59 protein-coding genes and 1 tRNA gene (2 of these 60 running past the window's edge) are annotated in these 53,846 nt (G+C 69.7%); 32 read left to right on the forward strand and 28 right to left on the reverse strand.

The genetic code is table 11. From position 1 onward, the window contains the following. Positions 1-1,366, forward strand: the 3' portion of a protein-coding gene (locus V6S85_RS19440) for a 2-isopropylmalate synthase (protein ID WP_116487558.1). 224 nt of this gene lie to the left of the window's left edge; the window shows 1,366 of its 1,590 coding nt (coding positions 225-1,590); its start codon lies beyond the left edge, outside the window; the stop codon is at positions 1,364-1,366. A gap of 69 nt (positions 1,367-1,435) precedes the next feature. On the opposite strand, the gene V6S85_RS19445 is transcribed toward V6S85_RS19440, so the two are convergent. Further along, the gene (locus tag V6S85_RS19445; protein WP_116567388.1) at positions 1,436-1,909 is read right to left on the reverse strand and encodes a hypothetical protein; all 474 of its coding nucleotides are present in this window, start codon (positions 1,907-1,909) and stop codon (positions 1,436-1,438) included. Positions 1,910-2,032: 123 nt separating this feature from the next. Between V6S85_RS19445 and V6S85_RS19450 the strand changes: the two genes are divergently transcribed. The 8 genes from V6S85_RS19450 (at position 2,033) to V6S85_RS19485 (ending at position 10,731) form a co-directional block, all read left to right on the forward strand. Further along, complete coding sequence (locus tag V6S85_RS19450; RefSeq protein ID WP_058348482.1) at positions 2,033-2,617, forward strand: O-methyltransferase; 585 nt, start codon at positions 2,033-2,035, stop codon at positions 2,615-2,617. Next, positions 2,614-3,492, forward strand: a complete 879-nt coding sequence (locus tag V6S85_RS19455) for a DMT family transporter (RefSeq protein ID WP_334349962.1) — start codon at positions 2,614-2,616, stop codon at positions 3,490-3,492. Before V6S85_RS19450 ends, V6S85_RS19455 begins: the two co-directional genes overlap by 4 nt. A 365-nt stretch (positions 3,493-3,857) precedes the next feature. Further along, positions 3,858-4,901 carry a rod shape-determining protein gene (locus V6S85_RS19460; protein ID WP_010919417.1) on the forward strand — a complete coding sequence of 348 codons (1,044 nt, stop codon included), beginning with the start codon at positions 3,858-3,860 and terminating at the stop codon, positions 4,899-4,901. A gap of 49 nt (positions 4,902-4,950) precedes the next feature. Continuing rightward, positions 4,951-6,069, forward strand: coding sequence for a rod shape-determining protein MreC (gene mreC, locus V6S85_RS19465; RefSeq protein ID WP_334349963.1), 1,119 nt, complete (start codon positions 4,951-4,953; stop codon positions 6,067-6,069). Then, complete coding sequence (locus tag V6S85_RS19470) at positions 6,066-6,575, forward strand: hypothetical protein (protein ID WP_116567581.1); 510 nt, start codon at positions 6,066-6,068, stop codon at positions 6,573-6,575. The genes mreC and V6S85_RS19470 overlap by 4 nt, the downstream gene beginning before the upstream one ends. A 4-nt stretch (positions 6,576-6,579) precedes the next feature. Beyond that, positions 6,580-8,625 (forward strand): penicillin-binding protein 2, encoded by a 2,046-nt coding sequence (mrdA, locus tag V6S85_RS19475; RefSeq protein ID WP_116567573.1) that lies wholly within the window; start codon positions 6,580-6,582, stop codon positions 8,623-8,625. Next, entirely contained in the window at positions 8,622-9,779 is a 1,158-nt protein-coding gene (gene rodA, locus V6S85_RS19480; protein WP_116567570.1) for a rod shape-determining protein RodA, read from the forward strand. The genes mrdA and rodA overlap by 4 nt, the downstream gene beginning before the upstream one ends. A gap of 79 nt (positions 9,780-9,858) precedes the next feature. Next, a complete protein-coding gene (locus V6S85_RS19485) occupies positions 9,859-10,731 on the forward strand; it encodes a hypothetical protein (RefSeq protein ID WP_334349964.1) in 873 nt (290 codons plus the stop codon). Positions 10,732-10,749: 18 nt separating this feature from the next. Here the strand turns inward: V6S85_RS19485 and V6S85_RS19490 are convergent, their stop codons facing one another. The 3 genes from V6S85_RS19490 to V6S85_RS19500 form a co-directional block, all read right to left on the reverse strand. Then, the gene (locus V6S85_RS19490) at positions 10,750-11,046 is read right to left on the reverse strand and encodes a winged helix-turn-helix domain-containing protein (RefSeq protein WP_334349965.1); all 297 of its coding nucleotides are present in this window, start codon (positions 11,044-11,046) and stop codon (positions 10,750-10,752) included. A 2-nt stretch (positions 11,047-11,048) separates the two neighbouring features. After that, entirely contained in the window at positions 11,049-11,618 is a 570-nt protein-coding gene (locus tag V6S85_RS19495; protein ID WP_334349966.1) for a hypothetical protein, read from the reverse strand. A 242-nt stretch (positions 11,619-11,860) separates the two neighbouring features. Next, complete coding sequence (locus V6S85_RS19500; protein WP_334349967.1) at positions 11,861-12,487, reverse strand: LysE/ArgO family amino acid transporter; 627 nt, start codon at positions 12,485-12,487, stop codon at positions 11,861-11,863. A gap of 69 nt (positions 12,488-12,556) precedes the next feature. Here V6S85_RS19500 and V6S85_RS19505 point away from each other — a divergent pair, with 69 nt between their 5' ends. Continuing rightward, entirely contained in the window at positions 12,557-13,477 is a 921-nt protein-coding gene (locus V6S85_RS19505) for a LysR family transcriptional regulator ArgP (RefSeq protein WP_334349968.1), read from the forward strand. On the opposite strand, the gene V6S85_RS19510 is transcribed toward V6S85_RS19505, so the two are convergent. Continuing rightward, a complete protein-coding gene (locus V6S85_RS19510) occupies positions 13,449-14,705 on the reverse strand; it encodes a DNA polymerase IV (protein WP_116567558.1) in 1,257 nt (418 codons plus the stop codon). The genes V6S85_RS19505 and V6S85_RS19510 overlap by 29 nt on opposite strands. A gap of 10 nt (positions 14,706-14,715) precedes the next feature. Further along, on the reverse strand, positions 14,716-15,372 hold the full coding sequence (locus V6S85_RS19515; protein WP_334349969.1) for a hypothetical protein: 657 nt from the start codon (positions 15,370-15,372) through the stop codon (positions 14,716-14,718). A gap of 123 nt (positions 15,373-15,495) precedes the next feature. Here V6S85_RS19515 and divK point away from each other — a divergent pair, with 123 nt between their 5' ends. Beyond that, positions 15,496-15,864, forward strand: a complete 369-nt coding sequence (gene divK, locus V6S85_RS19520; protein WP_058348522.1) for a cell-cycle response regulator DivK — start codon at positions 15,496-15,498, stop codon at positions 15,862-15,864. A gap of 6 nt (positions 15,865-15,870) precedes the next feature. Next, positions 15,871-17,235, forward strand: coding sequence for a PleD family two-component system response regulator (locus V6S85_RS19525; protein WP_116567554.1), 1,365 nt, complete (start codon positions 15,871-15,873; stop codon positions 17,233-17,235). Between the two features lie 7 nt (positions 17,236-17,242). Here V6S85_RS19525 and V6S85_RS19530 read toward each other — a convergent pair whose 3' ends face one another. The 4 genes from V6S85_RS19530 to V6S85_RS19545 form a co-directional block, all read right to left on the reverse strand. After that, complete coding sequence (locus V6S85_RS19530; RefSeq protein ID WP_334349970.1) at positions 17,243-17,995, reverse strand: glutaminyl-peptide cyclotransferase; 753 nt, start codon at positions 17,993-17,995, stop codon at positions 17,243-17,245. 90 nt (positions 17,996-18,085) lie between these two features. After that, the gene (rpmG, locus tag V6S85_RS19535; protein WP_004620056.1) at positions 18,086-18,253 is read right to left on the reverse strand and encodes a 50S ribosomal protein L33; all 168 of its coding nucleotides are present in this window, start codon (positions 18,251-18,253) and stop codon (positions 18,086-18,088) included. An 81-nt stretch (positions 18,254-18,334) separates the two neighbouring features. After that, entirely contained in the window at positions 18,335-18,778 is a 444-nt protein-coding gene (locus tag V6S85_RS19540) for a DUF6265 family protein (RefSeq protein ID WP_334349971.1), read from the reverse strand. 3 nt (positions 18,779-18,781) lie between these two features. Beyond that, positions 18,782-19,516, reverse strand: coding sequence for an NUDIX hydrolase (locus V6S85_RS19545; protein ID WP_334349972.1), 735 nt, complete (start codon positions 19,514-19,516; stop codon positions 18,782-18,784). A 121-nt stretch (positions 19,517-19,637) separates the two neighbouring features. On the opposite strand from V6S85_RS19545, the gene V6S85_RS19550 reads away from it, so the two are divergent. Together V6S85_RS19550 and V6S85_RS19555 are read left to right on the forward strand one after the other, a co-directional pair. Next, positions 19,638-20,942, forward strand: a complete 1,305-nt coding sequence (locus V6S85_RS19550; RefSeq protein ID WP_431830639.1) for an amidohydrolase — start codon at positions 19,638-19,640, stop codon at positions 20,940-20,942. A 206-nt stretch (positions 20,943-21,148) separates the two neighbouring features. After that, on the forward strand, positions 21,149-22,057 hold the full coding sequence (locus tag V6S85_RS19555; protein WP_116567548.1) for an Hsp33 family molecular chaperone: 909 nt from the start codon (positions 21,149-21,151) through the stop codon (positions 22,055-22,057). A gap of 175 nt (positions 22,058-22,232) precedes the next feature. On the opposite strand, the gene V6S85_RS19560 is transcribed toward V6S85_RS19555, so the two are convergent. From V6S85_RS19560 to metZ, 4 genes are all read right to left on the reverse strand, one after another. After that, positions 22,233-22,520, reverse strand: coding sequence for a hypothetical protein (locus tag V6S85_RS19560; protein WP_334349973.1), 288 nt, complete (start codon positions 22,518-22,520; stop codon positions 22,233-22,235). 94 nt (positions 22,521-22,614) lie between these two features. Continuing rightward, on the reverse strand, positions 22,615-23,253 hold the full coding sequence (locus tag V6S85_RS19565) for a hypothetical protein (RefSeq protein WP_334349974.1): 639 nt from the start codon (positions 23,251-23,253) through the stop codon (positions 22,615-22,617). A 76-nt stretch (positions 23,254-23,329) separates the two neighbouring features. Next, on the reverse strand, positions 23,330-23,794 hold the full coding sequence (apaG, locus tag V6S85_RS19570) for a Co2+/Mg2+ efflux protein ApaG (RefSeq protein ID WP_116488666.1): 465 nt from the start codon (positions 23,792-23,794) through the stop codon (positions 23,330-23,332). Then, entirely contained in the window at positions 23,775-24,959 is a 1,185-nt protein-coding gene (gene metZ, locus V6S85_RS19575; RefSeq protein ID WP_334349975.1) for an O-succinylhomoserine sulfhydrylase, read from the reverse strand. The genes apaG and metZ overlap by 20 nt, the downstream gene beginning before the upstream one ends. A 230-nt stretch (positions 24,960-25,189) precedes the next feature. Between metZ and V6S85_RS19580 the strand changes: the two genes are divergently transcribed. From V6S85_RS19580 to V6S85_RS19620, 9 genes are all read left to right on the forward strand, one after another. After that, positions 25,190-26,476 (forward strand): glycosyltransferase, encoded by a 1,287-nt coding sequence (locus tag V6S85_RS19580; protein WP_334349976.1) that lies wholly within the window; start codon positions 25,190-25,192, stop codon positions 26,474-26,476. A gap of 73 nt (positions 26,477-26,549) precedes the next feature. Beyond that, a complete protein-coding gene (locus tag V6S85_RS19585; protein WP_101716502.1) occupies positions 26,550-27,578 on the forward strand; it encodes a 2'-deoxycytidine 5'-triphosphate deaminase in 1,029 nt (342 codons plus the stop codon). Positions 27,579-27,654: 76 nt separating this feature from the next. Next, a complete protein-coding gene (locus V6S85_RS19590) occupies positions 27,655-28,530 on the forward strand; it encodes a TraB/GumN family protein (protein WP_334349977.1) in 876 nt (291 codons plus the stop codon). Positions 28,531-28,557: 27 nt separating this feature from the next. After that, a complete protein-coding gene (locus V6S85_RS19595; RefSeq protein ID WP_334349978.1) occupies positions 28,558-29,442 on the forward strand; it encodes a kinase in 885 nt (294 codons plus the stop codon). A gap of 170 nt (positions 29,443-29,612) precedes the next feature. Continuing rightward, positions 29,613-29,879 (forward strand): hypothetical protein, encoded by a 267-nt coding sequence (locus V6S85_RS19600; RefSeq protein WP_116488661.1) that lies wholly within the window; start codon positions 29,613-29,615, stop codon positions 29,877-29,879. An 82-nt stretch (positions 29,880-29,961) separates the two neighbouring features. Then, positions 29,962-30,414: a hypothetical protein gene (locus V6S85_RS19605; RefSeq protein WP_334349979.1), complete on the forward strand. Its 453-nt coding sequence runs from the start codon at positions 29,962-29,964 to the stop codon at positions 30,412-30,414. Positions 30,415-30,421: 7 nt separating this feature from the next. Continuing rightward, entirely contained in the window at positions 30,422-30,616 is a 195-nt protein-coding gene (locus V6S85_RS19610; protein WP_334349980.1) for a helix-turn-helix transcriptional regulator, read from the forward strand. 1 nt (position 30,617) lies between these two features. Then, positions 30,618-31,292 (forward strand): hypothetical protein, encoded by a 675-nt coding sequence (locus tag V6S85_RS19615; protein WP_116567528.1) that lies wholly within the window; start codon positions 30,618-30,620, stop codon positions 31,290-31,292. A 47-nt stretch (positions 31,293-31,339) separates the two neighbouring features. Next, positions 31,340-32,230 (forward strand): TraB/GumN family protein, encoded by an 891-nt coding sequence (locus V6S85_RS19620; protein WP_334349981.1) that lies wholly within the window; start codon positions 31,340-31,342, stop codon positions 32,228-32,230. A 7-nt stretch (positions 32,231-32,237) separates the two neighbouring features. Here the strand turns inward: V6S85_RS19620 and V6S85_RS19625 are convergent, their stop codons facing one another. The 6 genes from V6S85_RS19625 to V6S85_RS19650 all read right to left on the reverse strand — a co-directional run bounded on the left by V6S85_RS19625 (position 32,238) and on the right by V6S85_RS19650 (position 38,448). Beyond that, positions 32,238-32,831, reverse strand: a complete 594-nt coding sequence (locus V6S85_RS19625; protein WP_116567524.1) for an HD domain-containing protein — start codon at positions 32,829-32,831, stop codon at positions 32,238-32,240. A gap of 171 nt (positions 32,832-33,002) precedes the next feature. After that, positions 33,003-33,077 (reverse strand) — tRNA-Gly (locus V6S85_RS19630). 136 nt (positions 33,078-33,213) lie between these two features. Beyond that, a complete protein-coding gene (locus V6S85_RS19635) occupies positions 33,214-34,710 on the reverse strand; it encodes a PepSY-associated TM helix domain-containing protein (protein WP_334349982.1) in 1,497 nt (498 codons plus the stop codon). Beyond that, positions 34,710-35,273, reverse strand: a complete 564-nt coding sequence (locus V6S85_RS19640; protein WP_116567520.1) for a hypothetical protein — start codon at positions 35,271-35,273, stop codon at positions 34,710-34,712. Before V6S85_RS19640 ends, V6S85_RS19635 begins: the two co-directional genes overlap by 1 nt. Continuing rightward, entirely contained in the window at positions 35,270-37,585 is a 2,316-nt protein-coding gene (locus tag V6S85_RS19645) for a TonB-dependent receptor (RefSeq protein WP_334349983.1), read from the reverse strand. The genes V6S85_RS19640 and V6S85_RS19645 overlap by 4 nt, the downstream gene beginning before the upstream one ends. Positions 37,586-37,701: 116 nt before the next feature. Further along, positions 37,702-38,448: a helix-turn-helix transcriptional regulator gene (locus tag V6S85_RS19650; RefSeq protein ID WP_334349984.1), complete on the reverse strand. Its 747-nt coding sequence runs from the start codon at positions 38,446-38,448 to the stop codon at positions 37,702-37,704. Between the two features lie 95 nt (positions 38,449-38,543). Between V6S85_RS19650 and V6S85_RS19655 the strand changes: the two genes are divergently transcribed. Both V6S85_RS19655 and V6S85_RS19660 read left to right on the forward strand, forming a co-directional pair. After that, positions 38,544-39,281 carry a glutathione S-transferase family protein gene (locus V6S85_RS19655; protein WP_334349985.1) on the forward strand — a complete coding sequence of 246 codons (738 nt, stop codon included), beginning with the start codon at positions 38,544-38,546 and terminating at the stop codon, positions 39,279-39,281. Between the two features lie 84 nt (positions 39,282-39,365). Next, positions 39,366-40,091, forward strand: a complete 726-nt coding sequence (locus tag V6S85_RS19660; RefSeq protein WP_334349986.1) for an energy transducer TonB — start codon at positions 39,366-39,368, stop codon at positions 40,089-40,091. A 286-nt stretch (positions 40,092-40,377) separates the two neighbouring features. Here V6S85_RS19660 and V6S85_RS19665 read toward each other — a convergent pair whose 3' ends face one another. From V6S85_RS19665 to erpA, 8 genes are all read right to left on the reverse strand, one after another. Further along, the gene (locus tag V6S85_RS19665) at positions 40,378-41,457 is read right to left on the reverse strand and encodes a cytochrome c peroxidase (protein WP_116567510.1); all 1,080 of its coding nucleotides are present in this window, start codon (positions 41,455-41,457) and stop codon (positions 40,378-40,380) included. A gap of 3 nt (positions 41,458-41,460) precedes the next feature. Then, a complete protein-coding gene (locus tag V6S85_RS19670; protein WP_334349987.1) occupies positions 41,461-43,965 on the reverse strand; it encodes a TonB-dependent receptor plug domain-containing protein in 2,505 nt (834 codons plus the stop codon). Positions 43,966-44,126: 161 nt separating this feature from the next. Next, positions 44,127-44,498: a hypothetical protein gene (locus V6S85_RS19675; RefSeq protein WP_334349988.1), complete on the reverse strand. Its 372-nt coding sequence runs from the start codon at positions 44,496-44,498 to the stop codon at positions 44,127-44,129. A 66-nt stretch (positions 44,499-44,564) separates the two neighbouring features. Continuing rightward, positions 44,565-45,467 (reverse strand): hypothetical protein, encoded by a 903-nt coding sequence (locus tag V6S85_RS19680; RefSeq protein WP_334349989.1) that lies wholly within the window; start codon positions 45,465-45,467, stop codon positions 44,565-44,567. 64 nt (positions 45,468-45,531) lie between these two features. Then, positions 45,532-46,320: an exodeoxyribonuclease III gene (xth, locus tag V6S85_RS19685; RefSeq protein ID WP_334349990.1), complete on the reverse strand. Its 789-nt coding sequence runs from the start codon at positions 46,318-46,320 to the stop codon at positions 45,532-45,534. A 118-nt stretch (positions 46,321-46,438) separates the two neighbouring features. Further along, positions 46,439-47,536 carry a 3-deoxy-7-phosphoheptulonate synthase gene (locus tag V6S85_RS19690; RefSeq protein WP_334349991.1) on the reverse strand — a complete coding sequence of 366 codons (1,098 nt, stop codon included), beginning with the start codon at positions 47,534-47,536 and terminating at the stop codon, positions 46,439-46,441. 97 nt (positions 47,537-47,633) lie between these two features. Further along, a complete protein-coding gene (locus V6S85_RS19695) occupies positions 47,634-47,717 on the reverse strand; it encodes a hypothetical protein (RefSeq protein WP_101711352.1) in 84 nt (27 codons plus the stop codon). 68 nt (positions 47,718-47,785) lie between these two features. Then, positions 47,786-48,118: an iron-sulfur cluster insertion protein ErpA gene (gene erpA, locus V6S85_RS19700; protein WP_116567498.1), complete on the reverse strand. Its 333-nt coding sequence runs from the start codon at positions 48,116-48,118 to the stop codon at positions 47,786-47,788. Positions 48,119-48,195: 77 nt separating this feature from the next. On the opposite strand from erpA, the gene V6S85_RS19705 reads away from it, so the two are divergent. The 7 genes from V6S85_RS19705 to tatB all read left to right on the forward strand — a co-directional run. Further along, positions 48,196-49,380 carry a deoxyguanosinetriphosphate triphosphohydrolase gene (locus tag V6S85_RS19705; protein ID WP_116567496.1) on the forward strand — a complete coding sequence of 395 codons (1,185 nt, stop codon included), beginning with the start codon at positions 48,196-48,198 and terminating at the stop codon, positions 49,378-49,380. A gap of 133 nt (positions 49,381-49,513) precedes the next feature. Continuing rightward, entirely contained in the window at positions 49,514-50,314 is an 801-nt protein-coding gene (ftsN, locus tag V6S85_RS19710) for a cell division protein FtsN (protein WP_334349992.1), read from the forward strand. A gap of 11 nt (positions 50,315-50,325) precedes the next feature. After that, the gene (gene nagZ / locus V6S85_RS19715; protein ID WP_116567492.1) at positions 50,326-51,354 is read left to right on the forward strand and encodes a beta-N-acetylhexosaminidase; all 1,029 of its coding nucleotides are present in this window, start codon (positions 50,326-50,328) and stop codon (positions 51,352-51,354) included. Next, on the forward strand, positions 51,351-52,175 hold the full coding sequence (locus V6S85_RS19720; protein ID WP_116488641.1) for a segregation and condensation protein A: 825 nt from the start codon (positions 51,351-51,353) through the stop codon (positions 52,173-52,175). The genes nagZ and V6S85_RS19720 overlap by 4 nt, the downstream gene beginning before the upstream one ends. Before the next feature lie 166 nt (positions 52,176-52,341). Further along, positions 52,342-53,007 (forward strand): SMC-Scp complex subunit ScpB, encoded by a 666-nt coding sequence (gene scpB, locus V6S85_RS19725; RefSeq protein ID WP_116567490.1) that lies wholly within the window; start codon positions 52,342-52,344, stop codon positions 53,005-53,007. A 136-nt stretch (positions 53,008-53,143) separates the two neighbouring features. After that, positions 53,144-53,368 carry a twin-arginine translocase TatA/TatE family subunit gene (locus V6S85_RS19730; protein ID WP_058349436.1) on the forward strand — a complete coding sequence of 75 codons (225 nt, stop codon included), beginning with the start codon at positions 53,144-53,146 and terminating at the stop codon, positions 53,366-53,368. A gap of 103 nt (positions 53,369-53,471) precedes the next feature. Continuing rightward, positions 53,472-53,846, forward strand: partial view of a Sec-independent protein translocase protein TatB gene (gene tatB / locus V6S85_RS19735; RefSeq protein WP_334349993.1) — the 5' portion only. The gene runs 237 nt beyond the window's last position; only the first 375 of its 612 coding nucleotides appear in the window; it begins with the start codon at positions 53,472-53,474; its stop codon lies off the right edge, out of view.

Raw genomic sequence — 53,846 nt, forward strand, 5'->3', positions numbered from 1 at the left:
CGAGATCGCCAAGATCGTCAAGAACAGCACGATCGCCGGCCTGTGCCGCGCCCACCAGGTCGACATCGACCGCTGCGCCGAGGCCCTGAAGCCCACCCAGCGCGGTCGCATCCACGTGGTGATCGCCACCTCCGACCTGCACATGAAGCACAAGCTGCAGATGGAGCCGGACGCCGTCATCGACGTGATCGCCCGCTCGGTGACCCACGCCCGCAACCTGCGCGACGACGTCGAGTGGTCGGCCGAGGACGCCACTCGCAGCGACCGCCAGTTCCTGCGCCGCGCCATCGAGACCGCCATCAAGGCCGGCGCCACGACGATCAACCTGCCCGACACCGTCGGCTACACCTATCCGTCGGAATACGCCGACCTGTTCAACTGGATGGTCAACAATGTCGAGGGCGCCGACAAGGTGATCTTCTCGACCCACTGCCACAACGACCTGGGCCTGGCCGTGGCCAACAGCCTGGCCGGCGTGCAGGGCGGCGCTCGCCAGATCGAGTGCGCGATCAACGGCCTGGGCGAGCGCGCCGGCAACGCCGCGCTGGAAGAGGTGGTGATGGCCCTGAAGGTGCGCGGCGACAAGCTGCCCTTCCAGACCGGCATCGACACCACCCACATCACCCGCGCCAGCCGCTACGTATCGGCCATCACCGGCTTCCCGGTGCAGTACAACAAGGCCATCGTCGGCAAGAACGCCTTCGCGCACGAGAGCGGCATCCACCAGGACGGCATGCTCAAGAACCGCGAGACCTACGAGATCATGACCCCGGAGTCGGTCGGCCAGGCGCCGTCCAGCCTGGTCATGGGCAAGCACTCGGGCAGCCACGCCTTCCGCGCCAAGCTGAAGGACCTGGGCTACGAGCTGGGCCAGAACGCCCTGAAGGAGGCCTTCGGCCGCTTCAAGGACCTGGCCGACCGCAAGAAGCACGTCTACGACGACGACATCATCGCCCTGGTCGACGACGCCCTGGCGCGCGGCTCGGAGAAGATCCGCGTCTCGCACCTGCGCGTGGTGGCCGGCACCGAGGGCCAGTCGGCCGAACTGACGCTGGACGTCGACGGCCAGGCCAAGAGCGCCGAGGCCTCGGGCGACGGTCCGGTCGACGCGGTGTTCAACGCCATCCACAAGATCGTGCCGCACAGCGCCGCCCTGCGCCTGTTCCAGGTGCACGCGGTCACCGAAGGCACCGACGCCCAGGCCCAGGTCTCGGTGCGCCTGGAAGAGGACGGCCGCATCGCCACCGGCGCGGCCGCCGACACCGACACCCTGACCGCGTCGGCCAAGGCCTACGTCAACGCCCTCAACAACCTCTTCGCCCGCAAGGAAAAGAGCGCGCCGGCGGCCATCGCCAGCGGCTTCTGATCCAGTCCTGAAACGACATCGCCCGGACGAGCCGGGCGATGCGTTGCGGACGAGTAGGGGAAGGGTGGTTCAGGCCGCCTTGCGCCAGCCCCAGCGACGCGTCGCCAGGATCTCGGCGGCGAGGTGCGCCTGCGGCTGCACGTCGAGACCCAGTTGGGCCAGGCCTTCGCACAGGGCGATGCGCTGCTCGGCGTCCACCAGGGCGCCGACGTCGATCACCATCACCCCGCCCGGGCGCAGCAGGCCCAGGGTCGAGGCCGCGGTCGCGCGCATGTCTTCGGCCGTGCGGCAGCCCACGACCAGCAGCACGTCGCTGCGTTCGTCGGCGGCCGCGCAGGTCGCCCGGCGGGCGATTTCCACGCGCTGGTAGCCGCGCCGCCACAGTTGTCCCATGGCCTCGGGCGCGTCCGGTCCGGTCACCGCCACGAAGCACAGCGGCGTGGCCTGGGCCAGTTCCAGCATACGGTCGAGCGTCGGATCGATCCCGTCGGTCGGGACGCCCAGCAGAAACTGAGCGGCTTGACGGAGCGGATGGAGAGACATGGTGAACGCCTTGTTAGGAAACGCAGCTTATGTGCGCCAACCCCGCTGTTCTGACGCCGCCCCGCGTCAGGGCGCCATTCGTAAACCCGCCGCCGGCGTAAGGGCGGCATAAGGAGCCGATCGATGGGTTCGACCTTGGAAAACAGCGTTGCTTCGCCGCCCCGCTGGCACGAGATCGCCAGGCGCACCATCGAGGCCGGCTTCGACATGTCGTCAGAGGCGCGCATCGGCGAAATGCTCCGCACGCTCGCCGTCGGCCGCAAGGCGCTGCTGGAGATGGGTACGGGCACCGGCTCGGCCACCGCCTGGCTGCTGGACGGCATGGACGAGGACGCGCGCCTGGCGACCGTCGACAACGATCCCAAGGTCCAGGCCGTGGCGCGTGAAGTGCTGGGCGAGGACCCGCGCGTCGATTTCATCACCGAGGACGGCGCGGCCTACCTGGCCGGCCAGAACGACGGCGGCTTCGACCTGATCTTCGCCGACGCCATGCCGGGCAAGTACGAGGGCCTGGAAGACGCCCTGCGCCTGCTGCAGGTCGGCGGCGTCTACGTGGTCGACGACATGTCGCCCCAGCCGAACTGGCCCGAGGGCCATCAGGCGCGGGTCGACGACCTGGTGCTGCGCCTGGCGGGCGATCCGCGCTTCGCGATCGTCGGCATGGACTGGGCCTCGGGCGTGCTGGTGGCGGCGAAAAGAGCGGCATGATCTGGATCCCCATCACCATCGCCGCCGCGGCCCTGCAGGTCGCCCGCAACGCGGCGCAGCGCTCGGTGATGGGCGGGGCGGGCCCTTGGGGCGCCACCCTCGTGCGGTTCCTGTTCGGCCTGCCGTTCGCGATCGTCTTCGCCGGGATCGCGTTCCTGGTCACCAAGGACCCGCAGGCGAACCTGACGATGCGCTTCTGGCTGGGCGCCTTCGCGGGCGCGGGCCTGCAGATGGCGGCCACCGCCGCGCTGCTGGTCGCCATGCAGCGCTCGTCGTTCGCCCTGGGCACGGCCATGCAGCAGAGCGGCCTGCCGTTCGCCCTGGTCTGGGGCGCGCTGCTGTTCGGCGACAGGATCACCGCCATGCAGTGGGGCGGGGGCCTGGTGGCCACCGCGGGCCTGGCCGCTTTGTCGTGGCCGCGCGGGGCGGTGACCCTGAAGCGCGGCGCGGTGCTGGCGGGGCTGGGATCGGGCGCGATGTTCGCGCTGAGCGCCAACTGCTTCCGCCAGGCCTCGCTGACCTTCGATCCGGCCCACCTGGCCTATTCGGCCTTCGTCACGGTCATGGTCGTCCAGGCCATCCAGTCGGCGGTGCTGACCTCGATCCTGCTGGCGCGCAATCCCGACGCCGTGGTCGCCGTGCTGGCCGCCTGGCGCAAGTCGCTGGGCGCGGGCTTCTGCGGGGCTGCGGCCTCGGGCCTGTGGTTCACGGCCATGGCGCTGAGCCCCGTGGGGCCGGTGAGGGCGGTCGGCGTCGTCGAGATGCCCATGGCGGCCCTGGCCGGAAGACGCCTTTTCGCCGAGCGGTTGAGCCTGTTTCAGATGGCCGCCGGCCTCGTCACGGCGGTCGGAGTCGTCATGGCCGCGCTCGGCTAGAAATAGACACTTTTATGCGTTCCCCCTGCCGGCTCGCACACGAGTTTGAAACAGGTGAGAAGGCTTGGCGAATAGACCTTGAAATCAACGCTTTCGCGGTGCAAACGGGCGGCGTCTCCCTCACTCTTCCGGTGGTTGGACGACGGCGCGGCCCGGCGGCGGCGCTCCCGTCGCCACAAGAAGGCGCAAGGCGGGAAGGGACGATGATCCGCGTACGCGGGGAATCATGTTGTCCTCTTCCTGATTTGCAGTAGGAGCCTTTTTCTCGCCTGCTCCTCCGGTCATTCGGCGGAATAGGCTCCGCACCGCGGTCTCACCGTGGTTTTTGACGTCTCGCCCCTTCTACCCCTCAGTCAGGGTTTTCGATGTTCTCTTCCCTCTTCGGCGTCATCTCGAACGACATCGCCATCGACCTGGGCACCGCCAACACCCTGATCTACCAGAAGGGCAAGGGCATCGTGCTGAACGAGCCGTCCGTGGTGGCGCTGCGCAACGTCGGCGGCCGCAAGGTCGTCCACGCCGTGGGCATCGAGGCCAAGCAGATGCTGGGCCGCACCCCGGGCCACATGGAAGCCATCCGTCCTATGCGCGACGGCGTCATCGCCGACTTCGAAGTCGCCGAGGAGATGATCAAGTACTTCATCCGGAAGGTTCACAACCGCAAGGGCTTCGTGAACCCGAAGGTGATCGTGTGCGTGCCGTCGGGCGCCACCGCCGTGGAACGCCGCGCCATCAACGACAGCTGCCTGAACGCCGGCGCCCGCCGCGTCGGCCTGATCGACGAGCCGATGGCCGCCGCCATCGGCGCGGGCCTGCCGATCCACGAGCCGACCGGTTCGATGGTCGTCGACATCGGCGGCGGCACCACCGAGGTGGCCGTGCTGTCGCTGTCGGGCATCGTCTACAGCCGCTCGGTCCGCGTCGGCGGCGACAAGATGGACGAGGCGATCATCAGCTACATGCGTCGCCACCATAACCTCTTGATCGGTGAAACGACCGCCGAGCGCATCAAGAAGGAAATCGGCACCGCCCGCGCCCCGGCCGACGGTGAAGGCCTGTCGATCGACGTCAAGGGCCGCGACCTGATGCAGGGCGTGCCGCGCGAAGTCCGCATCTCGGAAAAGCAGGCCGCCGACGCCCTGGCCGAACCGGTCGGGCAGATCGTCGAAGCCGTCAAGGTGGCCCTGGAAGCCACCCCGCCTGAACTGGCCAGCGACATCGCCGACAAGGGCATCATGCTGACCGGCGGCGGCGCGCTGCTGCGCGGCCTGGACGCCGAGATCCGCGACCACACCGGCCTGCCGGTGACCGTGGCCGACGACCCGCTGTCGTGCGTGGCCCTGGGCTGCGGCAAGGTGCTCGAGCATCCCAAGTGGATGAAGGGCGTCCTGGAATCGACCCTCGCCTAAGCCCTAGTACAATCCGCATCGGCGCCGGGGGGCGCCAGGAGAACAGTTCGTGCCCTTTCGCGAAGGTCCGCTCGGCGACCTGAAAGTGCCGCTCACCTGGACCGCGGCCGTGGCGCTCATCGTCGCGGTCGTGATCGCGGTGGCCTTCCTCCTGGCCGACCGGCGCGAGACGCTGCAGCAGCAGGCCTACGGCGTCACCCGCCAGACGGTCGACACGGTGTCCAAGCCGGTCAGCGGCGTCATCGCCGCGCCCGGCCGTTGGACCGGCGTCGGCGTCGACGCGGTGCGCAACTACTTCTTCGCCGGCTCCGAGAACGCGCGGCTGAAGACCGAGCTCAAGGAGATGCGGGCCTATCGCGACAGGTACCTGGCCCTCGTCGACGAGAACGAGCGCTACAAGTCGCTGCTGGGCCTGAAGACCGATCCGCCGATCCCGATGGTCGCCGCCCGCGTGGTGGCCGACAGTCGCGGCCCCTTCGCCAACACCCGCCTGGCCGACGCCGGCAAGGAAAAGGGCGTCGTCGTCGGCAATCCGGTGATGAACGAGCGCGGCCTCGTCGGCCGCATCGTCGGCGTCGCGCCCGGCGCCAGCCGCGTGCTGCTGCTGACCGACATCGCCTCGCGCACGCCGGTGATGATCGACCGGACCAATTCGCGCGCCATCCTGACCGGCGACGGCGGCCCCAATCCCAAGCTCGAATACCTGCGTGGTTCCGAGCCGATCCAGGCCGGCGACCGGGTCGTCACCTCGGGCGACGGCGGCGTGGTGCCGCGCGGCCTGCCGGTGGGCGCGGCCGTGAAGGGCCTCGACGGCCGCTGGCGCGTGGTGCTGTTCGCCGACAGCGCCTCGATCGACTACATCCGCATCCTGCTGTTCAAGGACTTCGCCCAGCTGGCCGACCAGCAGGCCCTGGCGGCCAAGGTGCTGCCGCCGGTGATCACCGAGAACCCCGAGCAGTCGATCCTCGGTCCGGCCCGTCCGGCGGCCACGCCGCCCGCCGCCCCGGCGACGACGGCTCCGGCTGCTACGGGCGCGGCTCCCGCCGCGGCCCGGCCGACCACGCCCGCTCCGGCGGCCGCCAGGCCCGCGACCACCCGGCCGCCCGCGACGACGAGGCCCGCCACCACGACCCCGGCGACGACCGCGCCGGCCAGGACGCCGCAATGACCGGCGCCCGGCCCCTCAATCCGGGGCGCTGGCTGGGCGTCCCCATGCTGTTCGTGGTCCTGGCGACGATCCTGTTCGCGGCCCCGATCCGCATGTGGGGCCTGCAACTGCCCGAGCCGGTCTTCGCCATGGTTCCGGCCTTCGCCTGGGCGGTGATCCGCCCGTCGATCCTGGCGCCGTTCGCCCTGCTGTTGCTGGGCCTGTTCCTCGACACCTTCTGGGGCGGCCCCACGGGCCTGTGGGGCCTGTCGCTGCTGGTCGCCTACGCGTCGGTGCTGGCGGTGCGCAACATGCTGACCGGCCAGAGCCGGCCGATGCTGTGGGTCTGGTACGCCGGCGCCTGCGCGCTGTCGATGACCGCCGGCTTCCTGTTCACGATGATGGACAGCCTGGCCATGCCCAGCCTGGTGGCCGTGTTCTGGCAGTTCCTGGCCACGGCGCTGCTGTTCCCGTTCGCTCACCGGCTGATCGATCGCTTCGAAGACGCCGACGTGCGGTTCCGGTGAGGCGATGAGCGAACCGTCGATCTTCTTCTTCGAGGTCAACGAGCGGCAGGGGGTCTTCCACCGCCGCGCGTTCCTGCTTGGCGGCCTGGCCGGCGCGGGCCTGCTGACCCTGACCGGGCGCCTGGCCCAGCTGCAGCTGGTCGAAGCCCAGCGCTACCAGAAGCTTTCGGCCGGCAACCAGTTCAACTACCGCCTGGTGCCGCCGCCGCGCGGCCTGATCCTCGACCGCAACGGCGTGGCCCTGGCCTCCAACCGCCCCAACTTCCGCCTGATGGTGATCAAGGAGAAGGGCATGGACGTCGAGGCCACCCTCGACGACCTGGCGACCCTGGTGCCGATCGACGGCACGCGCCGCGCCCGTCTCCTCAAGGAAATCAACAACGCCCCGCGCAAGGCGCCGGTCGTGGTGATGGAGGACATGACCTGGGAGGAGTTCTCCCGGATCAACATCCGCGCGCCCGAGCTGCCCAACATCAGCGCCGACATGGGCGAGGTGCGGGTCTATCCGTTCGGCGGCGCCTTCGCCCACGTCATCGGCTATGTCGCCAAGGTCTCCGACCGCGACGTCGAGGCGGCCAGGAAGGACCCGACCCAGGACCAGGAACTGCTGCACAACCCCGGCTTCCGCATCGGTCGCCAGGGCGTGGAGAAGGCCTTCGATCTGGACCTGCGGGGCAGGGCGGGCGCCATCAAGGCCGAGGTCGACGCGCAAGGCCGCGTGGTCAGCCTTGACCCGGCCGGCGATATTCCCGCCACGCCCGGCAAGGAAGTGCGCCTCACCCTCGACGCCGACATCCAGAACCGCGCTCTCGAGGTGATGGGCGAGGAAAGCGGCGCCATCGTCGTGATGGACATCCGCAACGGCGACCTGCTGGCCATGGTCTCGGCCCCCAGCTTCGACGCCAACCGCTTCGTCAAGGGCCTGTCGGGCGCCGAATACCGGGCGCTGTCGGAGTACGAGCGCAAGCCGCTGCTCGACAAGGCGATGACCGGCACCTATCCGCCGGGCTCGACCTTCAAGCCGACGGTGGGCCTGGCGGCCCTGGCCGCGGGCATCGATCCGAACATCCGCATCAACTGCCCCGGCAGCTGGTACTACGGCGGCCGCACCTGGCGCTGCTGGCAGAAGGGCGGCCACGGCGCCCAGAACATGCACGACGCCATCAAGAACTCGTGCGACATCTATTTCTACCAGACGGCGCTGAAGATCGGCCCCGACGCCATCGCCACGGCCGCGCGCGGCATGGGCTTTGGCGAGATCTTCGACATCGGCATTCCCGGCCAGAAGAAGGGCATCGTCCCCGACCGCGAGTGGAAGAAGCGGGCCTTCAAGCGCAATCCGGCCAACCAGATCTGGTTTCCGGGCGAGACCCCCAGCTACGGCATCGGCCAGGGCGCGCTGAGCGTCAACGCCCTGCAACTGGCGGTGATGACCGCGCGACTGGCCAACGGCCGCAAGGCCCTGAACCCGCGCCTGATCAAGTCGGTCGGCGGCGTCGAGCAGCCCAGCGGCGCCGACGTGCCCGACATGCCGTTCTCCAAGGAGCACCTCGACTACGTGCGCGGCGGCATGGCCGCCGTGGCCAACGACGTGCGCGGCACGGCCTATCGCCAGAGCCAGCTGGGCCTGGGCGACGTGCAGATGGCCGGCAAGACCGGCACGGCCCAGGTCCGTAGCTACGACAAGGCCAAGAGCCGCAACAGCGCCTCGGTGCAGTGGAAGCTCAAGGACCACAATCTGTTCGTGGCCTTCGCGCCCTATGACGACCCGCGCTACGCCGTGGCGGTGCTGGTCGAGCACGGGGGCCTTGGCGGCGCCACCGCCGGCGCCCCGCGCGCCCGCGAGGTGATGCGCGTGGCCCTGCTGAAGGATCCGGAGATCCGCGCCCGCATCGAGCGTCCCATGCCTCTGCCCGAGGCCCCGGTCGAGACCGCCGACGGCGTCGTCGAAGGCGCCGCGCCCGACGAGCCGGAGGAGGGCGCTCCGCCGCCCCCCGAGGCGACGACCCCGCCGACGACCGGCCAGCCACCCCAGGGAGGCCATATATGACCCTCAGCGGCGGCCTCTCCCGGCCCGGCGAACGCGACCGGCCTATCATCAAGTTCATGGAGATCGACTGGACCTTCTGCCTGCTCCTGTGCCTGATCGCGGGCTCGGGGGCCTTGATGCTGTTCTCGATCGCGGGCGCCTCGTGGGAGCCCTGGGCCGACAAGCACCTGCTGCGCTTTGGCCTCTACTTCATCATGATGATCATCCTGGCGATGGTCGACCTGCGGGTGTGGTTCACCCTGGCCTATCCGATCTACGGCGTGGGCCTCTTGCTGCTGGTGGCGGTGGAGGTGGTCGGCGACGTGTCGCTGGGCGCCCAGCGCTGGCTGTCGATCGGCGGCTTCCGCTTCCAGCCGTCCGAGATCATGAAGATCGGCGTGGTGCTGGCGCTCGCCCGCTACTACCACGGCCTGTCGGCCGACAGCGCCCGGTTCTCCTGGCGGCTGCTGGTCCCGGCGGCGATGATCGGCGCGCCGGTGCTGCTGGTCGCCCACCAGCCGGACCTCGGCACCGCCATGCTGATCGTCATGACGGGCCTTGCCATCGTCGTGCTCGCCGGCCTGTCCTGGCGGGTGATCGCCACCGGCGTCATCGGGGCCCTGGTGGCCATCCCGCCCTTCGTGCTGTTCGTGCTGCACGACTACCAGCGCAAGCGGGTGCTGACCTTCCTCAACCCCGAGGCCGACCAGTCGGGCTCGGGCTACCACATCTACCAGTCGAAGATCGCCCTGGGCTCGGGCGGCCTGCTGGGCAAGGGTTTCGGCCTCGGCTCGCAGAGCCAGCTGAACTTCCTGCCGGAAAAGCAGACCGACTTCATCTTCGCCACCCTGGCCGAGGAGTTCGGCTTCGTCGGCTGCCTGTGGGTGCTGGCGCTGTACGGCGTGGTCATCTTCATGGCCCTGCGCATCGCCTCGATCAGCCACAGCCACTTCGGACGCCTGGCGGCCTCGGGCGTGACGGCGACCTTCGCCCTCTACGTGCTGATCAACGGGGCCATGGTCATGGGCCTGGCGCCGGTGGTGGGCGTGCCCATGCCGATGCTGTCCTACGGCGGCACCGTGATGATGACGGTGATGATCGGCTTTGGCCTCGTCCAGGCCGTGCGGGTGCACCGCTACACCGAAGTTACCAGCGGCAAGGGCTCGCTGATGTAGTCGGCCCTGGCGCGCGGACTGTCTATTTACGCGCGTCAATTTTGGCGCCAGTCTCGCCCTCCGAGTGGGGAGGGGATTCATGAAGTCTTGGTTGATCGCGGTCGCCGCGGCCGTGGCGGGTCTAGCCGGCACGGCCCATGCGGGCACGCCCTATCCGGTGAAGATGAAGTGCCCCGTCGGCGGCGAAAGCTTCGTCTACACCGACACCATGTCCTACAGCACCTGGGGCCAACGGCCTGACGGCAAGCCATATGGCAGCTGGGAATTCCCGCGCCCGATCCCGACCTGCCCCGGCAACGGTCTTGTCGTTTACAAGTCGTTCTCCAAGGCCGAGCTCAAGGCGCTGCCGGCTCTGCTCGCCTCCGACGACTATCGGCGGATGGTCCAGGAGGACACCAGCTACTACCGCGCCGCCTGGCTCGAGCGCGCCCTGAAGGGCGAGGGCGATCCGCTGTGGCTGGTGCTTCAGGCCAGCTGGCAGAGCGACGCGGACCCCGCGCGCAAGGCGCGTTACCAGCGCGCGTTCATCGCGGGCGCCGAGGCCTTGCCCGCCAAGCCCGACGACCTGCAGTGGCTGGGCATGATGGCCAAGGTGGTCAATGCGCGCCGGGAGCTGGGTGAGTTCGACGCGGCCAAGGCCGATCTGGCGCGGCTGGATGTCGACAAGCAGCTGGCCGCTCTGCCCGCGCCGCCCGCGGAAGGGCAGGAGCCCGAGGCGGTCGCCAACCGTCGCGGAATACTCAATTTCCTGAAGAAGCTCGGCGCGGCGGTCGACCGGGGCGACGCCAGCGCCGAACCGATCGACATGATCCCGCCGATGGCGGCCGCGCACCAATGCGTGGACCTGGAGGCCAAGGGAAAGAGCCACGAGGTCTGCAAGTCCGAGCGCGTCGCGAAGTTCCTGGAGAGCATGCGCGAGGCGGGCAACAGCCGCGACGCGGCGGGCAGCTGAAGTCCCGCCAGGGGCGCGTCAGTCGATCCCCTCGACCAGCTCCCGCAGGTAGGCGACGTGGCCGCGGAAGGCCTTGGCGCCGTCCGCCGTCACCTTGGCGCGGGTCCGGGGACGCTTGCCGACGTGGTCCTTCAGGATCTCGACATAGCCGGCCTTCTCCAGGGCGGTCAGGTGGCTGCCCAGATTGCCGTCGGTGGCCTGGGTGATCGCCTTCAGGCGCGAGAACTCGGGCGGCTCGCCGTCGCGCTCGGCATAGAGGGCGGCCATGATCTTCAGGCGCAGGGGTTGGTGGATCAGGTCGTCGGCCTGGGCCATGCTCAGGCCCTCGCCAGCCAGACGCCGCTGACGAACAGCGCCACGCTGGCGCTGGCCATCCAGAAGGCGAGGATCTCGGGGAAGGCGTAGAAGCCGACCAGGGTAAGCGCGAACATCACCGCGCCGATCCCCAGGTAGCGCCCGGCCACGAAGACGCCGACGGCCGCGTAGATCGCCCCCACCATCAGGCCGGGAAAGGCCAGGTAGGCCGCCGGATCCGCGGGGCGCAGCACGTAGAAGGTCGACATCACGAAGACGATGGCCACGGCCATGCCGCCCATCATCTTCAGGGAGTTGCCCTGGCTTTTCATGCCGGCGGCCCGCGTGGCCTTGTCCGCAGGGCGGGCCAGCAGGATGGAGCCGATCGCGCCGATCGTGTCGAGCACCAGCCAGACCCAGCCCCACTGGTGCGAAGGCAGCAGGCCCATGCCGAGATAGCCCAGGGCCCAGACCACGCTCCACAGCATCAGGATCGGCCCGCCGATGCGGTAGCCGCGCAGGGTGGCGCCCCGGCGGGTGGTCTCCTGAATGTCGGCCAGCGCCGCGGCCGCTTCGTTCTTGGTCAGCACCATCACATCCTCCATGGAGCTTCAAAGCTCTCTGTAGTGCAGAGTGATGCTGTGAGGGAGCTCTGTCAAGCAGAGTTCTCTGATTGGGTTCTCGGCTCTTTTCCGAGCATCCCCGCGAAGGCGGGGATCCAGGCTGGATTTCAGGATGGGGCCGGGCGGTGAATGGGCCGCCGACTCGGCTTGGGTCCCCGCCCTCGCGGGGAAGTGCGGATCAGGAAGGGCAGGGGAGGGACGGCGGATCCAGCCTACCGACCCGTCGCCGCGACCAGCAGGCTGGCGGCCAGCAGCAGCATCACCGCGCCGATGACGAGGTCGAGCGCGCGCCAGGCGGTCGGGCGGGCGAACAGCGGAACGAGGAAGCGGGCGCCGAAGCCCAGGGCCGAGAACCAGGAGACGCTGGCCAGGGCCGCGCCGGCCATGAACAGCGGCCGCTCGGCGACGGGTAGGCTGGCGCCGACCGCGCCCATCAGCATCACCGTGTCGATATAGACGTGCGGGTTCAGGAAGGTGAAGGCGGCCGTGCCGGCCAGCGCCGCGCCCAGGGTGATGCTCGGCTGGTCGGCCAGGGCCAGCGCCTCGGGATTGGCCGCCCGCCGCAGCGCGCCCACGCCGTACCAGGCCAGGAACGCCGCGCCGCCCAGGCTCAGCGCCAGCGACAGGCCCGGGACCAGCGCCAGCACCGCGCCCAGCCCGTTGACGCCGGCGATGATCAGCGCGGCGTCGGCCAGGGCGCAGAACAGCACGATCGGCGCCACGTGCTCGCGCTTCAGCCCCTGGCGCAGGACGAACATGTTCTGCGCGCCGATGGCGACGATCAGGCCGGCGGAGAGGGCGAAGCCTTTTGCAAAGGCGGGGAGGAGGGCGGTGCTCATGGCCGCCTTGATGGCGGCGGCGACGGCTGTAGTCTAACTAAGGATGCTAAATCAAAATTAGGCGATCTAATGCTGGACTATGCGTCCCTGGCCGCGGTGGCGGCGGTCGCCCGCGAGGGGGCCTTTGACAAGGCGGCCGCTGCGCTGGGCGTCACCCCTTCGGCCGTCTCACAGCGGGTGAAGGGCCTGGAGGAGCGTCTGGGCGCGGTGCTGCTGACCCGCGGGCAGCCCTGCCGCCCCACCGTCATCGGCGCGCGCCTGTGCGCCCATGTGGAGCAGGTGCGGCTGCTGGAGGGCGACCTGGTCGCCGACCTGCCGCGCCTGACCGACCTGGCCGAGGGGCCGGCCGTGGTCCGCATCGCCGTCAACGCCGACAGCGTCAGTACCTGGTTCCCGCTCGCCGCAGCACGCTTCGCCGAAGAGACCGGGGCCATGCTCGACATCGTCATGGACGACGAGGCCCACACCGCCGAGCGCCTGCGCGACGGCGAGGTGCTGGCCGCCGTCACCGCCGATCCCGCGCCGGTGGTCGGCTGCAAGACCTATCCCCTCGGGGCGATCGAATACGTGGCCACCGCCAGCCCCGTCTTCATGGCGCGGGTCTTCCCGGGCGGTTTCGGCGCCGAGCGCCTGCGCCATGCGCCGCTGCTGCGCTTCGACCGCCGCGACGGCCTTCAGGCCCGCTGGGCGCAGGAAGCCTTGGGCATACGCCCCGAAGGTCCCGTGCACTGGACGCCGGCCACGCAAGGGATGCTCGACATGAACCTGGCCGGCCTGGGCTGGGCGATGACGCCGCGCACCCTCGCCCAGCCGCACCTGGCGTCTGGACGACTGGTCGAGCTGCCGCCGGGCCACGCCATCGCGGTCACGCTCTACTGGCAGCGCTCGCGGCTGTCGGCGCGGCTGCTGGACCGGCTGACGGCGGCGGTGCGGACCACGGCGGGAGAGGCGCTGGCGGAGGCTACTTGCTCTTCAGCGCCCGGCCGGTGACGACCGCGCCCAGGCCGAACTTGCCGCGCAGGGCGTCGATGGCGGTCTCGCTCTTCAGCGCCCGGCGCTCGTCGCCGGCGAAGAAGTCGTCGGCCGCGCCGGCGGCGGGGACGAACTCGGTCAGGCCCGCGCCGATCAGGCGGTAGGACCGGCCCGGCGGCTCGGCGGCCAGCAGTTCGCGCGCCACCTGGAACAGGGTCTGGGCCGTCTGGGTGGGGACGGGCAGGGTGCGGCGGCGGGTGTGGATCTTGAAGTCGGGCGTGCGCAGCTTCAGCGTCGCCACCCGGCCGGCCACCTCTTCGCGACGCACCTGCCGGGCCACCTTCTCGCACAGGGGCCACAGCTGGTCTTCCAGGTCCTCGCGGCGGAAGAGGTCGTCGTTGAAGGTGGTTTCGGCGCTGATGGTCTTGCGCACGCTGTCGGGATCGACCGCCCGGGCGTCCTGCCCGTGGGCCAGCCGATGCAGGCGCAGGCCGCCGGTTCCCAGCGCCTGGGCCAGGGTCTTGAGGTCGGCGTTGGCGATGTCGCCGACGGTGCGCAGGCCAAGGCCGGCCAGTGTCGAGACCGTGGCCGGACCCACGCCCGGCAGGATCGACACCGGCTTGGAGGCCAGGAACGCCACCGCCTCGGCCGCGCCGATGGCCGAGAAGCCGCGCGGCTTGTCCAGTTCCGAGGCGATCTTGGCCAGGAACTTGTTGGGGGCCAGGCCGATGGAGACGGTCAGGTTCTGCTCGGCCTCGATTTCCTTCTGCACCTTGGCCAGCATGACGGCCGGGGGCGCGCCGTGCAGGCGTTCGGTGCCCGCAAGGTCGATCCAGGCCTCGTCCAGCGACAGCGGCTGGACCAGCGGCGTCAGGTTCGACAGGCGCGCCATGATCAGCGCGCTCTCGTGCTTGTATTTGGCGAAGTTGGGCTTCACCACGACGGCGTCGGGACACAGCTGCAGCGCCTTGAACATCGGCATGGCCGAGCGCGCCCCGCTCATCCGGGCGATGTAGCAGGCCGTGGTGACGACGCCCCGCTTGCCGCCGCCGACGATCACAGGCTTGTCGCGCAGGCTCGGATCGTCGCGCTTTTCGACCGAGGCGTAGAAGGCGTCGCAGTCCAGGTGCGCCATCGACAGGGCGCCCAGCTCCTCGTGGAAGACCGTGCGCGGCGAGCCGCACGACGGACAGCGCGGCGCCTTGCGCTCGCCGGTCCACAGGCAGTCTCTGCAGAGGGCTTTCATCCGGGGGCCTTCATCGCCCGTCGAGCGCCAGCGCCTCGCGGAGGGCGACCTTCAGGTCGGGCCACAGGTCGATGCGCCTGTGCCGGTCGGGCGCGCTGGGGGCCAGGGGGCGCAGGCGCTCGTCCGTCACCATCTGGAAGCGGCCCACGCTCGGGGCGTACTCGGCCACCGATTCGAGCTGGGGCAGCAGGTCGTCGATGAACACCGCCGGCTTCTCGACTCGCCCGACGAGATCGGCCGCCGACGGACCCTTGGGGCCGGAATTGATGATCAGCGGATAGTCGAAGCCATGGGTCTTCAGCCAGCGGGCGCGGGTCTGGCGGCCGTGCTCGGGGGCGTTGGTCAGGATCACCACATTGGCGTCCAGCGACAGGTCGGCCAGGGCGTCGGCCGCCCCTTCGGCGGGCAGCAGGTCCTCGCCGCCGTCGCGGAAGAAGTCGTCGAACAGGGCCCGGCCGGCGATCAGGTCCAGGTGCTCGGTCTCGCCCGGGCGGTAGATGTTCTGGAACAGCGCGAAGCGGTCGACGCGCAGTTCGAAGCCGTGCCGGCCGATGAACGCGCCGAAGCCGGCCATGAACTGGGCGAGCACTTCGTCGACATCCACGATGACGAGCGGACGGTGCGCATCCAGCGTGCAGGTCTTGAGGTCGAGAGAGCGGGCGTCCATTTGTGTGCGATCGGTCGTTGGAAACGCGATTAGCGCGGGCTTAAGGATATTCGTGCGATCTGAGGATGAAGAAGCGGCGCGAATCCCTCACGTGTCGCCACGGACCGTATGGTCGGGGTCAGGATGACGAAGAAGGTCCTCATCGTCGAGGATAACGAGCTGAACATGAAGCTGTTTCATGATCTGCTCGAGGCCCAGGGCTACGAGACCCTGCAGACCCGTGAGGGACTGCAGGCGCTGTCGATCGCCCGTGAACATCGCCCGAATTTGATCCTCATGGACATCCAGCTGCCCGAGATCTCGGGCCTGGAAGTGACCAAGTGGCTCAAGGAGGACGACGATCTGTCACATATACCCGTGGTCGCTGTTACGGCATTTGCGATGAAGGGCGATGAAGAGCGGATTCGCGAGGGCGGCTGCGAGGCCTACATCTCGAAGCCGATCTCGGTGTCGCACTTTCTCGAAACCATCCGCCGGCTGCTGGAGAGGTAACAGGTCGTGAGCGCGCGAATCCTCGTCGTCGACGACATCGAGGCCAATGTGCGCCTGCTCGAGGCCAAGCTGTCGGCCGAATATTATCAGGTCTCCTACGCCTATGACGGCCCGACGGCCCTGGCGAAGGCGGCCGAGGAACTGCCCGACATCATCCTGCTGGACGTGATGATGCCCGGCATGGACGGCTTCACCGTCTGCCGCAAGCTCAAGGAAGACGCCGCCACCCGCCATATCCCGGTGGTGCTGGTCACGGCGCTGGACGGCCGCGCCGACCGCATCCAGGGGCTGGAGGCGGGCGCCGCCGACTTTCTGACGAAACCCATCGACGACGTCATGCTGTTCGCCCGCGTGCGCAGCCTGACCCGCCTGAAGATGGTCATCGACGAACTGCGCCAGCGCGAGGCCTCGGGCCGCCGCATCGGCGTGATCGCCGGCGCCGCCGCCCGCCTCGACGGCATCGGCGGCCGGGTGCTGATCGTCGACGACAACGAACGCCAGGCCCAGCGCGTGGCCTCCGAATTGGCCGTCGAGCACCGTCCGGTCATCGAGACCGACCTGGCCAAGGCCGAGATCAGCGCCGGCGGGCCGGTGGACCTCGTCATCGTCAACGCCGCCGCCCGCGGCTTCGACGGCCTGCGCTTCGCCGCGACGCTGCGTTCCAGCGAACGCACGCGCCACCTGCCGGTCCTCGCCGTGGTCGATCCCGACGACCGTCCGCGGATGGTCAAGGCGCTGGACATCGGCGTCAACGACGTGCTGCCGCGCCCGATCGACCCGCAGGAACTGGCCGCCCGCGTCCGCACCCAGGTGCGCCGCAAGCGCTACACCGACTACCTGCGCAACAATCTCGACCACTCGCTGGAGCTGGCCGTCACCGATCCGCTGACCGGCCTGCACAACCGCCGCTACATGACCGGCCAGCTGTCGGCCCTGGTCAACCGCGCCACCATGGGCGGCGACCCGGTCTCGGCCCTGCTGATCGACATCGACTACTTCAAGAAGATCAACGACGGCTTCGGCCACGACGTCGGCGACGAGGTGCTGCGCGAGTTCGCCCTGCGCCTGGCCTCGAATGTCCGCGCCATCGACCTGCCTTGCCGCTACGGCGGCGAGGAGTTCACGGTGATCATGCCCGACACCCAGCTGGCCGACGCCGTGCGCATCGCCGAGCGCATCCGCATGCACGTGGCCGGCTCGCCGTTCCGCGTGGCCGGCGGTCAGGAACTGCTGACGGTGACCATCTCGGTCGGCGTCTCGGCCACCACCGGCGCGGGCGACACCCCCGAGGCCCTGCTCAAGCGCGCCGACAGCGGCGTCTACGAAGCCAAGGCCGCCGGCCGCAACGCCGTGGTCTGCAAGGCGGCTTGAGCGGCGCCTACTTCGCCACCTTGATCTCGAACAGCCACGGCCAGAACTTGCCCGTGACGAAGATCCGATCGGCCTTGGCGTCGTAGGCGATGCCGTTCAGCACGTCGGCGCGTCGGGCCTCCTCCGGCGTCAGCAGGCCCGACAGGTCGAGCCGTCCGACCACCTTGCCGGTCTTGGGGTCGATACGGATGATCTGGTCGGTCTGCCAGACATTGGCCCAGACCTCGCCCTTGATGAACTCAAGCTCGTTGATCTGGTCGACGGGGCGACCATCGTCGGTCACCTTCACCCGGCCGGTTTCCTTCAGGGTCTTGGGATCCAGGAACCGCAGCTCGTCGGTGCCGTCGCTCATGATGATGCGGCGGTCGTCCTTGGTCAGGGCCCAGCCTTCGCCGGTGTAGCTGAAGGTCGACTTGACGGCGAAGGTCGCCCGGTCGCGCACGAAGCCGATCCCGTTCTGCCAGGTCAGCTGGACGATCTCGTCGCCCCAGTCGACGATTCCCTCGCCGAAATACTTCGGATCGAGGTCCGCCTGCTGCCGCACCGCGCCGGTTTCCAGGTCCACCTTGCGCACCCACGAGCGGCCTTCCAGGCCCGTGCTCTCGTAGAGCTGGCCGTCGCGCACCAGGAGGCCCTCGGTGAAGGCCTGGCGGTCGTGGGGATAGGTGCGGACCACCTCGTAGCTCTGCACCGGCGCCGGCTGGGCGCAGGCGGGCAGGGCGGCCATGACGGAGAAGGCGAGGGCGAGGCGAACGATCACGCGGGAATCCTAGACTGGAGACCGGAAAAACAAAAACGCCCGACGTTGCCGCCGGGCGTTTTCGAGAATCGTCGGTGCGACGAGGCGATCTTACTTGATCTTGCCTTCGCGGAATTCGACGTGCTTGCGCACGACCGGGTCGTACTTCTTCAGCACCATCTTCTCGGTCTTGGTGCGGGCGTTCTTCTTGGTGACGTAGAAGAAGCCGGTGTCCGCCGTCGAATTCAGGCGGATCTTGATCGAAGCCGGTTTGGCCATGGTCGAATCCCTGCGGTGGTCGCGCAGGTCCCCGCGCGGTCGAAATGAGAGGCGCGGAACATACTCATGAACGGGGCAAAGTCAATCGGCGCCTGAACATCGTTTGTAGGGGAAGTCGACCGACCGCGCCTGGCCGCCGATTTCGCCCTCGATCCGGCCCAGGAGGCCGTCCACGCCTTGGCTTTTGTAGATTACGCGCTGGGGGAAGTCGTGGCCGGGGTTCTCGAACACCAGCTCGCCTGGGCCGACGCTCTTCAGCGGAAAGGCGGCCGGCGCCTGGCCCGAGGGCATGGCGAAGAAGGTGAGTCGACCGTCGGCCTCCTGGATCCGCGTGAACTCGTAGGTGCTGACCTTGCCGTCGCGCACCGTGCGGCTCATGCCCAGCATCAGGCCGCCGCCGGGGGCCAGCCACTGCTCCTCGACGACGCCGTTCGGGCGCTCCTGCTTCCAGCAGCCGGCCAGGAAGGCGGCCTGGTCGATGGCGGGCGCTGGCGCGGCCTGCAGGGCGAGAAGGAGGGCGAGCATGGCCTAAAGCTCCGTCATCACGGCGTTGCCGCGCAGGAAGCGCATGAACGGCGCGGGACGGCCGGGGTCGTTCAGACGCAGGGCCGTCTCGCGCAGCACCATGCGGGTGATGCTGGGCAGATCAAGGTCGCGGGTCTCTTCGAAGGTCACCCAGGCGATCTCGTCCAGCTCGCCGCAGTCGGGCTGGCGTTCCAGGCTCAGCAGGGCGCTGGCCGGGGCCATGAAGAAGCGGGCGTCGAAGCGGCGCGGGCGATAGGGCGGGGTGATGGCGCGGGCCACGAAGCTCAGCGGCGACAGGTCGGGCAGGGCGCCCTGGGACAGGAACGGCCGCCAGGCGCCGGCCCCGGGCCGCGCCGGGGCGGCCTTGGCCAGCAGCAGGCCGGTCTCCTCGAAGGTCTCGCGCACGGCCGCTAGCGCCAGGGCCCTGGCCAGGCGGGCAGGGGAGGGGTGGCGAGGCTCGGCGGCCAGCCGCGCGGCCACCTCGGGATCCAGCTCCGTGGCCGAGGGCGCGCCAAAGTCGCCGCGATCGACCCGGCCGCCCGGAAACACCCACTTGCTGGCCATGAAGGCGTGCCCGCGGCTTCGCCGGCCCATCAGCACCCGCGAGGCGGGGCCGTCGTCGCGCACCACGATCAGGGTGGCGGCGTGGCGGGGGCGAATGACGCCGGAATTGGGATCCAGCGCCTCGCCGTCGTCTTTCGAGTCGAAGGTTGGGGAGTCGGATGCGGGCTCGGTCATGGACGAAGCTTAGTCTTCGCGACGGTTCTGCAAAGCCGTTCCTTAGGTAAAGCGCCGCCGCCCTTGACCCGGTCCCAGGAACCGCCAAGCTCGCCCGCAAAGTCTTCTCTAGGAGTCGGGAATGGGCGTGCGCGCGAAGGTTTCGGTTCTGGCCCTGATGGCGGCGAGCGCTATCTCCGTTCCCGCGCTGGCCGCGCCCTCCGCGGCGAAGGTCGAGGCGGCGGCCAAGGCGGCCCAGCCCAAGGTCGTGGCCTGGCGGCGCGACGTCCACGAGCACCCCGAACTGGGCAACCAGGAAGTCCGCACCGCCGCCCTGGTGGCCAAGGAGCTGAAGGCCCTGGGCCTGGAGGTCCGCGAGGGCGTCGGCAAGACCGGCGTCGTGGGCGTGCTGAAGGGCGGCAAGCCCGGCAAGGTCGTGGCCCTGCGCGCCGACATGGACGCCCTGCCGGTGCTGGAAAAGACCGGCCTGCCGTTCGCGTCCAAGGCCACCGCCACCTGGGAAGGCAAGACGGTTCCGGTGATGCACGCCTGCGGCCACGACACCCACGTGGCGATGCTGCTGGGCGCCGCGACTGTGCTGGCGGGCATGAAGAACGACATCGCCGGCACGGTGGTCTTCGTCTTCCAGCCGGCCGAAGAGGGGCCCCAGGCCGGCGACGAGGGCGGCGCCAAGCTGATGATCGCCGACGGCGCGCTCGACAATCCCAAGGTCGACGCCATCTTCGGCCTGCACATCGGCCCCGGCGACGCCCACGCCCTGAACTACCGCCCCGAAGGCTTCTATGCCGGCGCCGATCGTCTCACCATCACCGTCAAGGGCAAGCAGACCCACGGCGCGCGGCCCTGGGCCGGCATCGACATGGCCAGCATCTCGGCCGACATCGTCCAGGCCCTGAACCAGATCGCCGCCCGCCAGATCGACGTCGGGACCTCGCCGACGGTGCTGACCATCGCCACCATCAACATGGGCGTGCGCAACAACATCATCCCCGAAGACCTGGTGATGAGCGGCACGCTCCGCACCTTCACCCCCGAGCGCAAGGCCGAGGTGATCGCCAAGACCCAGAAGGCCGTGGCCGCCATCGGCGACCGCTATGGCGCCAAGGCCGAGGCGGTGTTCACCCAGCCCTATCCGGTCACCTGGAATGACGCGGCCCTGTCGAAGTGGGTGAAGGCCTCGCTGGAGAAGGCCTCGCCTGGCAAGGTCGACGACCAGGCCGCCCTTGTCACCGGCGCCGAGGACTTCTCGCTCTATGGCCAGAAGGTCCCGGCCGTGTTCGTCCAGCTCGGCGGCCGCAAGGCCGACGTCCCCGCCGCCGGCGCGCCGGCCAACCACTCGCCCTATTTCGACATCGACGAGGCGGTGCTGGAGACGGGCGTGAAGGCCGAGGTGTTCATGGCGCTGGACTACCTGGCGAAGAAGTAAGCCCAGATCCTCCCCCTGAAGGGGGAGGTGTCGCCGAAGGCGACGGAGGGGGATGTGGCCTGTGAGGCGGCAACCCTCTCGACGTCAGCAGAGCCTTCCCCCTCCGGCCCTCCGGGCCACCTCCCCCTTCGGGGGGAGGATCTCAGTGCGGCGGCCCCTAACGGGGGAGGTTGGATTTTCCCACAAACCCCCTATCTAACCGCCCCATGACCGACGCCGCCCCCCCGATCCTGTCCGACGACCTCGTTTCCGCCTTCCAGATCGAAGGCCTGCCCGTGCGCGGCCGCGTGGTGCGGCTGGGCGAGGCGGTCAACGAGGTGCTGACCCGCCATTCCTATCCCGAGCCCGTGGCCAACCTGCTGGGCGAGGCCTGCGCGCTGGCCGCCCTGGTCGGCTCGAGCCTGAAGTTCGAGGGCCGCCTGATCGTGCAGGCCCAGGGCGACGGCCCGGTGCGCTACGTGGTCGTCGACTACGACACCACCGGCGGCCTGCGCGGCTATTGCCGGTTCGACCCCGACGAGGTGGCGGCCGTCTCGGAAGGCTTCGCGCGTCCCGGCGCCAAGACCCTGCTGGGCGGCGGCGTGTTCATCATGACCCTCGACCAGGGCCAGGACATGGAGCGCTACCAGGGCGTCACCGCCATCGAGGGCGAGAGCCTGGCCCTGTGCGCCGAGCAGTACTTCATGCAGTCGGAACAGATCCCGACCCGCGTGCGCCTGGCCGTCGGCCAGGTCGACACCGGCGAGGGCCTGTCCTGGCGCGCCGGCGGAATCCTGATCCAGACCATCGCCGGCGACGAGACGCGCGGCGAGACCAAGGAAGCCTGGAACCACGCCCAGGCGCTGTTCGAGACCACGGGCGAGGACGAGTTGATCGACCCCACCGTGCCGACCACCACCCTGCTGTGGCGCCTGTTCAACGAGGACGGCGTGCGCCTGATCGACGAGAAGCCGCTGCGCGCCTTCTGCCGCTGCTCGGAAGAGCGGATCGGCGTGGTGCTGCAATCCTTCTCGCCCGAGGAGAAGGCCGAGATGATCGAGCCCGACGGCAAAATCCACGTGACCTGCGAATACTGCTCGCGGGTCTACGCCCTCGAGCCGAACGGCGAGGCGTAAAGTTCCTCCCCCGCTTGCGGGGGAGGGGGACCGCGAAGCGGTGGAGGGGGCGAGACTGGGCTCAGTGGCGGCCGTCGCCCCCTCCGTCACGGCGCGTATCCGCAGCGCGCCACCTCCCCCGTTTCACGGGGGAGGAGTAGGGAGCTGTCGCGAAGCGACTGAGGGGGTCTTTCCCTCAGTGCCGCCCCTCGGGCCGCCGGATGACGTACTCGTGCGTCAGGTCCAGATCCAGCCGCACCGAGCCGGCCGGCGGGCCGTCGCTGTCGAGGTGCGGCCGCTCGCCCAGCACCAAGTAGGCCTGGGCGCTGGGTTCGAGATTGTTGAAGCTGATCTTTGACGAGCCGCCCGGCGGGATCGACCGCGCCAGGCTCACCGGCTTGGTCGGCGCCTTCTGAAACACCACGACCGTCGAGTTCTGGACGTCGTCGCTCTGGTTGATGAGGGTGAGCTCGTAGTCGGCCACGCCGCAACCTCCCTATGTGTTCGCGGTCTGACGCCGCTGAGGGAAGTAAACGCGTAACATTGTTACTTGGCAACGGCGCCGTTCGGCGAAGCCGTCAGCTGTAGGTGACCGAGAAGGTTCCGTTCGCCTGCTGGATGACGGTGGCGGTGGTCTGGGGCCTTCCGGTGAAGTCGATCTCGGCGCTGGCGGTGAGCTGGGCCGCGTCGATCACCTCGCCCGGCGCATAGGCCCCCTCGGCCACATAGTAGGTGTGGATCGGCCTGATGTTGCTGATCGTGTTCGGCAGGGCGGGGAAGGTCGTCGTGGGCACGGGGATCGGAGTGCCGGCGATGCGGGCCATGCCCAGCACGTAGCCGTTGGCCGGCGTGAAGTCCGAGCCCGTGACGATCGCGAACGACCCCGGCTGGGCCGTGCCCGGACTGGTGAGCGTGGTGAAGCCGGTCGGCGAGCCGCCGCTGAACGCGACAGTGTCCTGGGTCTGGGTGCTGACCTGCATGACGCCGCCGCTGAGCATCTGGCCGCCCACCGGCGGATGGCTCCAGTAGGCGTAGACGGTCTCGTCGAAGGTGATGCGGTCGAAGCCGCCGTTGGTGACGCCGGCGAAGGTCGCCCAGGCGTTGGTGTAGACCTGGGGCGAGCCCCCGTTGGCGGTGAGTTCCGGCTGCCGCAGGAAGAGCACATAGCTCTTGGCGGCCTGGGACTGGTTCCAGATCTGGATGGTGTAGGGCGTCATCGCTCGGTTCCCCCGCAGGTTCGCGAACGATGACGTATTATCTCAAGGTTGCGTTTTCGGAAACGCGACCCTGCCGTCAGTTCACCCGGCGCGAGGCGCCGGGCAGGTGCAGCGAGAACTCGGGGATCTGCGCGTCGAACGCCTCGCCGGCCTCGGTGACCATCTGGTAGCGGCCGACCATGGTGCCCGAGGCCGTCGGCAGCGGGCAGTTGGAGACATAGCGGAAGGCCTCGCGCGGCTTCAGTTCCGGCTGCTCGCCGACCACGCCCGAGCCCTCGACCTCGTTGCTGCGGTTCATCGCGTCGGTGACCTTCCACCAGCGCGCGACCAGATGCACGGTCTCGACGCCGTGGTTCTCGATCTCGACGGTGTAGGCCCAGAGGTACAGGCCCTGCTCGGGCGAGGATTCCTCGGCCAGGTAGCAGGGCGCGACCCGCACGACGATGTCGCGCGTGCGGGCCTCATAGATGCCGGTGTCGGGGCCGCGGCGCCGACGGATCCGCTTCAGCGGCGGGCTGGACTCACGCCTGGTCGAGCGCACGGGTCACGTCTCGCGTCAGGTCGGACAGGCTTTCCAGGCCCACGGACAGGCGCACGCCGCCCTCGGTGACGCCCAGCAGCGGGCGCATCTCTTCCGGAACGGAGCGATGGGTCGTGGTCGGCGGGTGGGTGGCCATCGACTTGGCGTCGCCCAGGTTGTTGGAGATGTCGACGATCTCCAGCGCGTTCAGGAACTTGAACGCGGCCTCGCGGGAGCCGAGGTCCAGCGCGATCACGGTGCCGGCGCCGGTCATCTGCTTCTTGGCGACGTCGTAGCCCGGGTGGTCGGTGCGGAACGGATAGAGCACCCGCGTCACCTTCTTGTGCTCGGCCATGACGTCGGCCAGGGCCGCGGCGGTGTCGGCCTGGCGGCGCACGCGCAGGTCCAGGGTCTCGAGGCCCTTGAGCATCACCCAGGCGTTGAACGGCGACAGCGACGGGCCGGTGTGGCGCATGCTGTCGCGGTAGAATTCCTCGTTGATCGCCTCGGTGGTCAGGATCGCCCCGCCCAGCACCCGGCCCTGGCCGTCGATGTGCTTGGTGGCCGAATAGACGACGACGTCGGCGCCCAGTTCCAGCGGCTGCTGGAAGATCGGCGTGGCGAACACGTTGTCGACGATGACCTTGGCGCCGACGGCGTGGGCCAGCTTCGACACCGCGGCGATGTCGGTGATCTCCAGCACCGGGTTCGAGGGCGTCTCGATCAGAACGGCCTTGGTGTTGGGCTTGATCGCCGCTTCCCAGGCCGAGAGGTCGGTGGCGTCGACGAAGGTGGTCTCGACGCCGAAGCGCGGCAGCCACTCGGCGATCAGCCAGCGGCACGAGCCGAACAGGGCGTTGCCGGCCACCACGTGGTCGCCCGCGCGCACCAGGCCCATCAGCGCCGAATGGACGGCGGCCATGCCCGTGGCGGTGGCGCGGCAGATCTCGGCGCCTTCCAGCAGGGCCAGGCGGTCCTCGAACATCTTCACGGTCGGATTGTTGAACCGCGAATAGACGAAGCCCGGGTCCTCGCCCGAGAAGCGTCGGTCGGCGCCCTCGGCGCTGTCGTAGGTGAAGCCCTGGGTCAGGTAGAGCGCCTCGGCGGTCTCCATGAACGGCGAACGGGCCAGCCCCCCACGGATCAGCTTGGTGGCGACGTCCCAGTTCTTCGGATCTTCGGACACGGCGTACTCCCGACGACGAAAAGGCCCGCGCCGGCAACTTACCGCCGACGCAATCGCGGTGGGTATAGGCGATCTTTCACTGCTTCGTCACGGTCCGAGCGCGTCGGGCGAGCGCCGGGGCGGCAAAGGTCGCCTGGCGGGGGTGACGGGCCTTGCCTCGGCGCGCCGGTTGCGGTTCCCATCCGGCGGTGCGGCGCGCGGGGGCGAGGATGGCGGCGGGGCGACGGATCGTGCTGGCGACGACGGGCTCGCTAGGCGACCTGCATCCGTTCCTGGCCCTGGCGCTCGCCCTGAAAGGTCTTGGCCATACGCCTCTGCTGGCCACCCACGAGGACCATCGCGCCAAGGTCGAGGCCGAGGGCCTGGCTTTCGCCCCGCTGCGGCCCAGCACCCGGCAGATCCAGGAGCGCCTGGGTCTCGATATAGCCGACGTGTTCGAGCGGATGAGCCGCGACCCCGATTTCCTGCTGCGCGACCTGCAGATGCCCTTCCTGTCGGAGACCTACGAGGATGTCCGCGCGGCGGCGCTGGGGGCCGACATGGTGGTGGCGCACAACATCGTCTTCGGCGCGGCGCCGGCGGCCCGGGCGCTCGGCTTGCCGCTGGTTCGCGTGGCCCTGGCTCCGATCTTCATGCAGTCGGCGACCGATCCGTCCGAGACCGGGCCGGCGCCCTATGTCTTCACGCCGCGCTCGGCCGCGGCGATCGGATGGAACCGGTTCGTCCGCGCACTGGTGCGCGGGCGTATCGCCGCCTCGCTGAAGCCCCTGCGGGATCTGGGCCGCAGGCTCGGCGTCGCCCATGCCGGCGCCGACGCCATGTTCGATTGCGGCCACGGCGACGGCGCGCCGGTGCTCGGCCTCTACTCGCCTGTCTTCGGGCCCGTGCAGCCCGACCACCCGCCCGGCCTGACCCTCGTCGGCTTTCCGTCCTACGACAGCGAGGCCGGGGGGCGGCCCGCGCTGGATCCCGCGCTGGCGACCTTTCTCGACGCGGGACCGGCGCCCATCGTGTTTTCGCTGGGCAGTTTCGCGGTGCACGCGCCGGGCGACTTCTATCGCGCCAGCCTCGAGGCGGCGCGGGTGCTCGGTCGCCGGGCGCTGCTGCTGGCCGGCGCCGAGGAGGCCGAGCGGTTGGCGGGTGCGGGAACGGGGGGAGGCGACGTGTTCGTCGGTTCCTACGCTCCCCATTCGCTGGTCTTCCCCCGCGCCGCGGCCATCGTCCATCACGGCGGGATCGGCACGACCGCCCAGGCCCTGCGGTCGGGACGCCCCCAACTGGTGACGCCGTTCCTGGGCGACCAGCACGACAACGCCCGGCGAGTGAGGCGGCTGGGCGTTGGCCGCAGGCTTCGGCCCAAGCGTTACGAGCGCGGCGGCGCGGCCGCGGCGCTGAGGGCCGTGCTGGAGGATCCGGCCTACGCCGCCGCCGCGCGGGGCCTAGCGCCGGTCTTTCGGGGCGAGGACGGGGCCATGGCCGGCGCGCTGCATCTCGACGAACTGCTCCGCCAGGGCTGACGGCCTCCAGATTCTCGCGACGGCTCCGATACCGCCCTTGCCTCGCGGCGGCGCTTTAGAGAGTGTGCGGCCGATGACCGACGCCCACGCCGCAGGGATTCTGCCCTGCCAGACCATCGAGTCCCTGATCGCCCAGGAGGCGATCACCTCGCAGACCCCGTTCGACCGCGACCAGGTCCAGCCGGCCAGCCTCGACCTGCGCCTGGGCGTGCGCTGCTGGCGCGTGCGCGCCTCGTTCCTGCCGGGCGTCTCGCGCCGCGTGCCTGACCGCCTCAAGGACGTGGCCATGCACGAGCTGGACCTGTCGAAGGGCGCGGTGCTGGAGAAGGGCTGCGTCTACATCGCCGAGATCCAGGAACGCCTGGCCCTGCCGGCCAATGTCGCCGCGCGCGGCAATCCCAAGAGCTCCACGGGCCGGGTCGATGTCTTCGTCCGCCTGCTGAGCGACCACTCCAAGGCCTTCGACGACATCGAGGCCGGCTATGAGGGTCCGCTCTATATCGAGATCGCGCCGCAGACCTTCTCTGTGCTGGTCCGCGCCGGCACTCGCCTGAACCAGCTGCGCCTCAAGCGCGGCGACCCGGTCAAGCTGGCCATCCGCAGCGTCGGCGTCGACCTGACGCCGGGCGACACGGGCATCGTCGGCTTCCGCGGCCGTCGCCACGCCGGCGTCGTCGACCTCGACCACGAGGACGGCCACGACCCGCGCGACTTCTGGGAGCCTCTGGAAACCCGCCACGGCGAACTGCTGCTCGATCCGGGCGAGTTCTACATCCTGGCTTCCAAGGACGACGTCGAGATCCCGGTCATGGAAGCGGCCGAGATGACCCCGATCGATCCGTCGGTCGGCGAGTTCCGCGTCCACTACGCTGGCTTCTTCGATCCGGGCTTCGGCACGGAAGAAGCCGGCGCCGTCGGCTCCAAGGGCGTGCTCGAGGTGCGCAGCCACGAGACGCCGTTCCTGCTGGAGGACGGCCAGACCGTCGCCCGCCTGGTCTACGAGCCCCTGACCGAGCGGCCCGCGCGCCTCTATGGCGAAGGCGGTTCGCACTACCAGCGCCAGGGCCTGAAGCTTTCGAAGCACTTCAAGGCGTGGCGTTAGGCCGCGGCGGCCGGCGCTCGCCTGGTTAACCCGCTCCAGCCTAGCGTGGACCCCGAGTTTGTGTCGGGGACGGCGTATGGTTCTGGCTTGGGTTAGGGGCGCGGCGGCGGCCATCGTCGCGCTGGCGGGTCTGTCGGGCGTCGCCCGCGCGGCCCCGGCCATGTGGGAGGTCAGCGACGGCGACTCCCGCATCTACCTGTTCGGCTCGATGCACGTGCTGTCGCCGGACGTGCGCTGGCGCACCCCGGCCTTCGACCGCGCCTATGCCCGCGCCGACAAGCTGTGGTTCGAGACCCGCGTCGACGCCGATCCCGTCGCCGTGAAGGCGCTGGTCGACCGCTACGGCGTCGATCTCGACCGCTCCCTGACCGAGAAGCTGCCGCCGCGCACCGTGGCCAGCCTGCGCGCGGCGCTCGACAGCCGCGGCGCCAGCCTCGACCGCGTCGACCGCCTGCGCCCCTGGGCGGCGGCGATGATGCTGTCGGTGCTGCCGATGGCCGAGGCCGGCGGCTCGGTGGAGGACGGCGCCGACGCCACCGTCACCCGCCAGGCCGTGCGGGCCGAAAAGCCGGTCCTGGCCTTCGAGAGCTTTGAGCAGCAGCTGCGGCTGTTCGCCGACCTGCCCGAGACGGTCGAGGTGCAGTATCTGGACGACGTCGCCGCCGAGCAGGTCGCGCCGCCGCGCCGGGGCGTCGACTTGCAGCAGGCCTGGCTAAGGGGCGATGTCGACCGCCTGGGCGCGGTTCTGGTCGAGGGCATGCGTCGCGACCGGCCGCAGCTCTACGAAGCCCTGCTCAAGCGCCGTAACCTGGCCTGGGCGCAGGTGCTGGACCGCGAGATGGCCGGCTCCGGCGTCGAGCTGGTCACGGTCGGCGCGCTGCACATGGCCGGACCCGACGGCCTGCCGGCCCTGATGAAGGCCCGCGGCTATCGCGTGCGGCGGGTGCAGTAGCCGCGCGAACCGGTGCATGGTCGGGCCATGAACGCGCCCGACCCCGCCTGGCTGCCCGACTTCATGCGCGACGAGCGCCTGGACGCCGGTTTCGTCGAGACCTTCCACATCCTGCACCGACCCCTGGCCGGGCGGCTGGTCGCGGCGGCCCGCGCCCATGGCCGGCCGGGCTTCGTCGCCGGCCTGTCGGGACCGCAGGGGGCGGGCAAGTCGACCCTGGTGGCGGCGGTCGCCCGGCTGCTGCAGGGCGAGGGGCTGAAGGTGGCCGTCCTGTCGCTGGACGACCTCTACCTCACCCGGGCGCAGCGCCAGGCACTGGCCCGCGACATCCATCCGCTGCTGGCCACGCGCGGACCGCCGGGCACGCACGACGTCGCCCTTGGCCTGTCGGTGCTCAACGATCTGGCGGGGCAGGGGGCGATCGCCCTGCCGCGCTTCGACAAGGCCGCCGACGATCGCGCCCCGCGCGACGCCTGGCCGGTGTTCGACGGTCCGGCCGACGTGGTGCTGCTGGAGGGCTGGTGCCTGGGCGCGCGGCCGCAGGGGAGCGAGGCCCTGGCAAGCCCTGTCAACGCCCTGGAGCGCGACGAAGACCCGGACGGCGCCTGGCGCGGCTTCGTCGACGCGGCCCTGGCGGGTCCTTATCGCGATCTCTTCGGCCGCATCGACTGGCTGGCGGTGCTGACCGCGCCTGACTTCGCCACGGTGCGCGCCTGGCGTCGGCAGCAGGAGGCCAAGCTGCAAGCGCGGCTGGCGGCGCGGGGCGAGCGCGGCGGCCTGGATCCTGTGGCGCTGGAGCGGTTCCTGGATCACTACGAACGCCTGACCGCGTGGTGCGCCAAGGACCTGCCGGAACGGGCCGACCTGCACGTGGCGCTGGACGCGAGGCGGCGACCGCTTACCCCGTCCTGAGTCGCGCAAAGCGCAAGTCGCTGAACATGTTCAAGCTGTCGCGCGGCATGGCGTCGCACTACATGTGGTGTTAGCTGCGTTAACCGTCACCAAGGGCTAGTGTCGTGTTGTTGCGATTACACGCAGATTCGTTCCTCGGATCCGCGCCGCGTCGACGGGAGCCTTGCGTCATGAACCGCCTCTTCTCCGGTCCGTTCTCGACCCACAGCCAGCGCGTGGCCGCCTGGGAGCGCGCCGAGCGCATCCCCGGCTGCGACAAGGCGGTGTGGCGCCTCGACGCCGACGGACGGGTGATCCGCTGGGACGACTACGGCGACCGCTTCTCGCAATATGGCTGGCTGATCCACGCCGATCCCAAGGCCCACTGGCTGGCCAAGGCCCTGGGCGTCGCCGCCCCGGCGCCGCTGCACTGGCGCAGCGGCCGCATCGCGGCTTAAGCGAGAATTCTGTCTAGGGTCCTTGACACGACTCTGCGTCTTGATGTCAATGTTCCTTGTCATTTTGACGAGGGGACTTGGCATGGCCGGACAGGGAGTGGCGCGACGACGCTTGTTGGTGACCTTCGCGGCCTCGTTCGGGGCGGCCCTGGTCCTGGGCTTCGTGGCCGCCATTGTCGCCGAGTTGGGCAAGCTGAAGCCTGAACTGACCGTCTATGCGTTCATCGCCATCGCGCTGTCGGTCGTCGCGGTCATGGCCCTGATGCTCTGGCTCACCGCGCGCTGGTGGCGCGCCGCCGACGAAGCCGCGCGCGAGGCCCATAAATGGTCGTGGTACTGGGGCGGCTCGACCGGCCTGGCCCTGGGCGGCGTGCCGTTCATCCTGCTCTACACCATGCCCGAGACCGTCGAGGCCATGCTGCCGGCGGACCTGACCACGGCCCAGGCGGTGGTGCTGGGCATGGGACTTCTCGGCGGCCTGCAACTGGCCGGCTACGGCCTGTTCTGGGCCGGCTGGTGGCTGGCGCGGCGCTGAGGCCAGGATGAAGAACCGCCTCAAGGTGCTGCGCGCCGAACGCGACTGGAGCCAGGCCGACCTGGCCCAGCGGCTCGACGTCTCGCGCCAGACCATCAACGCGCTGGAGACCGGCAAATACGATCCCAGCCTGCCGCTGGCCTTCAAGATCGCCCACCTGTTCGGCCAGCCCATCGAAGCCATTTTCCAGGACGAGGACTGAGATGAGCGTCGCTTCCAACGCCCAGAAGCTGTCGCCCCGGGCGCGCCGGGCGCTGATCCTGATGGCCGTCGGCGCGCCGGTCGGCTTCTTCGCCGGCCGGACCCTGATGTGGCTGAAGCGCCAGGGCTACTGGCATGGCCTGGAGTTCTCGACCAGCGACGTCGTCTCGCTGGGCCTGGCGGCCTTCCTGGCGGCGGTGGGTCTGGTGACCATGGCCGTCAGCCTCAGCCGCAAGGCGCTGGGCCGGCGGATCAACGGCGACGAGGCCGCGCGGGCCGCCACGCCCGCCCAGGCCGGCTTCTACGCCGGGCAGGGCGGGGTGCTGGTGCTGGCCGCCGGCATGCTGGCCGCCCCGCCGCTGGCCGGCGCCCTGTTCGTGCCGCTGTCGCCGCTGCTGGCCTCGGCGGTGATGACCGGGCTGATCGCGCTCTTTCTGGTGCAGACCGCCGGCAACATCTCCCTTTGGGTGCGCAGCGACGAGCTGATGCGCCGGACCATGGCCGAGACGGCCGCCGTCTCCTACGTCCTGCTGCAGGGGCTGCTGTTCCTGTGGGCCGCCGGCGAGAAGCTTTCCCTGCTGCCGCCGCTGACGCTGTGGGACGCGGTCAACGTCAACATGATCGCCTATCTGCTGATCTCGATGATCGTGGCCTGGCGACGGGGCTTCGTCGACTAGCCGCCCGCCCAACCTTTTCCGAACCGATTTCACCCGAGAGGATCTGCATGCTTCGTTCGTCCGTCAAAGCCGCCCGCCGCGTCGTCGTCGGCCTGGTTTCCGTCCTCGCCCTGGGCGCGGCCACGCCGTCCCTGGCCGATCCGGCGCTGTGGAAGATCCAGGACCACGACTCGACCATCTATCTCTTCGGCACCGTCCACGTGCTGCGGCCCGAGACCCAGTGGCGCTCGCCCAAGCTGGACGCGGCCCTGAAGTCGACCGACGAACTGGTGCTGGAAGTGATCGGGGCCGACGACATGGCCGTCATGCAGCCGCTGGTCATGAAGTACGGCATCGACCAGGCCACGCCGCTGTCGAAGAAGCTGTCGCCCGCCGACTGGGAGAAGACCAAGACCTACGGCCAGGAGATGGGCATGCCGGCGGCGGCGCTCGACGCCTTCCGTCCGTGGATGGCGGCCATCACCCTGGCCATGGCGCCGATGGTCAAGGCCGGCTTCGATCCCAAGAAGGGCGTCGAGCAGGTGCTGACGACGGAACTGAAGGCCGACGGCAAGGGCCTGGCCTCGCTGGAGACGGCCGAGCAGCAGATCCGCTTCTTCGCCGACATGCCGCAGGCCGACGAGGTGTCGCTGCTTCAGGCCACCCTGGAAGAGGTCGATGAAGGCCCCGCCAAGCTCGACAAGCTGGTCAAGGCCTGGTCCGAAGGCGACGTGAAGTCTCTCGAAAGCGAGTTCGTTACCGAGATGCGCACCAAGTACAAGCCGCTCTACCACACCCTGATCGTCGCCCGGAACACCGCCTGGGCCGATGAGCTGAAGACCAAGCTGGACGGCAAGGGCGTCAGCTTCGTCGCCGTCGGCGCGGGCCACCTCGTCGGTCCCGACAGCGTCCAGACGCTGCTGGGCAAGCGCGGGATCAAGGTCGAGCGCGTCCAGTAGGACGCGCTCAGCCCCCAGCGGCCCGCAGGTAGATCGATCGCTTCGGCGTGCTCATCACGCGCCGGAGCATCGGCTCGAAGGCTTCCAGCGGCAGGGTCTCGTAGGCCGGATCGAAGGCCGGCTGGTCGTACTGGTGGCAGAACTTGGCCGTGCGCTCGAAATGCGGATGGCCCCTGAAGGCCTCGCGCATGTCGCGGTCCAGGCCCAGGTGATGGAAGAAGTAGTAGCCCTGGAAGATCGCGTGGTTGGCCACCATCCAGTGGTTGGCCTCCGACACGAAGGGCTGGACGATGGCGGCGGCGATGTCGGCGTGGTTGCGCGGGCCCAGGATGTCGCCGATGTCGTGGAGCAGGGCGCAGACGACATATTCCTCGTCCTCGCCGGCCAGGTGGGCCCGGGTGGCGGTCTGCAAGCTGTGCTCCAGCCGGTCCACGGCGAAGCCCCCGCAGTCGCCTTGCAGCAGTTGCAGATGCTTGATGAGGCGATCGGGCAGTTCGCGCCCGTACTCGCCGGCCGCCTGGGCGATGATGCCCCAGTCCTCGGCCGTGCCCTCGGTCATGGCGTGGAAGCGCGCGCGTGGATGATCCTCGCCGTCGGCCATCGCGTTCTCCTCCCGAACGTCTGTTTGAGAGTGAGGCTGCGCCGGTGAGGAGCGCACGTCAATGTCGCGAGAACAGCGGTTAGGGGAACGAAGCCGGATCGCCGGCTCCCAAAATTCTCCCAAAATCGTCCCACGAGGGACAGGAAGAACCGGCTAAGTTATTGAAAGATTTGGAGCGGGCGGGGGGAATCGAACCCCCGACATTCAGCTTGGGAAGCTGACGTTCTACCTCTGAACTACGCCCGCACGGGTCGCGAGCGACCGTGGAGGTCGTGCTTAGCCGGTCTTGCCGCGTCGCTCAAGCGTTGAAGGACAGGCTTTCACAGCCAACGAAAAAGGCCCGCCGTCGCCGGCGGGCCTTCGTTGTTCTGGGCTAGTGTGATCAGGCCTCGGTCGGCGTCTTGGTCAGCTTGACCGACGCCGCCAGGAGCACGGCGCCCAGCACCAGGGACGCGTCCATGATCCAGGCGACCGGATCGACCGAACGGCCGGTGTTGAGGCCAAGATGCACCAGAGCCACCAGGACCAGGCTGACGGCCGAGGCCAGGCGCAGGCGGATCGAGATCACCTGCGGGGTCCACAGGAAGGCGCTGGCGCTGGCCAGCAGGGTGACGCCGCCCCACACCGCCACCGGCGGCGCGCCAGGCGCCAGCAGGGCGACCATGGCCGCGACGCCGTAGGCCAGCGGCTGGCTCCAGCAGAAGGCGACCCACACCCGCTCCCAGCGCGGGGCCGGACGGCCCTTGTCGCGCCGGCGGGCCAGCCAGATGGCGACGCCGCTGGCGGTCACCGCCGTCAGGCCCAGGCCCAGCAGGAAGTAGGCGACCTTGACCGGCCAGCCGCCGAACCAGCCGAAATGCAGCGGGGTCAGGCTGGCGTAGATGGCCATGCCGACATTGCCGCTCTCGAAGCCGGCCTCGCCCAGCACCCTGGCGTTGCCGTCGACGATGAACATCTCGCCGCGCGACAGCTTGCCGGGCGTGACGCGGTTGATGCTCATGTGCTGGCCGGTTTCGCCCGGATGTTCGACGAAGATGTAGTTGAAGCCGGCTTCGGGATGTTTCGCCTGAAGGACTGAAAGGCCTTTGGCCACGTCGACCACCGGGGCCGGGCGCGGGTCGTCGGCCACGGCCGGGCCGCTGAACAGGGCGAAGACCTTTTCGCGATTGCCGTCGAACACCACCATGGCCAGCACGCCGACGATCAGGACCGACAGGCCCAGGAACGCGCCGGTCAGCGACACCACCACGTGGAAGGGCAGGCCCCACACCGAGATGCGGTTGTGCAGGTCGGCCTCCTGCAGGCGCTTGGAGCCGCCCCAGCGGAACGCGAAGGCGTCCTTGAACACGCGCGGATGCGACAGCACGCCCGAGACCAGCGACGACAGCAAGGCAACGCCCGTCAGGCCGACCAGGAAGAAGCCCCAGCTGCCCGGCAGGTGCAGGGCGGTGTGAAGCTTGGCCTGGAACGCGCTGAACGGCGTGCGCTGCTCGGCGACGATCTTTCCAGAAGCGTCGGCGAACCAGGTGTGCTCGCCGCCCTTGGCGTCGTCGCCGTGCACCGACAGGCGCGGCACGGCGGGCTCGGGCATGCGGATGAAGAGGTCGTGGGCCTTGGGGTTCTTGGCCAGCACCTCGTCGAAGGCCGCGCCGACGGCGGCGGGCGTGACGCTGTGAAGCACCGGAGCGGTCGGCTGCTCCCAGCGATTGAACTCGTTGGTGAACACCGCCACCGCGCCCGAGAAGCAGACGAGGTAGATCAGGGCGGCGAACGCCAGGCCCAGCGCCGAGTGGCCGGCCAGCATGGCGCGCACGAAGGGCGCGGGGATCCTCGGCCAGATCGGCTTGCCGGCGGTCTTCTTTTGTTGCGGGGCGTGCATCAGAGGGAGCCCTTCAGGAACACGGCGCCGAAGCCGGCGACGGTGACGCCGACCAGCACGGCCAGGGCGCGCAGGATCTTGTCGTCCGACAGGGTCCAGGCCATGCCGCCGGCCCACAGGAACGGCACCAGCATGCCGCCGATGATCAGGCGGGTCTTGACCTCGGCCGGAAAGCAGACGGCCACGGCCAGGCCCACGGCCATGGCCGCGGCTCCGCCGAGAGGGCCGGCCAGGAAGCCGCGCAGCCAGCCGCGCCAGGCCACGCGCCGGCGGTCCGACGGCTCCAGGGCCAGTTCGCGCGGCGCCTTGCGCCTGGCCTCGCGCAGTTCGACCCCGGCGGCGACGAGGGCCAGGGCGACGGTGGAGGCCAGGGCGAGCACGATCGACGGGCCGCGCGCCGCGCCCAGGAACGGCACGGAGACCGCGATGGCCAGCGCCAGCAGCGCCCAGCCGCCGACGATCAGCCAGGGGCGCCGCGCGTCGGCATGGGTCCAGGCGCGCCGCAGCAGCAGCGCGCCCCCGAGGGCCAGCGGGGCGAGGGCTAATCCGCCGAGCCCGATCACCAGCGCGCCTCCAGGCTGACGCCCAGCACGCGCGGCTCGCCCAGCAGGGCCACGCCCGCGTCAGGACGGGTGTACTGGCTGTACGTCTCGTTCAGCAGGTTCTTCCCGAACACATAGGCCCCCCAGCGGTCGCTCTCGTAGCCGAAGCGGCCGTTGACCAGGGTGCGGGCGTCGGCGATGCGGCCGTCCTGCCCCTGGGCGCCGCCGGCCTCGGTGAACGCCTTCGAACGGTAGTTGGCGTTCAGATTGGCGACCAGCCCGTTGTTCCAGCGGTAGTCGCCGCCCACCGAGAAGGTCCAGTGCGGGGCGTAGGGGAACTCCGAACCCGACAGGTTGCGGTTGTCGGCGCCGATCTGGACGTTGAATTCGTCGAACTCGGTCTTGGTGTGGCCCAGCGAAGCGTACCAGCCGGCGTTCGCCGACAGCCGCTGGGCCAGCTCGACCTCGAAGCCGTACAGGTGCGAGCTGCCGGCGTTCTCGACCTGGTAGTCGTACTGGTTCAGCCCCAGGTTCAGCGACACCTGCTGGTCGGTCCAGTCGACATAGTAGGCGTTGGCGTTGGCCGTCAGGCCCCATTGCGGCCAGTAGGTGCGCAGCGAGAGCTCGTAGTTCCAGGTGTATTCGGGATCATAGGGCACCACGGTGGCGCGGGCGGTGTTGATCGCCGTGCCGCCCGAGCGGTAGCCGCGCTGCACCACGAAGCTGGTCGAGATGTCGTCGGTCCAGGCGTACTTGGCGCCCAGCTTGGGCAGGAAGGCCTCGAACTCGCGCGTCGTCTCGGGCGAGGGCGCGCCGGCCTGGGCGACCATCGAGCCGACGAACTGGTTCACCAGCACCACGAACGGCGCGAAGGCGGTGGGGAAGTTGGCGGGGTTGGGATAGGTCCCGGCGAACACCGCGGTCTGGTTGGAGCTCTGGGTGTTCTTCTCGCGGTCGTAGCGGAAGCCGGCCAGCACGCTGAGCCTGGGCGTCACCTCGAAGCTGCCGTCGGCGAAGAGGGCGGTGGTCTCCACCAGTTCGGGCGCATTGGAGCTGTAGTCCACCGGAATGACCGGCAGCTGGGCGATGTAGGCGTTGGCGAACTGGTTGGCCGTCGCCCCGGCGACGCTCTGGGAATAGCCCATGCCCACCAGGGTCGAGGTCAGCACGCTGATCAGGGTGGCGCGCGGGAACTCCACATTGGTCAGGCTGGCCGACTTGCGCTCGGCGTCGCGGGTGGCGTGATAGAGGCCGACGACGCCCTTCAGCCGCTCGCCCTCATAGTTCAGGCGCACCTCCTGGCTGGCCGTCTCGATCATCTCGTCCTGGCCGCCGTACGACAGCCGCAGCGGGCCGAGGTCAGCGTCGTAGCGCTGGACGAGGTCGACCTGGCTCCACGAGGCCACGCCCGACAGGGTGAAGCGCTGGCCGATCTTCTGCTCCAGCTCCAGGGTGGCGATGTCGGTGGTGATGTCGCTGGTGTTGGGGTCGTTGGTCGTGGTGACGCGGTGGTCGTAGTGGTCCGGCGTGTCGGTGCGGCTGTAGGTGTAGAGATAGCCCGACTTGCGCTCGTTGTGGCTCATGGTGGCGATGGCCTTGAAGCCTTCGGCCGCCGCCGGGGTCAGCAGCAGCTTGCCCCGGATCATGCGGGTGTCCAGCGCGTCGTCGTCGACCTTGCGCGTGGTGTTGTAGATGAAGCCGTCGCTCTTGCGGTCCTCGAAGGCCAGGCGGAAGGCCAGCTGGTCCTCGACGATCGGGCCGCCGCCGGCCAGGGCGATCGAGCGGTCGTCGCCGCTGGCCGCCATGCCGCGCACCTTGAAGCTCCAGTCGAAGGTCGGGTCGGTGGTGCGCACGATCACCGCGCCGGCCAGGGCGTTGCGGCCCTGCAGGGTCGATTGCGGACCCCGGAAGATCTCGACCTGGCCCACGTCCCACATGTCCAGCGGGCCGCCGTACATGGCGCGTTCGGGAATGGCCGCGCCGTCGACATAGACGGTGGCCAGGCCCCCGGTGCCGCCGCCCGAGACGTTGTTGTTGGCGATCCCGCGGATGGTGAAGCCGCTCTTGCCGTAGGTCTCGCTCATGTTCGCGGTCTTGGCGACCAGGTCGTAGAAGTCGCGGATCTGCTCGCGCTCGATGGTGCGGGCGGTGGTCACGGCCACGCTGGTGACGGTGTCCTGGATGCTGCGGCTGGCCTTCTCGCCGGTGACGATCACCTGGTCGACCTGCGTCGGCGCCTCGGGCGCCGTGGCGTCCGGGGCCTCGGCCCACGCCGCGCCGGCCAGCGCCGCCCAAACGCCGACGGCGCTCGCCATCATCAACCGCGACTTCATGCATTCCCCCGTTATTTAAGAACGGGTCGCAGCTAACGGCGGTTTAATTGCGAGTCAAACGCAAACTCATTCGCAATTGTGGCCGTGGAGCGGTGATCTGCTATGGCGCGCCGGCATCATGAGCCCGAGGGCAGGGCGGGCGGAGCGCCCCCGGCGGCCTTGGCCGCGTCGTAGGCGGCCCATTCCTCGTCCATCTGCCGCTGCCAGCGGGCGCGCAGCACGGCGGGGCGCTGGCCGTGGCGGTCGTCGAGGAACTCGGCGGCCACCACCCGGTCGGTGCGGAAGTTGCGGAAGTCGTCGCGCAGCTCGCACCAGGCGATCAGCATGCGCGTGGTGGCCATGTAGCCGACGGTCACCGGCCAGACGACGCGCTGGCTGACCGCGCCCTTCTCGTCGCGATAGTCCAGCCGGATCTTGCGGCCGGCGTGAATCCAGGCCCGCGTCTGGGCCATGTCGATGTTGTCGGGCGCGGGGTTCCATGGCGCGGGGGCGCGGGTGGCCGGCTCCAGCACGTAGGGCCGCAGGTTGTCGGGCACGGCGGCGGCGATCTTTGCAATAAGGTCGCGGGCGGCGGTGGCCAGGGCGGGATCCCCGCGGCCGGCCACCCATTGGGCGCCCAACACGGCGGCTTCGATCTCGTCCGGCGTCAGCATCAGGGGCGGCATGTCGTATCCGGCCTCCAGCACGTAGCCGACGCCCGCCTCGCCGCGGATGGGCGCCCTCTGACCGACCAGTGCGGCGATGTCGCGATAGACGCTGCGCTTGGAGGTCTCCAGTTCGACCGCGATGGCGTCGGCGGTGACCGGCGCGCGGCTGCGGCGAAGGATCTGGATGATCTGGAATAGGCGTTCAGCGCGTCTCATGGGTCTCACTGTGCCGGATCGTTGCTGACAGCATGCTGGCAGCAGGGTGGCGGCAGTCTCTCCTCATCGCAATACCGCACGAGAGGGACCTCGAGATGATCACGCTCTACGCCGCCGGCCCGGCCTACGGTCTCCCCGAAGGCAGCCCCTATGTCACCAAGACCGAGATCCACCTGATGATGGCGGGCCTGGACTACCAGAAGGTCCCGGCCCACCCGGAGACCTCGCCCAAGGGCCAGCTGCCCTGGATCGACGACGACGGCGTCAAGGTCGCCGACTCCACCTTCATCCGCGCCTATGTCGAGCGCAGCTACGGGGTGGATCTCGACGCGGGCCTTACCCGCGCCGAGCGCGCCCAGGCCTGGACGATCGAGCGGATGGTCGAGAACCAGCTGGGCTGGGCCAACTGCTATTTCCGCTTCTTCGACTTCGACAATTTCGAGAAGGGGCCGGCCCGCTGGTTCGACGGCGCGCCCGAAGCCATGCGCCAGGATCTGAAGGCGGGGCTGCTCGACACCGTCGAGACCAACCTGAAGGCCATCGGGATCGGCCGCCATTCGCCCGACGAGATCGTCGAGCTGGCGTCATGGTCGCTGACCGCGCTCTCGGAACTGCTGGGCGACAAGGCCTTCATGATGGGCGAGCGGCCGACCAGCGTCGACGCCATCGTCTTTTCCATGCTGGCCCAGATCCTGACGCCGTTCTTCGACTCGCCGATCCGTCGCCGGGCCGAGAGCTTCTGCAATCTCGTGGCCTATGCCGAGCGGATGCTGGCGACCTTCTACCCGGCCTTCGCGCCGGAGGTCTGCTCGGAGACCCTGAAGGCGGCCTGACCAGGTAGCCCTCCGGGCGTTGTATCAAGGCCGTCCATCCTGTAGATGCGACGCATTCTTATGAGTGTCGCGGAATCCATAGGCGTGAGGCGGCCCCGCTCGGGCCGGAGGGGCGGGGACAAGGTCCTCGCCGCCGGCGTGTCGGTCGGGCTGCATGCGGCCGTCATCGTCGGGCTGGTCGGCTTCGTTCGCGCCATGCCGGGCCTTTCCGAGCCGCCGGCCATGGAGGCGGCGCTGTTCGAGGCCATGACCCCGAGCCCTCGGCCCTCGCCGTCCCAGGCGTCGAGCGAGCGGCGGGAGCAGGCCGTGCCCCGTGAAGCCCGCATGGCCTCGCCGATCCGGCCGCGCCCGGTTCCCGTTCCCGCGCCCGACCCTCTGGTCGCCGCGCCGCAGGTCGCGCCCCAGCCGGTCGAGACCCGCTCGACTTCGACCGCGACGCCGGTGGCGGTCGCCGCTTCGGCCGCCTCGGCGCCGGCCGGCGGCGGCGCGCCGGTGCAGGTGCGCGGCGAGGCCGCCAAGACCCACGATCCCTACGCGGCCCAGGTGCTGTCGTGGATCGAGGCCCGCAAGGTGATGCCCGAGGGCCTCAAGCGCCGCCGCACCCAGGGCGTCGTCGTCGTGGCCTTCACCCTCGACCGCTTCGGCCGGATGTCGCGGGCGGTGATCGTCGAGAGCAGCGGCGACCGCGCGCTCGACGCCGCGGCCATGGATCTTCTGTCCGCCGCCGCCCCGTTCCCCAAGGCTCCCCGCGACTCCGACTGGAACCGCCGCCGCTTCGAGACCCCGATCTCGTACGCGGTGAAGGGCTAGGGCCAAAGGCCTTCCCGTTGGCGGACGAGGAAGGGTTGGGATGGGGTGACGCCGCGCTTCCGCCTGCGCCGCCGTCGCAAGCATGCCCTCACCCCGTAAAATCCCCGCGAACGCGGGGACCCAGATGTTTTACGCTTCTCCCTGCCCGCCAACACGACCGTGCGCGAAAGGTCTGAGCAGGCTGAACCCTGGATCCTGGGCAAAAGGCCCAGGAAGGCGCCCATGAGGAACCTCCCCCTCTGGGGGAGGCGGCCCGGAGGGCCGGAGGGGGTCGCGCGAAGCGCGCCTACAGCGTCTCCAGGAACGCCACCAACGCCGCCTTCTCCTCGCGGCTCAGGCCCAGCGGCTTCAGCAGCGGGGTCGTGGTCGGGAACAGGCGGTCGGCGGCCTGTTCGGGCTTGGGGCGGGGGCGGGCGCCACCCTCGTTGTAGAAGTTCACCGTGCCTTCCAGCGTGGGGAAAATGCCGTTGTGCATGTAGGGGCCGGTCTTGGAGATCCCGCGCAGCGAGGGCGTCAGGAACGCGCCGACATCGGCCGGGTCGCCGCTGACCTCGTAGCGGCCCAGGTCCTGCAGCTTGCGGCCGTAGAAGCTGAGGCCGATGTTGTGGAACTTGCCGTCCGACAGCAGCGGGCCGTTGTGGCAGTTGACGCAGCCGGCCTTGCCCTGGAACAGCTCCAGCCCCTGCAACTCCTGGTCGGTCAGCACCCGGCCGCCCAGCGACAGCACGCGGTCCCACTTGCTGCTGCGCGGCTTGAGGGTGCGCTGGTAGGCGGCCAGGGCCCTGGCGGCGTCCTGCATCGTCGGCCGCCGGGTCCCGAACACGGCCTGGAAGTCCTTGCGATAGTCGGGATCGGCGGCCAGGCGCCGTTCGATCTCGCGCGGGTCGCCGGCCATCTCCTTGTGGTCGACGACGGGACCCAGGGCCTGGGTCTCCAGGCTGCCGGCGCGGCCGTCCCAGAACAGCGGCGTGCGCCAGGCCACGACGCTGAGGGTCGGGGCGTTGCGGCGGCCGCGCTGGCGGTCGTGGCCGAACGAGGTCTTCACCCCGTCGCCGAAGGCCAGTTCTGGGTTGTGGCACGAGGCGCAGGCGATCTGGCCCGAGCCCGACAGCTTGGGATCGTCGAACAGCTTGCGGCCCAGGGCGACCTTCTCCGGCGTCTGCGGATTGTCGGCCGGGACGGCGGGGGCGGGCAGGGCGCCGAAGGGCGTGAAGCTGGCCCCCGGCAGCAGGGTTGGGGCGGGCCAGGTCTCAGGCTTGCCCGCGAAGGCGGCGCGGCGAAGCGCCGTCGGGTCGGGCGCCGGCGCCAGCCCGATAAGGGCCGCCGCCGTTCCCAGCAGAAGAAGGAGATTCGCCGCGCGCTTCATGAGTTAGAACTTGTAGCTCATGCCCACCCAGAACGATCGGCCCATGCGGTAGGGCTGGCTGGTCGACGAGGCGGTCACCGTCTGGGGCAGGGTGTCGAACAGGTTGGTCACCCGCACGTCGAGCCGCGCCTCGCCGTAGGCGGTCTTGGCCACCAGGGCCGAGACGTTGGCGTTGAAGGTGGTCTGGGCCTTGTAGCGGATCACGTCCCACACCGCGTAGCGCACGCCGCCCACGGTCTGGGTCGCGCCCGTCTCCTCGATCTGGTCGTAGCCCGAACGCCAGCGGGCGTTGAGGTTGGTGCGGATGCGGCCCTTCCACCAGTCGGCGCTCCAGTCGGCGTTGGCCAGGCCCGGCGCGGCGTAGTTCAGGCGCTGGTTGGTGGCGATGACGCCCAGCAGGCTGCGCACCTCGCCCTTGTAGTAGACCATCTCGTCGCCGTACTCGGCCTCGTCCGAAGGATCGACAAGGGTGTTGTCGCCCATGTTGTCCTCGGTCTTCGACCACGAGCCGTTCAGGCTGAAGGTGTGACGGCCCACGCCTCGGGTCCATTCCGCCGACAGGCCGCGGTACGAGGTCTCGCCGTCGTTGCCCAGATAGGTGGTGCGGTAGGTGTAGGTCTGGCCGTTGGTCTCGCGGACGTAGTTCTGCACTTCCTCGACGCCGGCCGTGAACTGGTCGCGGGTCTCGCGGGCCACGCCCTTCAGGCGCGCCACGCCGCCGAACAGCGGCTTGGAGAGCGCGAAGGTCAGTTCGTCCGAATAGGGGATGGCCAGGCCCGAGCCGGCCAGGCCGGCCGACACCGAGTGCGAGCTCAGCGTCCAGGCGCCCATCACCCGCTGGCCGCTCACGATCGAGCTCGTGCGATTGTAGACGTAGTTGCCCGGGTACTGCGACTTGATCGCGTAGCCGAGGAAGTCGCGCGAGTAGTAGCGGTTGGCGCCGACGGTGGCGGTGACGTCCCACGGCATCTCGTAGACCACCGACAGGCGCGGGGCGAAGTTGTGCTTGGAGATCAGGCTTTCGTGGTCGTAGCGCACGCCGGCGCGCACGGTCAGCGGGCCGCGGCTGACCTCGTACTCGGCGAAGGCGGTGACTGTGTCGACCTCGGCCGAGGCGTCATAGGCCTTGTAGAGGCTGTAGACGGTCAGGGCGGCGTCGCCGGCGATGCAGGCCGGGTCGCCCTGCGAGCAGACGATGCGGCTGTCGGCGACGGTGGTGCGGTAGGCGTAGTTGTCGACCGGGCGGCTCTTGCGGGCCTCCACGTGGCCGTAGTCGACGCCCAGGCGCACGTCGCCGCCGAACAGAGGCTGGTTCCAGCGCGCTTGCAGGCCGATGTCCTCCTGCCACTGGTCGAGGTCGCCGAAGCTGCCCTCGACGCAGTTGGTCGACGAGCACCAGTTGGCGTAGGCCGCGGTCGACGACCAGGTGAACAGGGTCCCTGGGGCGTCGCGGCCGCTGCGGGCCTTGGCGTAGGTGGCGGTCAGCGACCAGTCGGCCTCGCCGCGCTTGCCCAGCAGCTCGATCTTGCTGGTCAGGCCGCCGCCCTTCTGCGTCATCACGGCGTTGCGCGAGTTGTTGGCCGAGTTCTCGCTCGTATAGGGGCTGTAGGTGACCTGGCCGCGCAGGGTCAGGTCGGGCGCCAGGTCGACCTCGACCTTGGCCATGGCGTTGTCGGTGCGGCTCTTCAGGCCGAACGGCGTGCCGCCGTAGTTGGCGTGCCGGTAGTAGGTCATGTCGGTCTGCTGGCGGCCGCCGGCCAGCAGCACGCGCACCTTGTCGTTGATCGGCAGGTCGACCGAGCCGCTGACCCGGCACTTCTCGTAGTTCGGCGGCTCGGGCTCGACGCCGTTCAGCGCATCGCGGACCACGCCGGGGATCTTGAACGAGGTCAGGCTGTCGTTGCTGCAGCCGCCGGTGACCGAGGCGCCGAAGACGCGCGCGGGCTGACGGGTCTCGATCTGCACGACGCCGCCGGTGAAGCCGCCGTAGCGGGCCGAGACGTTGCTGTCGCGCACGGTCACCGATTCCAGCAGGTTGCTGTCCAGCCAGATCGACTGGGCGCTGCCGCCGGCGGCCTCGTTGTAGTCCTGGGCGTTGCCGATATCGACCACGTCCAGGCGGCTGTTCACGCCCACGCCGTCGATGGAGAAGTAGTTGTCGTAGAACTGGCCGCCCGAGATCGACACCTTGGCCGGGCGCATGTCCTGGATGCTTTCCTGCGTCGCCAGGCCCTGGTCGGAGTCGAAGTTGGCGAAGGGCAGGATCTTCAGGGTCTCGATGACGTCGCCGGTGCCGGGCGAGCGGTCCTCGATGGCGCGACGGGTGATCTTCGAGGTGCCCGAGTCGACCGGGTCGTTGGCCTCGTAGGCGCCGGCGGGCGGAGCGGCGGCGGTCGCCTCGATGCTGACCTTCGGCAGGCGCTCGGCCTTCTCGTCCTGGCTCCAGGCCTGGCCGGCCGCGCCCAGGGCCACGGCCATCGCCGCGGTCGTCATCATCGCTTGCTTCATCTACTCGCCCCGTACCAACGCTTGTGCGTATCAATCGCAATTAAGGGCGGGGGTCTTAGGCGCGTTGAGATCGACTCGCAACTACGGGATGGCCGCAGTTGGCAAAAAATGGGCGGAATTTGGGTGGACGCGACGAGCCGGCGTCCGGCAAGGGCTTACCGCTACTTGCGTCGGTCTTTCAGCTCTTCCAGGAAGCGATATTCCAGCGCCTGCTCGAACTCGCTGGCCTCGACGAAGCGACGCTTCATCGACAGGCCGGGAAAGCCGGCCTCGTCGGCCGGTTCGGCCGTGGCGCGTGCCGGCTTGAAGCGGGGACCCCGATGAGGGGCGCTCGCCGGCTGGGCGGCGGGCAGTTCGCCAGCGTCGGCGGCTGCTAGATGCTCGGCGGTCTCGGCCGGGCTGACCACGCCGTCGCCGTCGCGGTCGGCCAGGTTCAGCACCAGCCTCTGCGGCGCAGGAGCGGCGGCCGGCGTCTGGGCCAGGGCGGGAGCGGCCAGCAGCAGGGGCAGGGCCAGGGCGGCGAAGCGGATCATGGCGCGTCTCCACGAGAAACGGGAGCGTGCCTCAGGCGGCGGCGCCATGCAACCCGGGCGGGAGCCTCAGTATTCGTCCTCGTCGTCCAGGTCGAACGGCAGCTCGTCCTGGTCGCCCCTGGCGTCGCGGGCGGCCTTGGACACTGGCTTGTAGGGACGGTCGGGCGGCAGGTAGGCCGGCTCGTCGGCGGTGTCGCCGTCGTCGGCCCAGGCGTGGATGGGGGCGTCGGGATCCGACCACGGCGGATCGGCGGCCTCGGGGCCGTCGTCGATTTCCTCGAACAGGGGCGCGGTGGCGACGGCCGCGGCGGCGGCTCCCGTCGTCACGGCCTCGCGGGCCGAGCGATAGGGCTTGGGCTTGTCGGCTGGGGCGGCGGGTTCGGCGCGGCGGGCGATCTCGGGCTCGGCGGCCTTGGCGGCGGCCGGCGAGGGGCCGCGCGGGGCCAGCGGGCGGCGCACGATCGCCTCGGCCCGGGCCAGCCAGCGGTTGGCCTCCTGGATCGCCAGGGCGGGCGAGCGGCTCTGGCGCTGCTGCTCGTCGCCCTCCAGCCACAGGTCCAGCTCGAAGTCGGGATGGCGCGGGTCGTCGAAGATCAGCCGCAGGCAGACGCGGGCGGCCTGCTGCACGATCTGGTCGATGGCGCGGCGCTGCTCGCCGCGGAACACCCGACCCACCACCTGATTGTCGACCGACAGTTCGGCGCCCATCAGTTCGTCGATGCGGTAGAGCAGGCACCAGGTCCCGCTGTCCCAGGCCACGGCGGCGGTGTTGGTGTCGAACGAGAAGCCAACGCCCTTGCCGCGGCCACGCGCGATGATGACGGTCTCCGGCTCGCCCTTCAGCACGTGGCGGAGGGCGCGGCGGATGCGACGCTCTTCGTCCATGAACCAGATGGCCGCGCTGCCCATGAAGGTGACGGCCGACCCGGCGATGGCGACGAGTAACAGGAGGCGCCAGAACTCGCTCATGGCGCGGAGGCTAGCGGCGTTCGCGGATTCGCGACAGAGGCGCCGGCTACCGGTCCTCCAGCCGTCAGAGCGTCAGGGTCGCGACGACCGGCACGTGGTCCGACGGCTTTTCCTTGTCGCGCTCGTCGCGGTGGATCTTCACTTCGGCCAGCTTGTCGGCCGCCTGGGGCGAGAGCAGCAGGTGGTCGATGCGGATGCCCAGGTTCCGGGGCCAGGCGCCGGCCTGATAGTCCCAGAAGGTGTAGCCGCCGGGCGTTCCGTCCGCCTGCATGTAGGCGTCGGTGAAGCCGAGGTTCTTGAGCGCCCGGAAGGCCGCGCGGCTCTCGGGCTGGAACAGGGCGTCGCTCAGCCAGGCTTCCGGATTGGCCACGTCCTCGACCTCGGGAATGACGTTGTAGTCGCCGGCTATGACCAAGGGCTCTTCGAAGGCGAGGAGCCCCTTGGCGTGCTCGTGCAGGCGGCGCATCCACGACAGCTTGTAGGCGAACTTCTCGGTGCCGATCGGATTGCCGTTGGGCAGGTAGATGCCGATCACCCGCACGGGCTTGGGGCCCGAGATCACCGCCTCGACATAGCGCGCCTGCTCGTCCTCGGCGTCGCCGTCCAGAAGCGGCAGGCCTTTGCGGACGTCCTCGACCGGATGTTTCGAGAGCAGGGCGACGCCGTTGTAGGTCTTCTGGCCGTGGACGACGACGTTGTAGCCCAGGCGTTCGAAGGCCTCGGCCGGGAACTTCTCGTCGACGCACTTGATCTCCTGCAGCACCGCGACGTCGGGCGCCTCGGCCTCGAACCAGGCCAGGACGTTCTCCAGGCGGGCGTTGACCGAATTGACGTTCCAGGTGGCGATGCGCATGGCGGGCTCCGATAGGCGGGCGGAGGCTAGGGGGCGGCGACCTCGCGCTCAAGCCATGCGGGCGAGATTTCGGGGGATAGGGAGGGACGCCCCTGGGGCATCCCTCCGTCTAGGCGTCTTAGGCCTTGCGCGCCAGGCGACCCGCACGGACGGCTTGCGCCAGGTCTTCGAGCATGCGCACCGACGTATCCCAGTCGACGCAGGCGTCGGTGACCGACTGGCCGTAGGTCAGGGGCTTGCCGGGAACGATGTCCTGGCGGCCGGCCACCAGGTTGCTCTCGATCATCACGCCCATGATCGGCGAGGCCCCGCTCGCCACCTGGGCGGCGATGTCGGCGACCACGGCCGGCTGGTTCTCGTGGTTCTTGCCGCTGTTGGCGTGGCTGGCGTCGACCATCAGGCGCGGCGGCAGGCCGGCCTTGCTCAGCGCTTCCGCCGCCGCCGCGACGCTGGCGGCGTCGTAGTTGGGGGTCTTGCCGCCGCGCAGCACCACGTGGCTGTCGGCGTTGCCGGTGGTTGTGGCGATGGCGGCGCGGCCTTCCTTGGTCACGGCCAGGAAATGGTGCGGCTGGGCGGCGGCGGTCACCGCGTCGACCGCGACCTTCACGTCGCCGTTGGTGCCGTTCTTGAAGCCGACCGGGCACGACAGGCCGGAAGCCATTTCGCGGTGGATCTGGCTTTCGGTGGTGCGGGCGCCGATCGCGCCCCAGGCCACCAGGTCGGCGATGTACTGCGGGGTGGTGACGTCCAGGAACTCGCACGCCGCCGGCAGGCCCTGGGCCGAGACGTCGAGCAGCACGCGGCGCGCCAGGCGCAGGCCCTCGTTGATGTGGAAGCCGCCGTCCAGGCCCGGGTCGTTGATCAGGCCCTTCCAGCCGACCGTCGTGCGCGGCTTTTCGAAGTAGACGCGCATGATGACTTCCAGCTCGCCGGCGTGGCGCTCGCGCTCGGCGGCCAGGCGGGTGGCGTAGTCGATGGCGGCCTTGGGATCGTGGATCGAGCAGGGACCGATCACCACCACCAGCCGGTCGTCGCGGCCGTGCAGGATCTCGTGCACCGCCTGGCGCGAGCCTTCGACGATCTCGGCCGTCGTCGAGGTGGCCGGCGCTTCGCCGATCACCTGGGCGGGCGGGCTGAGGGTCTGGAGCTTCTGGATGCGCAGGTCGTCGGTTGGGACGGGCAGCGAGACGAGGGTGGCGGCGGTCGAGGATGGCATGGCGTGCTCCGGAAAATTCGCGGGGTCCGGCGGCCATTAAAAAAGCCGCCCGGGGAACCCCTGGCGGCTGGTGAAAGGCGTTTTAGGCGGCCTGATCTCAGGCCAAACGATCCCCTCCCGGCGCCAGAGGCGTCGGATAGCTAAAGTACCAAAACAGCTGTTGGCTGGCGGCGAGGATCATGGCGGGGACCGTAGAGCCTAGTTTGGCGCGTGTCACGCCATAAACTTGAGAGGAGCGGGAAGGGGGCGTCAGATCGAGAAGCTGACGCCGCAGCCGCAGCTGGACTTGGCGTTGGGGTTCCTGACCCGGAACTCGGCGCCGGCCAGTTCGTCGACGAAGTCGATCTCCGAGCCCTTCAGCAGGGCCAGCGACACGACGTCGACCAGGGCCGCGGCGCCGTCGCGCTCGATCTTCAGGTCGTCGTCCTGCGCGGCCTCGACCAGGTCGAACCGGTACTGGAAGCCGGAGCAGCCGCCGCCGTCGACCGCCACGCGAAGCATCACCTCGCGCCCCTCGGCTTCGGAAAGGGCGTGCAGCCGGCGGGCGGCGTTGGAAGAAAGCGTAACGGTGATGTCGGTCATGGCTGTGGAAACTTGATCTATCGCATATATGAGGGCGACCGCGCTCCGGGAAAAGGGGCGATCAGCAAAGGCCGCTCATGTCGACGTCTCCGTTCGCCGTCCCCCGCGCCCCCTACGCCGAAGATCCGGCCAAGTCACGCGGCCGGCGCTATCAGGAAGACGAGAGCCGCACCCGCACGCCGTTCGCGCGTGATCGCGACCGTATCATCCACACCTCGGCCTTCCGCCGGCTGAAGGAAAAGACCCAGGTCTTCGTCGCCCACGAGGGCGACCAGTTTCGCACCCGCCTGACCCACTCGCTGGAAGTGGCGCAGATCGCCCGCTCGCTGGCCACCGCGCTGGGGCTGGACGCCGATCTCGCCGAGACCATCGCCCTGGCCCACGACCTGGGCCACCCGCCGTTCGGCCACGCCGGCGAGGACGAGCTGGAGCTGCAGACCAAGGAGTTCGGCGGCTTCGACCACAACGTCCAGACCTTCCGCGTGGTGACCGAGCTGGAGCACCGCTATCCCGACTTCGTCGGCCTGAACCTGACCTGGGAAACGCTGGAAGGGGTCATCAAGCACAACGGCCCGGTGATCCATAAGCTGGGGCAGCCGTCCTGGAAGGCGATCTCCAAGTACGACGGCGAGTACGGGCTCAAGCTCGACACCTGGGCGTCGGCCGAGGCGCAGGTGGCGGCCCTGTCGGACGACATCGCCTACAACAACCACGACATCGACGACGGGGTCGAGGCGGGGCTGTTCTCGCTGGACGAACTGATGGACGTGCCGCTGATCGGCCCGATCCTGGCGGCCGTGCGCAGCGAGCGGCCCGATCTCGACGCCCGGATCACCCGCCTCGAGGCCGTGCGCCGGATGATCGGCGCCATGGTCGACGACGTCATGGGCGAGACCCTGCAGCGCGCGGCGATCACGGGCGTCTCGTCGGCGGATGAAGTGCGGGCCTTGCCGCACGCCCTGGTGTCGTTCTCGTCCGACATGCTGGAGGACCTGGCCCGCCTGCGCGAATTCCTGCACGCCAGGATGTACCGTCACTGGCGCGTGAACCGCACCCGCAGCCAGGCGCGCCGCATTCTGGCCGAGATGTTCACGCTGTTCTTGGCCGAACCCGAGGTGCTGCCATCGGAATGGTTCGCCAAGTCGCAGAACCGCGACCAAGCCGGAAGGGCTCGCGTGGTGTGCGACTACATCGCCGGCATGACCGACCGCTTCGCCATCGAGGAACACCGCAAGCTGTTCCATTTGGATGTGTGGAGCTGAGTCCGCGCGCCGGGCGACCCACGACCGTCGAGGGTGCGACAGTTCTGAACGGCCATCGGGTCCAGTAGAGTAGGGACTTGCGCGCGTGATTCGCACATGGTGAACGCGCGCCGGAATTCTGGAGCCTTTTTCGATGTCCGACCCGCACCGCGGCGCCTATGCGCCGCCCACCGATGCGCCGCTTTCGTTCGATGCGCGCCAGCCGGTGCGCGGGTCTCGGCCCTTGCCGCTGACCCTGATCATCAGCGCGGTGGTGCTGGGCACGCTGCTGGTGGCGGTGTTCCTGATCTATCGCAACGGCGTGCGCGGTCCCAACGACGCGCCGCGCACGGTCGGCGAGCCCGTGGCCGAGATCAAGGCCGCGCCGGCGCCGGACCAGAACAAGCCCGACGAGGCCGCCGGCCTGCAGATCTACAGCCACGAGAACCCGACGGCCTCGCCGACCTACGCCGCGCCGCCGGAAGAGCCGATGGCCCGCCCGACCGCGCCGCCGCCGGCCGCTCCGGTGCAGAGCGCCAGCCTGCCCCCGGCCAAGGCCGCCGTCACGGCGCCCAGCGCCCCGGTCGCCGCTCCGCCGGTCGCCAAGCCGGCCGCCAAGCCCGCGCCGGCGCCCAGCATCGAGAGCCTGGCCACCGCCGCCGTGGCCCCGCCGAAGCCGGCCGCCGCGGCGCCCAAGCCCGCCGCGGTCGCCTCGGGTCCGGCCAGCGTCCAGATCGGCGCCCTGTCGTCGACCGCCCTGGCCGACAAAGCCTGGAACGACGCGGCCCGCATCTCGCCGGGCCTGGCCGCAGGCAAGGGCAAGAAGGTCGAGGCGATCGACAAGAACGGCACCACCCTCTACCGCACCTCGGTCACGGGCTTCTCCAGCCGCGCCGACGCCAAGGCGTTCTGCGACGCCCTGAGCGCCGCGGGCAAATCCTGCTTCGTGAAGTAGGCGAGGGCCCTATGAGCACGTCGACCGCCGCCATCCTCGGCTGCGCCGGGACCGTCCTGTCGGCGGAGGAAGCCGCCTTCTTCCGCGATGTGCGGCCCTGGGGCTTCATCCTCTTCAAGCGCAACATCGAGACGCCCGACCAGGTTCGGAAGCTGACCTCGGCTTTGCGCGAGACGGTCGGGCGGCCTGACGCGCCGATCCTGATCGACCAGGAGGGCGGCCGTGTCGCCCGCCTGCAGCCGCCGCACTGGGGAAAGTATCCGCCGGGCCGCGCCTATGGCGAACTGGTCGCCAACGATCCGCTGGTCGCCCGCGAGATCACCCGCCTGGGCGCGCGCCTGATCGCCCACGACCTGACCTCGCTGGGCATCAATGTCGACTGCGTGCCGGTGCTGGACGTGCCCGACCCCAAGGGCCATGAGATCATCGGCGACCGCGCCTATGGCGACACGCCCGAGCAGGTGGCCACGCTGGGCCGCGCCGCCGCCGAGGGCCTGTTGGCCGGCGGCGTGCTGCCGATCATCAAGCACATCCCCGGCCACGGGCGCGCCATGGCCGACAGCCACCTGGAGCTGCCGGTGGTGAAGGCCAAGCTGGCCGAGCTGGAAGCCCGCGACTTCGCCCCGTTCCGGGTGCTGTCGGACATGCCGATGGCGATGACGGCCCACGTCGTCTACACGGCCATCGACCGCCGCCGCCCGGCCACCACCTCCAAGAAGGCCATCAAGCAGGTCATTCGGGGCTCGCTCGGCTTCGACGGCCTGTTGATGAGCGACGACCTGTCGATGAAGGCGCTGTCGGGCGACTTCAAGCAGCGCGCCAAGGACAGCCTGTCGGCCGGCTGCGACGTCGTCCTGCACTGCAACGGCGACATGGACGAGATGAAGGCCGTGATGGCCGGCGTCGGCAAGATGTCCAAGGAGGCCCGCCGCCGCGCCCAGGCCGTGATGGGCCGCCTGGTCAAGGTTCCCGAGCCGCTCGACGTGGCCGAGGCCCGGGCCCGCTTCGACGCCGCCTTCGACGGCCGGTACGCCGGGTGAGCACGGGCTTTCAGCCCACATTCGACTTCGCGGCCGCCCGTGAGGCGGCCGAAGACGGCGCGGCCCTGGTCATCGACATCGATGGCTACGAAGGGCCGTTGCACGTCCTCCTGGCCCTGGCCCGCAACCAGAAGGTCGACCTGCTTCAGCTGTCGATCACCCGCCTGGCCGAGCAATACCTGGCCTTCGTCCAGCAGGCCCGCCGGGTGCGCTTCTCGCTGGCCGCCGACTACCTCGTCATGGCCGCCTGGCTGGCCTACCTGAAGTCGCGCCTGCTGCTGCCCAAGCCCGAACGCCCCAAGGCCGAAGAGCCGCCGGCCGAGGAGATGGCCGCCCAGCTGGCCTTCCGGCTGGCCAAGCTCGACGCCATGCGCCGGTCGGTCGAAGCCTTGAAGGAGCGTCCGCAGCTCAAGCGAGACGTCTTCACGCGCGGCGATCCGGACGCGGTGAAGATCGTTTCCTCGACCCGCTTCGAGGGCGACCTCTATGCCCTGATGAGCGCCTACATCAGCCAGCGAAAGCGCGAGCACGGCCGTCACTACGCGCCACGCCCGCCCCAGGCCTACCCGCTGGAAGACGCCCGCGACCGCCTGCGCACCTTCCTGCCGAGGATGGAGGAGTGGACGGCCCTGTCCGGCGTCGCCCCGGTCGAGCGCTGGGAGGAAGACCCCGACGGCCCCACGCCGGCCAGCTATCTGGCCTCGACCCTGTCGGCCAGCCTGGAACTGGCCAAGGAGGGCGCGCTGACCGTCCGCCAGATGGGGGCGTTCGAGGAGATCTACCTGCGCACCCGGACGGATGGAGGGGAGGGGCTGTTGTGATGGTCGCGTCCCTGAGGAACCTCCCCCCGTGGGGGAGGCGGCCGCAGGCCGGTGGGGGGGCGTTTTCAGCTTCCGCCGCGCGTGGCCTGTTTCGTGGTCTCTCCCCCCACCGATCGCTGCGCGATCGCCTCCCCCACGGGGGGAGGTTCCTTGGCGCCGACCTCGCATGACCCTCGACCCCATCTTCACCGAACGCTGCATCGAGGCGCTGCTGTTCGCGGCGGCCGAGCCGCTCAGCGTCCAGGATCTGGCCAAGCGCCTGCCGGATGGCGCAGATATCAAGCAAGGCGTCGCCGACCTGCGCCTGACCTGGGCGGGTCGGGGCGTCGAGCTGGTCGAGGTCGCCGGCCGCTGGCGCTTCCAGACCGCCGCCGACCTCTCCTTCCTGATGACGGAAGAGCGCGAGGAGCCGCGTCGTCTGTCCAAGGCCGCCCAGGAGACCCTGGCCATCGTCGCCTATCACCAGCCCGTCACCCGGGCCGAGATCGAGGCCGTGCGCGGCGTGCAGGCCAGCCGCGGCACGCTGGACGTGCTGCTGGAACTGGGCCTGATCCGGATGCGCGGGCGCCGTCGCACGCCGGGCCGGCCGGTGACCTTCGGCACCACCGACGCCTTCCTCGAACACTACGGCCTGGCGAATCTGGGCGACCTGCCTGGCGTGGCCGAAATGAAGGCCGCGGGCCTGCTCGACCTCAACCTGCCGCCGGGCTTCACCGTGCCCGATCCCCTGGGTTTGCGCGACGACGAGGGCGAGGATCCGCTGGACGAGGGCGAGACCCCGGAATTCGCTCAGGATTTCCTGGGCGAGCTGGAAGGGGGCGACAAGGCCTAGCCCGGCTGGGCCGGGGCGCAATCGCCGCATTCCGTTCCGCTTGGCTCTACGCCACGCGGACGCCTATATTATCTGAGACATTGTAACGACACGCCGCAGCGGCTAAAGCGCCGCTGTCGCAAGGAGCACCGCCGTTATGGGTAGCATGAGCTGGATTCACTGGGTGATCGTGATCGCGGTCGTCGCCCTGCTTTTCGGCGGTCGCGGCAAGCTGTCCGGGATCATGGGCGACGCCGCCAAGGGCATCAAGGCGTTCAAGGACGGCCTGAAGGACGACAGCAGCCAGGAAGTGGCCGACAACAAGTCGACCGGCGCCCTGCCGCGCACCGAGGCCGAGAAGGAAGACCTGCGCAAGTCGTAAGGTCTCTGTTCGCCGCGCCTTCGCAAGCCGGGGCGCGGCCGCGTTTTTCATACTGCGCGGCCCAGGCCCTCCGCGGAGAGCCGGGCCGGTCTGAGGCGGTTGCATGCTTCCTGATATCGGCGGCGCAGAACTCCTGGTCATCGCCGCGGTCGCCCTGATCGTGGTCGGTCCCAAGGACCTGCCTGTTCTCCTGCGCAAGCTGGGCCAATTCGTCGGCAAGATCCGCGGCATGGCCAACGAGTTCCGCGCCAGCTTCGACGAGATGGCCCGCCAGTCCGAGCTCGACGACCTGCGTCGCGAGGTCGAGGCCATGCGCGCCGGCCAGTACGCCAATCCGGTGCAGGTCGCCGTCGACGAGGCCAAGGACGCCGGGGTCGACCAGGTGTTCGCCGACATCGACGCCAGCCTGAACAGCGGCTCGGTGCAGGCCCATCCCTACGCCGCCCACAACCCCGAGCCGGCCGCCGACGCCGCCGCG

Origin of the sequence: Caulobacter sp. CCNWLW153, assembly GCF_036889365.1 — a bacterium.
GTDB lineage: Bacteria > Pseudomonadota > Alphaproteobacteria > Caulobacterales > Caulobacteraceae > Caulobacter > Caulobacter radicis.

Excerpts from the sequence above, each read along its gene's own strand:
- V6S85_RS19730 (WP_058349436.1), top strand. The coding sequence starts at position 53,144 with ATGGGTAGCATGAGCTGGATTCACTGGGTGATCGTGATCGCGGTCGTC.
- xth (WP_334349990.1), bottom strand. The coding sequence starts at position 46,320 with ATGCGCATCGCCACCTGGAACGTCAATTCGGTCAACGCCCGCCTGGAG.
- V6S85_RS19555 (WP_116567548.1), top strand. The coding sequence starts at position 21,149 with ATGACCGACGCCGCCCCCCCGATCCTGTCCGACGACCTCGTTTCCGCC.
- V6S85_RS19645 (WP_334349983.1), bottom strand. The coding sequence starts at position 37,585 with ATGAAGTCGCGGTTGATGATGGCGAGCGCCGTCGGCGTTTGGGCGGCG.
- V6S85_RS19610 (WP_334349980.1), top strand. The coding sequence starts at position 30,422 with ATGAAGAACCGCCTCAAGGTGCTGCGCGCCGAACGCGACTGGAGCCAG.
- nagZ (WP_116567492.1), top strand. The coding sequence starts at position 50,326 with ATGAGCACGTCGACCGCCGCCATCCTCGGCTGCGCCGGGACCGTCCTG.
- V6S85_RS19625 (WP_116567524.1), bottom strand. The coding sequence starts at position 32,831 with ATGGCCGACGGCGAGGATCATCCACGCGCGCGCTTCCACGCCATGACC.
- rodA (WP_116567570.1), top strand. The coding sequence starts at position 8,622 with ATGACCCTCAGCGGCGGCCTCTCCCGGCCCGGCGAACGCGACCGGCCT.
- rpmG (WP_004620056.1), bottom strand. The coding sequence starts at position 18,253 with ATGGCCAAACCGGCTTCGATCAAGATCCGCCTGAATTCGACGGCGGAC.
- V6S85_RS19550 (WP_431830639.1), top strand. The coding sequence starts at position 19,638 with ATGGGCGTGCGCGCGAAGGTTTCGGTTCTGGCCCTGATGGCGGCGAGC.
- mrdA (WP_116567573.1), top strand. The coding sequence starts at position 6,580 with ATGAGCGAACCGTCGATCTTCTTCTTCGAGGTCAACGAGCGGCAGGGG.
- V6S85_RS19565 (WP_334349974.1), bottom strand. The coding sequence starts at position 23,253 with ATGACGCCCTACACCATCCAGATCTGGAACCAGTCCCAGGCCGCCAAG.
- V6S85_RS19450 (WP_058348482.1), top strand. The coding sequence starts at position 2,033 with ATGGGTTCGACCTTGGAAAACAGCGTTGCTTCGCCGCCCCGCTGGCAC.
- V6S85_RS19445 (WP_116567388.1), bottom strand. The coding sequence starts at position 1,909 with ATGTCTCTCCATCCGCTCCGTCAAGCCGCTCAGTTTCTGCTGGGCGTC.
- V6S85_RS19545 (WP_334349972.1), bottom strand. The coding sequence starts at position 19,516 with ATGACCGAGCCCGCATCCGACTCCCCAACCTTCGACTCGAAAGACGAC.
- V6S85_RS19460 (WP_010919417.1), top strand. The coding sequence starts at position 3,858 with ATGTTCTCTTCCCTCTTCGGCGTCATCTCGAACGACATCGCCATCGAC.
- scpB (WP_116567490.1), top strand. The coding sequence starts at position 52,342 with ATGACCCTCGACCCCATCTTCACCGAACGCTGCATCGAGGCGCTGCTG.
- V6S85_RS19705 (WP_116567496.1), top strand. The coding sequence starts at position 48,196 with ATGTCGACGTCTCCGTTCGCCGTCCCCCGCGCCCCCTACGCCGAAGAT.
- V6S85_RS19655 (WP_334349985.1), top strand. The coding sequence starts at position 38,544 with ATGATCACGCTCTACGCCGCCGGCCCGGCCTACGGTCTCCCCGAAGGC.
- V6S85_RS19650 (WP_334349984.1), bottom strand. The coding sequence starts at position 38,448 with ATGAGACGCGCTGAACGCCTATTCCAGATCATCCAGATCCTTCGCCGC.
- V6S85_RS19485 (WP_334349964.1), top strand. The coding sequence starts at position 9,859 with ATGAAGTCTTGGTTGATCGCGGTCGCCGCGGCCGTGGCGGGTCTAGCC.
- V6S85_RS19515 (WP_334349969.1), bottom strand. The coding sequence starts at position 15,372 with ATGGACGCCCGCTCTCTCGACCTCAAGACCTGCACGCTGGATGCGCAC.
- V6S85_RS19670 (WP_334349987.1), bottom strand. The coding sequence starts at position 43,965 with ATGAAGCAAGCGATGATGACGACCGCGGCGATGGCCGTGGCCCTGGGC.
- V6S85_RS19675 (WP_334349988.1), bottom strand. The coding sequence starts at position 44,498 with ATGATCCGCTTCGCCGCCCTGGCCCTGCCCCTGCTGCTGGCCGCTCCC.
- V6S85_RS19595 (WP_334349978.1), top strand. The coding sequence starts at position 28,558 with ATGAACGCGCCCGACCCCGCCTGGCTGCCCGACTTCATGCGCGACGAG.
- V6S85_RS19605 (WP_334349979.1), top strand. The coding sequence starts at position 29,962 with ATGGCCGGACAGGGAGTGGCGCGACGACGCTTGTTGGTGACCTTCGCG.
- V6S85_RS19490 (WP_334349965.1), bottom strand. The coding sequence starts at position 11,046 with ATGGCCCAGGCCGACGACCTGATCCACCAACCCCTGCGCCTGAAGATC.
- V6S85_RS19665 (WP_116567510.1), bottom strand. The coding sequence starts at position 41,457 with ATGAAGCGCGCGGCGAATCTCCTTCTTCTGCTGGGAACGGCGGCGGCC.
- ftsN (WP_334349992.1), top strand. The coding sequence starts at position 49,514 with ATGTCCGACCCGCACCGCGGCGCCTATGCGCCGCCCACCGATGCGCCG.
- V6S85_RS19505 (WP_334349968.1), top strand. The coding sequence starts at position 12,557 with ATGCTGGACTATGCGTCCCTGGCCGCGGTGGCGGCGGTCGCCCGCGAG.
- V6S85_RS19695 (WP_101711352.1), bottom strand. The coding sequence starts at position 47,717 with ATGATCCTCGCCGCCAGCCAACAGCTGTTTTGGTACTTTAGCTATCCG.
- V6S85_RS19590 (WP_334349977.1), top strand. The coding sequence starts at position 27,655 with ATGGTTCTGGCTTGGGTTAGGGGCGCGGCGGCGGCCATCGTCGCGCTG.
- V6S85_RS19585 (WP_101716502.1), top strand. The coding sequence starts at position 26,550 with ATGACCGACGCCCACGCCGCAGGGATTCTGCCCTGCCAGACCATCGAG.
- V6S85_RS19510 (WP_116567558.1), bottom strand. The coding sequence starts at position 14,705 with ATGAAAGCCCTCTGCAGAGACTGCCTGTGGACCGGCGAGCGCAAGGCG.
- divK (WP_058348522.1), top strand. The coding sequence starts at position 15,496 with ATGACGAAGAAGGTCCTCATCGTCGAGGATAACGAGCTGAACATGAAG.
- V6S85_RS19690 (WP_334349991.1), bottom strand. The coding sequence starts at position 47,536 with ATGCCATCCTCGACCGCCGCCACCCTCGTCTCGCTGCCCGTCCCAACC.
- V6S85_RS19455 (WP_334349962.1), top strand. The coding sequence starts at position 2,614 with ATGATCTGGATCCCCATCACCATCGCCGCCGCGGCCCTGCAGGTCGCC.
- V6S85_RS19680 (WP_334349989.1), bottom strand. The coding sequence starts at position 45,467 with ATGAGCGAGTTCTGGCGCCTCCTGTTACTCGTCGCCATCGCCGGGTCG.
- V6S85_RS19495 (WP_334349966.1), bottom strand. The coding sequence starts at position 11,618 with ATGGTGCTGACCAAGAACGAAGCGGCCGCGGCGCTGGCCGACATTCAG.
- V6S85_RS19635 (WP_334349982.1), bottom strand. The coding sequence starts at position 34,710 with ATGCACGCCCCGCAACAAAAGAAGACCGCCGGCAAGCCGATCTGGCCG.
- erpA (WP_116567498.1), bottom strand. The coding sequence starts at position 48,118 with ATGACCGACATCACCGTTACGCTTTCTTCCAACGCCGCCCGCCGGCTG.
- V6S85_RS19540 (WP_334349971.1), bottom strand. The coding sequence starts at position 18,778 with ATGCTCGCCCTCCTTCTCGCCCTGCAGGCCGCGCCAGCGCCCGCCATC.
- V6S85_RS19600 (WP_116488661.1), top strand. The coding sequence starts at position 29,613 with ATGAACCGCCTCTTCTCCGGTCCGTTCTCGACCCACAGCCAGCGCGTG.
- V6S85_RS19470 (WP_116567581.1), top strand. The coding sequence starts at position 6,066 with ATGACCGGCGCCCGGCCCCTCAATCCGGGGCGCTGGCTGGGCGTCCCC.
- V6S85_RS19620 (WP_334349981.1), top strand. The coding sequence starts at position 31,340 with ATGCTTCGTTCGTCCGTCAAAGCCGCCCGCCGCGTCGTCGTCGGCCTG.
- V6S85_RS19615 (WP_116567528.1), top strand. The coding sequence starts at position 30,618 with ATGAGCGTCGCTTCCAACGCCCAGAAGCTGTCGCCCCGGGCGCGCCGG.
- V6S85_RS19500 (WP_334349967.1), bottom strand. The coding sequence starts at position 12,487 with ATGAGCACCGCCCTCCTCCCCGCCTTTGCAAAAGGCTTCGCCCTCTCC.